This window comes from Cognatishimia maritima (genome assembly GCF_900129685.1).
Lineage (GTDB): Bacteria > Pseudomonadota > Alphaproteobacteria > Rhodobacterales > Rhodobacteraceae > Cognatishimia > Cognatishimia maritima.
This window is the reverse complement of sequence record NZ_FQWM01000003.1, coordinates 83896-141566: the sequence shown is the minus strand read 5'-3', so window position 1 is coordinate 141566 and position 57671 is coordinate 83896. Positions and strand designations below refer to the sequence as shown.

The following is a 57671-nucleotide window of genomic DNA, read 5'->3' as shown; positions in this document are numbered from 1 at the left end:
AAAACACCGCGGCCTGCGCAACCTCGGCCACTTCCGGCACCGCGCCGTCGGTGTGCCATGACTGAAACAGTTTGGCGGTGTCAGGATCTTCGGCCACACGTGCGACATGCTCTGTCATCGTCAGTCCGGGCGACAGCGTGTTCACACGGATGCGGTGTGGCCCAAGGCTCCAAGCCATAGAGGCTCCCATGGCGCGGATCGCGCCTTTGGTGCCTGCGTAGCCTTCATATGATAGGTCAGAGGCCGTTGCATGCACGGAGGCGACATTCACGAGGCTTCCGGGGCGTCCGTCGTCGACCATAATGCGCGCTGCGGTCTGACATCCAACCAGAACCGAGCGCTGATTTGTCAACCATAGCTGATCCCACATCTCAATCTCGGCGTCCAGAAACGGCGCGGTCAGGGTCAGGCCCGCGTTGTTGACCATGCCATCCAACCGCCCGGTTTCGGCCCGTGCCTGTTTGATGGCACCGGCAAAAGCCTCTGCGTCCCGCACATCCGTAATGAACGGCAGCCCGCCCGCCTCGCGGATCGTCGCTTCTGCTTTATCGGAGTAGTCAATTCCCACTGCCACGGCCCCTTCGGCCAGCACAGCCTTAAGTACGCCAAGTCCAATGCCCGACCCCGCGCCGGTGACGATAATCGTGCGCCCCTGAAGTGTAGTGGTCATTTGACAGCTCCTGCAGTGACGCCAGATACAATCCGGCGTTGGAAGACAACAAACAGTGCCAATAGTGGCAGCGAGCCCAGAACCGCTGCCGGGAACAGCATGTCCGGCTGGATGTTTTGGTTGCCAACAAATCGGTAAACAGAAATCGTGACGGTAAACTTGTCCTTATCCGTCAGCAACAGCAGCGGATAGGTGAAGTCGTTCCAAACCATCAGCATGACAAACAGCGAAAGCGTGGCGGTTGCTGGCCCCAGCAGTGGGCGCACAACATACCAGAAGATCTGCCAGTCGGTGCAGTTGTCCAGTTTTGCCGCTTCCATCAGGTCTTTGGGGATCGCGCCAATGAACCCGACATAGAAAAACACCGCAAGCGGCAGGTTCAGGGCGGTAAACGCAAGGATGATGCCCAGATAGCTATCAAGCAGCCCAAGGTCGCGGAAAATCACATAGATCGGCGTGATGGTCACAAAGTTCGGCGTCGCCAGACCCAAGGCGACCAGCAGAATGATCCCCCGCGCAAAGCGGCTTGTGTTCCGCGCCAGCGGAAAGGCGGCCATAGACCCCAAAAGCGCGGTCAGGATCGTTACAGAGATGGTGATCCCGATCGAATTGATCACAGCCCGGATATAGTTCATGCCCCCAAAGGCACGCGCATAGTTCTCCCATGCGAGGCTTTCGGGCAATGCCAACGGCGCTTGCGCGATTTCTGTCGCGGTGCGGAAGGACATGGTGATCATGTAAAGCAGCGGCAGCAGCATCACGATGACAAGCGCCACCACCAAGGTATTCGCGATGTAGGTTCTCACCTGCGCAACATGCATCAGACATCCTCCCGTCTGCGGAGATACCAGTTCTGGAAAACAGCCACGGCAATCACAATCACCAACATCACAATCGACAGTGCCGAGGCAAAACCGAATTTGTAGCGGCCAAACAATTGTTCGATGATCTCAAGGCTCAGCGTCCGCGTTGCCCCATCGGGACCACCGCGCGTCATAATAAACGGCAGCTCAAATGTTTTCAGCGTGCCGATGGTCGAGAGCATGATATTGATCGTAAAGGATGGCGCCAAAAGCGGCACCTCTAGCCAGCGGAAACGCTGCCAAGACGAGGCGCCGTCCAAACGGCCGGCCTCATCAATATCCGACGGTATATTGGCATATCCAGCCAAGAAAATCGCCGTTGTGTAGCCAGTGAACATCCAGATATGCGCAATCGCAATCGCATAAAGCGCCGTGTCCGGGTCGCCGAGCCAGCCTTTGGCCAACCAGTCCAGGCCCGCTCCGCGCAAAAGCGCGTTCAGACCACCAGAAAACGGCGAATAGATGAACTGCCAGACATAGCCAACCACAACAAACGACATCATCGCGGGGGTGAACAATGCAGCCCTTGCGAAATTGCGAACCGCGGGCAGCCGATGCAGTAGCGCGGCAAAAAACAAACCTGCAAGCGTCTGGAAAAGCACGACAATAACCGTGAACTTCGCGGTGACCCAAAGGGCATCGGGATAACGGCTGCGGCTGATGATCCGGTCATAGTTCTTCAAGCCAACAGGCTCTGCCTCCCCCACACCAGAGAAGTCCGTAAAACTCATCTGAAAGGTCAGAAGGATCGGATAGACAAAGAACACGCCCAATACGATCAAAGCGGGCAGTGTGAACAAGAACATGGATTTTCGCGATGTCATGCCGCTGCTCCGTCAGGTCATGGTGGGCCGGAACACAGCATGCTCCGACCCGATTTCAGGTATTATTGCGCGTCCTCGACAGCCCAATCCCAGCGTTCCAGAACCTCTTCATTGGATTTAGAGGTATCCAGCAAGAAGCCTGTCAGACTATCCCAGATTTCGCCTTCCAGCGGCTTTGGCCACTGCAGCAAAGCAAATGGGTAGTTGATGATGCCGCCGTTTGCACGCGCAGCGTCGTAAGGCGCGGCAAGATCAGGTGTGCCGCTTGCGCCGTCATCAAACGGAGAGTAAGCGGATTCTGCATCCAGCATCACTTGCAAGTTCTCTGGCTTGGCGAACCAATCGACAAATGTTTTTGCCGCCTCTTGTTGGTCGCTGCGGGCCGCGATGGACCAACCGATACCAAAGAGATCAAGTGCGACACCAGAGTCCTGCGCGGATGGGATTGGCGCAAAGACGTAATCCAGACCTTCAACTTGGCTGAATGCACCAATGTTCCACGCACCCTGTGGCATCATCGCGAAGTTGCCACCGGAGAATTCGTTCAAAGCGGTGCTCCAAGGATCAAGACCTGCTTGCTGGTCTGGATCGAAACACTTCGCTTCTTGCAATTCACGGATCAGGTCGATGCCAGCGTTGAAAGATGCGTTCTCGGCAAATGTCTGTTCGCCGGAACCCAAAACCTCAGGAGCAACGTCAGAGCCTTCGATGCCATTCGCAATCAGGAACAAAGGTGCAGAGAAGCCGCCGGTGAAGATCAACGGATTGATGCCCGCGTCCGCCAAAGCGCCACAGGTCGCCTTCAGCTCTTCGATGGTGGTAGGCGCTTCGGTGATGCCAACTTGGTTCAATAGACCCATGTTGACGAAGTTGCCCATGCCGATGACTTCCAGCGGCATGATGTAGTTCGCATCGCCAGAGGACAGCGCAGCGTTCAGTTCGGCGGGAATGCGGCTTGACCACTCATTATCCTGACCAAGGTCTTTCAATAGACCCGCATCGCCCCAGATTTTCACCAGCGGCATGTCGGTCATCATAACGTCAGGCGCGTCGCCGCCTTGCAAACGCGGCGGGATGACGGTGTCGGTGTCCAGACGTCCGATATAGCTGAGTTCAACATCAATTTCGGGGTGTTCGGATTCGAACTTTTCAATCAGCTCAGGCAGGCCTGCAGGTTCAGCTTCGTTGCCTTTCCAAGCCGTCACATCCAATGTGACTTGTTGCGCAAGGGCCGGACCGGCAAGCAGTGAAAGCAGAGCAACACCGCTAAGCAGCGTCTTCGTCGTTCTTTTCATCAGATAGTCCTCCAAGTTGTCCAAAAAATCCCCAGTGTTTCCGCCTTCGAACGGAGTCCGTCGCCATTTAAGATCAACGGAATCACCCTCCCCAGAGTCATCCATCATAGGAATTTGAGTATTTAATATCATAAAATGACAGTGATTGTACTATCTTTTTTATGAGATCAGCGCATTTTGTCGCACAACCTGACCCGCATCGTGGTTTTCCGGCGATTTTGCGCGCATTTCCCTTGGGTCAAGGCCGCTCAACACGCGCAAAAAAGTTAAGGGCGCGATTCCCGGTGGAATCACGCCCCTGCGCTTGCGACTTCGGAAAATCGATCCTTAAGACATCCGTCTTACGATGACATCTGCGGGCTGGATCGTCAGTTGCTCACCCTTGCCAAACAGATGGCCGACCTCTACCTCGGACGGCCCGTAGTTAAAGACAACGCGCAAATCGCCGTTGTCACGCATCCGAATATCCTGCGGCAGGTCGACCCATTCAATCCCTGCCGCGTCCATTTCCGCGCGCAGAAGGTCATCCAAACTCGCGGCGTCCAAACGACCGGCGACATAGGTCACCTTGCCGCTGCGCAGGATGGCAGGCGTCCCGTCTTCGGTTGATTTAAGAACCTCGACACCGTCCCCAACCATGATGAACTCGCGCCACCCTTCGAACGCTCCGCCGTCTTTCAGTGGGATCGGCGAGAAGGGGCGACGTGTTTCGATCCGGCGCACCGCGATGTCGATCAGGCTTTGCAAATGACCCGGCGCAAGCGTGTCGGGGATCGCAAAGTTTTTGGTCTTGGCCCCGGTCCACGGCCCGGCGACCACACGGCAATCAGCATCGGCCAGTGCCGCGGCGAACTCTTCGGTGACGCACATCAGCATTGGGATTAACACCAGCTTTCGCCCGGACAAGGCCTCAGCCGTTGGCGGGATGATATCGACATTCACGCCAGCCCGCCGCAACGCGCGGTAATAACGCATCACCGTATCAAAATGCGAGACATCCGCCCCATGGGACTGATAGCCCAAAATCCACTGGCTTTCATAATCAAAGACCAAGGCCACCGCGGACCGATCTTGCACCGGCGCAGGCTGCAGTTCTGCCAGTTCCGCCGTCACCTCTTTGCACAGTTCGTAACCAAAATTCGGCTGCCCATTCGGCAACAGCAAACCCTCATGCATTTGTTCCTGCCCAAAATGCGGCTGCCGCCAGCGGAAGAAACTCACAACCTCGGCCCCGGCGGTGAAAGCTTCCCAGATCCAAAGACGCCCTGCGCCTTTGGCCGGGTTGTGGTTGAACGTGCCCCAATTGAGTGGCCCATAGGGCTGCTGCTCCATCACCCACCAGCGGCCATTTTCCGTGCCATTCCGCACCTGCCCACAGGTGCGATACAGATCGTGGTGAAACGGATCAAAATCCGGATCGCCCACACCCATATGGCGTTTCAGCAGGTCCTCATCCCCAATCTCACGCTCCAAGAAGCCAAGCGGATAGGCATCCCAACTGGAAATATCGAGATCCGCGCTGACATCATAATGGTCAAAGTCAAAGAATTTGCCCATGAAGTTATGTGCCACAGCACGCCCCGGAGACAGCTGCCGCAGGATGTCGCTTTGCACCTTGTTGAAAGCGACCACCTGATCGGAACTGTAGCGGTGAAAATCCAGCCGATGGATCGGGTTGGTCTCTGTGACAGCGCCAACGGGCAGTTCAATCTCGTCAAAACTGCGATAGACCATCGACCAAAAGACCGTGCCCCAGGCTTTGTTCAGCGCATCGATCGATTGATACTTCTGCGCCAACCAATCACGAAACCCGCTTTTGGCAGAATCTGAATAGCTCATCACCGTATTGTGGCAGCCATATTCATTGTCTGTCTGCCAAGCGACCACAGCGGGATGTTTGCCAAAACGACTGGCCATCTCGCGGGTGATCCGGGCGCAGGCATCGCGATAGCCAAGGTGGCTGAAACAATAATGCCGCCGCGACCCAAACCCACGCACCCGGCCATCTTTGCCAACAGGCAGCAAGTCAGGCATCTGGTCCACCAACCATTTCGGCGGTGTCGCGGTGGGCGTGCCCAGCACAACCTTTAACCCTTCGGCCGCCAATACCTCTATCGCGCGGCCCAGCCAGTCAAAGTCATACTGCCCCGGCTCCGGCTCCATCAGGGACCAGGCAAATTCCCCGATCCGAACAAACTCTATCCCTGCCTCGCGCATCATCTGCGCGTCCAGCGGCCAGCGCTCTTCTGGCCAATGCTCGGGATAGTAACAGACACCGAAGGTCTGGGTTTTCAGCGGTGCAAGTGACATAGTCTCTCCCTTCGCGCAAAACGCGTTCTTTTCTTTTTTGTTTCAATTTTGATCGGGGATTACTTCACGGCGCCCGCCGTGATCCCCGCCATAAAGTGGCGTTGCAGGAAAATGAACACAGCCAACATCGGTGCAGTCAGCAGGCTTGCACCCATCATGATCGAGCCCCAGCTGATGTCGGTATTCCCGATCAGCGACCCCAGCGCGACGGGCGCTGTCATCATGCTGCGTTCATTGGTGATCAGAAGTGGCCAGAGGTAGTTGTTCCAGCTGTGCAGGAACAGGATGATCGACAGGGCCGCAATCATTGGGCGCGCCAGTGGCAGAGCCACGTAGAGGAATATCTGCCATTCCTTCACCCCCTCAACCTGTGCCGCCTCAAACAGCTCTTTGGGGAGCATCGAAAATGCCTGCCGCATGAACAGCACCCCAAGCGAGTTGAAAAGCGGCGGCAGGATCAGCGCGACCCAAGTGTTGGCCATGCCAAAGTCACGCGCAATCATAATGAACTGTGGGATCACCACCACGAAGAACGGCAGGGTCATCGTCCCTAGGATCAGGGCCGTCACCACCGTCTTGCCATAGAATTGGTAGCGCACAAGCGCCCAGCCCGCCATGGCCGTCAAGGTCACCGACAAAATGGTGTAAACAATGCCGACCACCACAGAATTGAACAGGGTGCGCAGAAACGCTGTGTCGGCCTGTAGATTGACAAGATTGCTCCAGGCTTCTTTGCCCGGCAGCAAGAGGATTTTTGGACTAAAAAGAGCGGAGTCCCCCATGCTTGCAAAGATGAACATCATATAGACCGGCATCAGCCAAAGGATCGCGACAGGCACCAGCACCGCATGAATCAGCAGGCTATTGAAACGATCCGTTTGCTGCCGCGTGCGCACACGCTTGGCGTTCTGGCTTGTCATTTGTGTGGATACAGTGCTCATTCGCGCTCCCTCCCGACCCAAAGGTTCAGGGCAGATATCGCCACCGCCAGCGCGGCAATGGTATAGGCAATCGCCGAGGCGTAGCCGAAATTGAGGTTCAAGAAGCCCTGCCGATAGAGGAACAGCCCCAAGGTTTCCGTCGCACCCCCCGGTCCGCCCTGATTGGTGATCAGGAAAGGTTCAGCAAAAAGCTGCATAGAGCCAATCACCGACAGAACAATGCAGAACAGGATTACGGGCCGCAGCAAGGGCAGCGTGATATAAAGGAACTGCTGACGCGGAGAGACATTGTCGAGTTTCGCAGCCTCATAGACATCCTCGGGGATCGATTGCAGCCCAGAAAGAATGATGATCGCGTTATAGCCCATCCACCGCCATGTGACCGCGATGATAATGACAGCCATCGCCGCATCTGGGTGACCAAACCAATTGGGGCCTTCGATCCCCATCTGGCCAAGTGTTTTGTTCACGATCCCGAATTCTGCGTTGAACATCAGTCGAAAAACCGCTGCATAGGCCGCTTCGCCGATCACCACAGGCGCGAAAAACGCGAACCGCATCAAACCGCGCGCCTTCAAGAGCCGCGAATTCAGCAGCACCGCCAAGATCGTTGCCAAGGCAATCATCACGGGCACTTGGATCAGCAAGATTTTCAGCGTGTTCCAAAGGGCGTTGAAAAAGGCAGGGTCCTGATAAATCCGTCCCCAGGTCATACCGGGGTTCCAGCTCCAGGGCAGACGCCGTGTCGACAGGAACGACAGGTAGAAGGAATAAAGGATCGGCCAGAACCAGAAGACAGCAAAGATCGCCAGATAGGGCGTCAGAAATCCATAGGCTGTCAGGTTACGTTTACGCATGGTGCTCTCGAGTCAGTCGTTAAGTTGAGTGCGCGGGGCTTGGAAGGTTGCCCCGCGCACTCACTCAGTTTGCATTATTCGGCTATGGGCAGCCCAGTGTTGAAGCTGATCTGACGCGCAGCGTCATCCAGCGCTTCCTGAGCCGTGGAAAACTCGCCGTTGATATATGCAATCTGAGTGGCCTGCATGACTTGGTCAGCGTCACCGAAGAACGGCGTGCCCACCGCGGGGACAATGTCGTCAAGCGTGGCCAAAACATCGAGCCAGACTGTCTGACCACCCCAGAAGTCACGTGGCTCTGCCACATAAGGGTCGTCCAGCGCGCTGAGCAGCGATGGCACCAGACCATATTCACGCAGCATGGTGATCTGGCCTTCATTGGTGCCAAGCGTGTAGTCGATATACTTATACGCCGCTTCTTTGTTGTCGCTGGTGTTGCTGATCGCCAAGAGAGACCCGCCAACGTTTGCTGCACGTGGGCCGCCTTCTGCAACTGTAGGCATCAGATACATGCCCCATTTGCCAGCGTGATCTTCAGGCACGTTTGTGCGCAAAGAACCTTCGAACCATGCCCCGTTCATCTGGGTCGCAACTGCGCCAGCCGCAGAGTTCTGCAAACGCTCGCCAAAGTCACCTGCGGTCAGCAAGCCTTCGTCGACAACGGTTTTCAGCACGTCCAGTGCCGCCACACAGCCGGGCTGATTGATGGAGATGCTTTCGCCATCCAGCGTGAAGTAGCCGCAGCCCTGCTCGTTCGCGATCATACGGAACCATTCCGCGCCACCGTTCAGGTTGTCATTCGTCATAACAACACCGTCGTTGGCTGCCTGAACTTTTTTGCCTGCTTCGATGAAGTCATCCCAGGTCACGATAGAGGCTGCATCAACACCCGCGTTTTCATAGAAATCGCGGCGGTAGAACATCATCACCGGACCCGTGTCCCAAGGCATCCCGTGGATTTTGTCGCCGGTGTCCAGAGCGGTCATTTTGAACTCTGGGAACTTTGCGGCGTCGTCATCGCCAAAACCAAGCTCCGCAAGGTCTGCGGCGCAATCAGGGAACTGCGCGGTGATCAGTTCCATTTCGACGTTCTGGAATTGGAACACATCCGGCAGACCAGTACCGCCGGCAGCACAGGCCGCCAACACGCGGCTTTTGACCTGCGAATATCCCATCTGTTCGACATTCACAGTGATATCTGGGTTCAGAGCATTAAAGCCCTCGACAGTGGCCATCAGGCTGCTTGCGGCAACCCCCCAGCCCCAAACAGTGATCTCTGACTTTTCAGCCATAGCCATTCCGGCGGTCAATGCCAGAACGGCGGTTGCAGTGATCATGCGATTATGCATGCTGGTAATCCTCCCTATTGCGCTTGTGTTTATGGTACGCTCACAAATCAAAGGTACATGCGGAAGGAGGAGCCGTCTTGGACTTAGGAAAGATAAATTCATCCAAACGTAAGATTGGTGGAAAAAAAATCTGGGACCCGTCCCGCAGCATTGTCGAAAAGCTCCCGAACGAGGTCGTTTTGGGGCGCGGCGCGCCTCGGATTATGGCCACACCGCATTGGCATGCGCAGGTCGAAGTCAATTTTGTGTCAAAGGGATCAGTCACTTACGAGATGTACGATGCCCATTGGACAATTCCCGAAGGCTGCTGTGCTTTGTTTTGGGGAGGTCTGCCGCATCGGCTGTCTGATTGTTCTGAAAACGGCCAGATGGAGGCGATTCACCTGCCGCTGGTGCATTTTTTCCGCCTGAAACTGCCTGAGTTCGTCAGCGAGACATTGATGGGCGGCGCAGCTTTGGTCACACAAAAACCGATTCTCGAGGACCAATATTCCGTCTCGCGTTGGTGCGAATATCTGCGGTCTGGTGATCCGCACAAGCGGTATGTCGCCACCGAAGAGATCCTTTTGCGCCTCGAACGGCTGGCATTTGAGCCTTATGAAATCGTCGAGGTGACCAAATCCAACGGCACGCCAATAGAAGATGGCGGTGCAGGTAATTTCGACAAGCTGACGCAGATGCTGGACTTCGTGACCCAGCACTTCCGCGAGGAAATCGACGCAACGGCAATCGCGGAGTCCATTTCGGCGCACCCGAAATACGCCATGAGCGTTTTTAAGAAATCCACCGGCATGACGATGAACAACTACGTCAAACTGCTGCGCTTGTCCTATGCGCAGTCGTTGCTGATGCAGGACAATGACAACGTCCTGAACATCGCCATGCGCGCGGGGTTTGGCTCGCTCAGCCAGTTCAACAAATGTTTCCGCAGCCACGTTGGCATGACGCCGAGTGATTTTAAGAAGCAAGCGCAGGCGCGGCAGATCAATTACAATTGAAACGGGATGGATCGGGCGCTTCGTCCGATCCACTACCATCCTATCGCTGTGATCGGATCGTCGCTAACTCAGAAATGCCTGCGTGATCGCATCAACATCCGCGTTCAAGGCGGGGCCAAGCGCGGATATTGGCGTGCGCTGCCCGTCCAATCGCAAGGGCGAACGCATCAAAGTCGTCTCAACGCCCCCTATGGCCCCAACCTTTGACAACATGTCCAAAGCTTTGAAGGCTTTTGATTCCAGCAGTTCCGGCCATTTAAGGACACGCGCGCACCAGATGCCCTTGGCCGACAGGTCGCGTTCCCAATCCGCGGCACACCGGGTCAATAGTCGCTTTGAAACCAAAGCCCGCACCTCTGCCCGTCGCGTGAACGTCGCCCCCGGCTCATCTTCAAAGGGGATCAATTCTGGCATATCCAACCCCGCAGCCAAAAGCGTGAGCGGCATCATCGCCAGCGCCAATTGACCCTTGTCGGTTTCATAAACCCCGTAGGGTGCCGACAGATACCCGTGCGCCGACCCTTCTGCCTCGCGTTCGGGCAGTTTCTGGCCGTTGTTCAAATAGGTGGTCAGCAGTTCGAACTGCACATCAGCCATACATTCCAAAAGGCTGGTTTCCACCAAGGTCCCCTCGTTGTGCATGGCCTGCCGATATAGCCCAGCAAGCAAACCTTGCGCCAAAGTCGCGCCCGTCAGCAGATCAGCCAGCGGCACACCAACCGGGACCGGCCCAGAGTCACGGTTGCCGTTTAGCCACATGATCCCCGAACGTGCCTGCGCCAGCAAATCCTGACCGGGCAGATCTTTCCAAGGCCCTTCGGTGCCATATCCAGAGACGGAGCCATAAACAACTTTGGGATTGATCGCCCGAACGTTCTGGAAACTTAGCCCAAGCCTATCGATCACGCCGGGACGGAAGTTCTGAATGACAACATGGGCCTGCGCAGCCAACCGCAAGGCTTGCGCACGGCCAGCCTCGGTTTTCAGGTCCAGCGTTATGCTTTCCTTGCCCCGGTTGATCGCATGAAACAGCGTCGAGTCGCCCTCGATCATCGTGTCCGACAGATACAGCCGCCGACAGAGATCACCGCCGCTGGGGTTCTCGACCTTGATGACACGCGCACCAAGGTCCTGCAGCCGCAACGATGCGTAGGGACCCGCCAGAAACTGGCTGAAATCCACAACAACCACACCTTTAAGCGGCAACGCCATGGCCTAGGCCTCGGCCGAAGCCGCGACCTCGGCAAAAACCGCCTCGGTATCTTGCCCCAGTTTAGGCCCCACAGCCGACGCCATCGGCGCGCTGCCATCAATGCGGATGGGGCATTTTGTGGTCAAAGCCTTAGCACCCCCTTCGGAGGTCAAGGTCTGCACAAGCTTTGCAGCTTTGAAACCCTCGGTTTTGACAAAATCCACCCAATTGAGCACCGGCGCGCACCAGATGCCCGCAGGCTCCAGAATATCCAGCCAATGCTGCGTCGGCTGGGTGGCAAAAACGTCGGCCACGATCTTTTTGATCTCATTGAGGTGACTAAACGCCTTATCCTGCCCGAATTCCGCAATCGCAGGTGTGTCCAGCAGATCGGCCACCACCTTCAGCGGCGTCATGGCAAAGGCCATATACCCATTGGCGGTCTTGTAAATTCCATACGGTGCAGGCTGGTAGGGGTTTGCGTTGCCAACTTCGTGCCGCACGGGCTGGCGGTTGTTGTCGTTCAGGAAGCAGGTGAATTGCTCAAACGTCAAGTCAACTGCTGTGGTCATTAGGTCGACCTCAACCAACCCGCCCTGCCCGGTTGTGCCCCGTCGCAATAGACAGGCAAGGATGCCCTGCACCAGATTGCCCGCCGTCGCGACGTCCAGCATCGCAAACCCTGTCGGCACCGGACCATCTGCTGCATTCCCGTTCAGCCAAGCAATGCCCGAAAGGGACTGCACCAACAAATCCTGCCCCGGCTTTTTGACCCACGGCCCTTCGGTGCCATAACCCGAAACGCCTGCATAGACCAACCGAGGGTTCAAACCCTTAACGGTCTCATAGCCCAGACCAATCCGCTCCATCACGCCGGGACGGAAATTGTGGATCAGCACGTCCGCCGTTTTGATCAGCCGCTTCACAGCTTCAAGATCGCCCGCGTCTTTCAAATCCGCCGCGACGCTTTTCTTGCCGCGATTGAAGGTGTGAAACACAAGGCTGTCGCCCTCGAGCATCTGGTCATTCACCACCATAGACCGGCACAGATCGCCCCCCTGCGGACGCTCGATTTTGATCACCTCGGCCCCCAGATCAGACAGCCGCATAGCGGCAACCGGCCCGGCCAAAAATTGAGCGAAATCCAGCACGCGTAGACCAGAAAGTGGCAGGGTCTGAAGGCCGTCTGACATGAATATTTCCTTTGACTATTCAGTAAGGCTGGCGCCGAACGGGCTTTCGTCCGGTCGGAAACCAAGGGATTGAGAAAGTTCGATGGCGGACAGTCGTAGTGTCGCCAGTGTTTCTTCGGCGCTGGATCCAAGTCCAATTTGCCCGATAAAGCCTGACGTGATCGCCCCCACGATGCCGCGCGCGTCAAAGACCGGCACACAGAGGTTGCGCACGCCTTGGATCATCATACTGGGCGTGTCCTCGTATCCATCTTCCCGGATGCGCGCCAACCTATCCCGGACCTGCGCGCGCTCAACGCTTGGAATGCGCGCAAGATAGCGTTTCTGGGCGTCATCAGATGTATAGGCGAGGATCACGTGGCCAGAACTGGTCTGATCCACCGGGAACAGCGCACCCGTGCGCACCGCATACCCCGCGGGCAATGGGCTGTGCACCGAACTGATCACCAAGACATTGCTCCGGTTAAGAACCCCAAGGTGACAAGACTGGCTGGTGCGCGCCGCAATCCGTTCTAGGATCGGCAGCGCGGATTGGATCAAACGCTCTGTCGGATCATGGCGATGGGACAGCTCAAACAACTGCAAAGTCAACGCATACCGCCCGGTGGCCGGGTCTTGGGAAAGGTAATCGCGATCCGTCAGGTAAACGACCACACGATAGATTTCCCCCATTGTACGACCAAGGGCGTCGACGATCTCGTTCATCGTCAACCCATCGGGGCTTTCTGACAGCAATTCCAGCACATCCAGTGCCTTTTCCACTGCCGGCACCGAAGACTTTGTCTTCCGAGCCGCCCCTTTATCTTTGTCGTCCTGCGCTGCCATATTGAATGTCCCCGATTACAAGGCCTTCAGCTTAGCAAGTTCGCGTTTGGCAAAACAGAGCGACATGAGTTCATTTTCATTGCGCAGACCCTGTTCCGTCGTCAGGTCCATCGCACTGCGCACAGCAGATTTCACCGCCTGTGTTGCCACGGTGGAATGACCCGCAATCAACGCGGCGATCTCATGCGCCTTGGTCAGTTCCTCGCCATCTTCGACCAGCCATTCGATCATGCCCGCCTTTTCGGCGTCTTCTGCTGAAAACCGCTCTCCGGTCAGCAAGTATTTCATCGCCACGCCGTAGCCACACATCCGGGTCAAATGCTGCGCCGCGCCGCCTGCCCCGTTCCAGCCCAAGGCGACCTCTGGCGCTGCAAAAACAGCCGACTTTGCGACGACCCGAAGATCACAAGCGAGTGCGATCTCGAGGCCGCCGCCAAGCGCCCATCCCTTGACCGCCGCGATGGACGGTTTGCGCAAGCCCAGGATGGGTGGGAGATAGTCAAAGCGGTTGCGCCAGGCCCAAAAATCTTCGTAGCCTTCCAGCGCCTTAATGTCGGACCCCGCGCAAAACGCGCGTTCACCTGCGCCCCGGAACACCACGACATGTGCGGCTTCGGTTTCATTCGCCTCGGTGCAGCAGGCTGCGATCTCGCGATACATCTCGGGCGTCAGCGCATTGTGTTTGTTGGGCCGGTCCAAAATGATCTCGGCAACATTGCCTGTCAGTTCAAAGCGCACTCGGCCATCGGGGCCATCAGGTTGATCGGACATGGGACCTCTCAGTTGAATTTCAGATTTGGCAGCCAAAGCGACAGCTGCGGTATAAATGTTAGGACAAACAGCATCCCAAAAAGAAGGATGTAAAACGGAACCGCCGCGCGGATGAATTTCGAAATCGGCACCCCTGTGATCGAGCAGGTGGTGAACATCAAAGTCCCCAGTGGCGGCGTCACACCCGCGACCGTCAGGTTGAACACCATGACGATGCCGAAATGCACCGGGTCAATGCCAACCTTCGTGATCACCGGCACAAGGATCGGTGTCAGCAAGATCAGCGCAGCAGAGCCTTCGATGAACATGCCAACCACAACCAGCAAGAGGTTGATCAGAATGAGCAGCAGATAGGGGTTCTCTGTCAGGGCCAGCATTGCTTTGGCGAGTGCCGACGGGATTTGTTCCCACGTCATATAAAAGCCAAAGGCGCTCGCCATGCAGATCACCAATAGGATCACGGCGGTCGCCTGCATCGTCTGTTCTAGGATGGGCTGAATATGCGACAGTTTCAGGTCGCCATATAAAATGCCAACAATCGCGGCAAAGGCGACAGCCATGGCCCCGGCTTCAGTTGGGGTGAAAAAACCCAACCGAATGCCCAGCACAATGCCAACCGGGACCATCAAGGCCAGAAAGGCCGAGGCAAAGGCGCGGCCGCGCACGGACCAAGGCGCCGGGGCATCAAAGGCAGGTTTCAGTTCCAGTCGACGCGCCTCATAGGCCACGGTCACCATCATCCCGGCGCAGATTACCACACCCGGCACGATCCCTGCCAGAAACAGCTGTCCGATGGAAACGTCGCCCATAAAGCCATAAAGGATAAGCCCAATGCCCGGTGGAATGATCACCGAAATAATCGAAGACGACGCCGTGACGGCCGTTGAAAAGGCCGGATCATAGCCGCGACGGCTCATTTCTGGGACCAAGATTTTGGATTGCATCGCCGCGTCCGCATTGGCCGAGCCAGAAACGCCACCCAAAAGCGTCGACAGCAGCACATTCACCTGCGCCAACCCGCCCTTCCAGTGGCCTGTCATGGATTCCGCAAAGGCCATCATCCGAGAGGTGATACCCGCGTAATTCATCACGACGCCCGTCATTACAAACAACGGCACAGCCAACAATGGAAAGGAATGTGTGACCGCCACGGCGCGTTGCACAAAAAGTTCCGGCGGCATCGCGCCAGAAATCAGAAAGAACGACAGCGCGGCCATGCCAATGGCGATGGCGACCGGGATGCCAATCCCAATACCCAGAAGCAAAATGAAAATGGGCGCAATCGTCATAGCAGGTCCTCTGACGACACGTGCTGTGGCTCGCCAATGATATTAAGAAGGCGCAGTGCCGAGGTGACAGACATGCCAACGAAGGAAATCGTCGTCGCGAGGTAGACGTAGCTAAATGGGATATCGAGAACGGGCGACGGGCGGGAGGCCCCTTTTTGCATCATCAAGACGCTCAGATAGGCCACGTATGCAAGGAAACACAGGACCACCACGTCGCCGAGTTTCAGAACCGCTGACCGCAATGGCGGGGACAAGCTGTCGATCAGCAGCGTCACGCGGATATGCCGCCCGTCGCGCAGGGCTGTCATCGCGCCGATGAAGACCACCCAAGTAAAGAGAATACCGGAAAGTTCTGTGGTCCAGACCGCGGGCTTTTCTGTCACATAGCGGGTCAGAACCCCCCAAAGGACCGACAAGACCAAAACGGTCAGAGCTGAAAATGATATCAATGTCTCCGCGCGCCGGATCCATCGTCCCAGAGATTGCATCACGAACCCTCCCAAAATCCGCGAGGCCCGGCCACCAAATGGCAGCCGGGGTCTTCCGTCGTTTAGTTGTCTAGGATTGCACGAACTTGGTCATACAAACCTTCGGACCAATCTGGGAACTTGGTATAGACATCCGCTGTCGCAGCTTGGAAAGCTGCAATGTCGACGTCGCGGTTAAAGGTGACGCCTTCGGCTTCCAGCTTGGCAATCCACTCTTCTTCGCTGCCCAGCATCAAGTCGGTCATAAAGCCACCGGCCTTGACTGCTTCGTCATTGATGATGTCCTGAATGTCCTGCGGCATCGCGCCAAAGACATCAGAGTTCATCATCAGACCTGTGAAGCCCTTGAAGTGACCTGTCAGGGAAATAACCTTTTTGGTCTCATGCAGCTTTGCACCATAGATCGATGGCAGCGGCGCTTCGGCCCCTTCGACGACACCCGCAGAAAGCGCAGAATACACTTCACCCCATGCGACCTGCGTCGGACGCGCGCCCATCGCATTGAAGGTTTCCACCCACATAATGTTTGGTGGTGTGCGGAAGGTCATACCCGCTGTATCCGCCGGAGAGCTGATCATCTTATCAGACAGCATGTGTCGCGACCCAAACAGCCAGTTCAGCGACAGAAGTTCCAAACCGGACTCATTGCGCAGCTGGTCCTTCAGGCCGGCATAAAGATCAGAGTCGACGATCTTTTGAAAATCACGTGGGTCTTCCATCAGGTAAGGCCCACCCAGAACGCCAAAGTCCGCCACGAAGTCACTGAGGTAACCCGGATCGGAAATCGTGATGATTGGGGCACCAGCGCGCACCTGTTCAAACACTTCAGGGTTAGATCCCAATTGCGCGTTCGCAAAAATCTCGATGGCCACGCGCCCCTCGGTGCGCTCTTCGACGTTCTTCACAAACTCCTGCATCGCCTGATGCAACGGCTCTTTGTCAGACGTCACATGAGCCAAACGGAAAGTGTAATCCTGCGCGGCAGCAAGAACCGGAGCCAGCGCGATCGCTGCGGTTGCAGCCACAAGACGGCCAAAGCGGCCAAGTTGATGTGTCATGTTGTTCCTCCCACGCCGATTAACTGCAGCCTCAACCCATTTGAGGCATCGATTCGGTAAGTGTGAATTTTCGACGCATCTTTTGGTAACACGCACTTTTCATATTTCAAAGTTAATTTTATACTTGAAAGCAAAGACCGGGCTGTGCCAATGTTCTCTGCAGGTACTTGGGGGGAGGCCCGAATGAATCTGAAAGGCATGACATGGGATCATCCGCGTGGATTTGATCCCGTTGTGGCGGCGTCAAACGCCTATGCAGCCACAACCGATGTGCAGGTCTCATGGGACAAGCGCTCGTTGCAGGCCTTCGCCGACGCGCCAATTTTGGATCTGGCAGAGCGTTATGACTTTATTGTCCTAGACCACCCGCATGTCGGACAGATCGCTGAGTCAGGCGCGCTCTTGCCACTGGATTCCAACATCGACGCTGCCGCCTCTTTGGGCGGCTCTGCGGAAAGCTACGTCTGGAATGGTCAGGTCTGGGCCTATGCGATTGACGCTGCATGCCAGATGGCCGCTTATCGACCCGACCTCAAAGCGCCATTGCCCAAAACATGGGAGGCGTTTCTGGCGCCCGATGCCGCAAAGTTCCGCCCGCTGACACCGCTTTTGCCTGTCGATGCCTTTGACATGTTTATGACCTTGGTCGCGGGACGCGGCGAAGAGGACATGCCGCTGAACACTGAGAAATTCGTCACGGACAAAAACGGTCTCTATGCGCTGAACATTCTGCGCGCGCTTTACAATCTGGGCCCGGACGAACAGGCCGACATGAACCCCATCGCGGTGCTCGAAGCCATGAGCACCACCGACGATTTCGCCTGTTCGCCCTGCCTGTTCGGCTACGTGAACTACGCAAGGCCCAATTTCCGCGACCACCAGATCGCCTATTTTGACCTACCGCTATGCGAGGGCTACGACCGGCCCCGTGGTATTCTGGGCGGCGCAGGGATTGGCGTTTCGGCAAAAACAAAAGAGCCCGAAGCCGCCAAAGCCTTCGCCAAATGGATCACATCGGCCCCAGTGCAATCTGGCCTCTATTTGCAAAACAATGGCCAGCCTGCGAACAGACACACCTGGATCGAACAGGGCAGCAACCCCGAAGTCGCTGGTTTTTTCAAAGGCGGGTTCCACACTATCGACAACGCCTGGACCCGCCCCCGCGACGTCTGGTTCCTCGGCTTCGTGGACGATGTTTGCGAAATATTCCCATCCTTTTTCCGCAAGGCCATCCCGGCAGAGACGTTCCTCGGCCAGATCAATGCCCTGTTTCAAAAGCACGTACAGAAGGACACGTAGATGCCAGTTGCCGTAATCACCGGAGGAAACAAAGGACTTGGCTTTAGCCAGTCACAACGGTTTCTGGACGCAGGTTTTGACGTCTGCGTGGTTGCCCGCAGCGAAGGCGATTTTGCCAAGCTGAACGGCAAAGCGCATTTCGTGCAATGTGATGTCGCCGCCGACCGAGAGGCGTCTTATATGGACGCTATATGTAAAGAGTACGGCCCGATTGCCGCGCTGGTGAACAATGCGGGTGTGCACCTGAAAAAGCCCATCTGGGATGTTGCCGCAGATGAATTGGACACGGTCCTGAATATCAACGTGCGCGCGATGTTTGCCGCCTGCGGCGCCTATGTGCGTCTGCACAAAGAAACCGGCGGCGCGATTGTGAACATCGCCTCGATGGGCGGCATTATGGCCCTGCCCTCTGCGGCCGCCTATGTCACCGCAAAAACCGCCGTGGTTGGCCTGACGCGCTCGGTCGCTGTCGACGCCGCGCAATTTGGCATTCGCTGTAATGCTGTCAGCCCCGGCTTTATCGATACAGACATGACCCGCGCAGTTCTGGCCAAAGACCCGGCGCGTCGCGACAAAATCGAAGGCCGCATTCCGACCCATAACTTTGGCGCTGCCGAAGATGTGGCAAACGCCATTTTCTACCTCGCCTCCGATCAGGCCGCCTATGTGAACGGCGTCAATCTGCCCGTCGATGGCGGCTACGCCATTGGATTTTAAGGACTAAGCAGCATGTCACGCATTGAAACCAAACTCACCGCGGCCAAGACCATCGCTTTTACCGATCAGGTCACGCCCGACGCAATCCCGGAAGGCCACGCACGCCTGCGCCTCGCCGTGGCCTCGATCTGCGGCACCGACCTGCATTACTTTTCGCATTTCGCAAATGGCATCTTCGTTTTGAACAACCCGGTGACACTGGGCCACGAAGCCTGCGCCTATGTGGTGGATGCCAACGGCAGCGACTTGAAAGAAGGTCAGCTTGTTGCCCTCAACCCCATTATGAACTGCCAAACATGCGAACCCTGCCAGCGCGGCGAAGAAAACCTCTGCACCAGCAAGAAATTCCCAGGCTCCGCGACTACAGTGCCGCATCTTGACGGGTTTTTCCGCGAGACCATCGACCACCCGGCCCGCTGTTGCCGACCAGTGGCCGATGACGTCGACCCGCGCCACCTTACATTTGCCGAACCCATGGCCTGTGCGCTGCATTCCTTGAACAAAGGCGGCGTGTCCGCCGGGCAAAAGGTGCTTGTGACCGGTTGCGGCCCGATGGGGCTGTTGGCCATCGCCGGTGCCGCCGCGCGGGGCGCCGAAGTCACCGCGATAGATTTGCGACCCAAAGCCGTTGAATTGGCGCTGCGTGTGGGCGCAACCAACGGCCTGATTGCGGGTGAGTTTGAAGAAAAAGACATCGAAGGCAGCTTCGACGTTGTGGTGGAAGCCAGCGGCGCGATCCCTGCTTTCAACTCCGCCCTGAAAGCCGTGCGTAAAAAAGGCACGGTTTCGATCCTCAGCAATATGCAGATGAAGCCCGCCGAGGTGCTATTGAACCTCATCATGCTGAAAGAGATTCAGGTCGTCGGCTCCTTCCAGTTCAACAAGGAATTCGAAGAAGCGGTGCAATTGATCGAAGAGAAGAAGATCGACTTCGACGCGCTGACTGCCGCGAGCTTTCCGCTGGCAGAAACCGACAAAGCACTTGAGCTAATGGCCTCTGGAGCGGCCTTCGGGAAGATCATCATCCTCGGCTAGCCGAGGGTTTCCACGGGGAGGGGAAACAAAAAGAACAGGCGATGCAATGGGTTTTGGACGGCTTTCAGAGTGGTCCGCCATTCACGTTGCTTCGCTGCGAAAGGCCTCGGTTAGAGGCTCCATTTGCCGAAAGGCATCGACCTGGAAAATAAACGACAATCTCAGGTCATTCATCTAAGTAACCAGTGTTTTTGTACGATTATAAAGCCGACAAACTAGACGGCTTTCACGAATTGTGCGGATTTCTCATCGTTATGCTTGTTTTTGGTCATACCAAATGCTACCAAATCCAAGGAGGCGAACAGAATCAGAATCGCGACGCATGTTGCGCACTGGCACTGGATCGACGGCGTTTGGAAGGCGCCGATAGGAAAACGGTCTGCATGGCACGCCAAGCAGACTTGGGGAGAAGATAATGACGAAGACCTACGATCATATCGTGATCGGCGGCGGCTCTGCGGGCTGTGTCGCGACCTCGCATCTGGTGGAAGCAGGGGGCAAGAATGTCCTGCTGCTTGAGGCCGGGCATCATCACCGCCACCCGCTTTTGGATATGCCGCCCGGTGTTTTCAAATTGCTGAAGAACGGATCGAAATTTTTCAAAACCCATGAATCTGTGCCGCAGGAACACCTTGGTGGTCGCCGGTCAGAGATCCCACAGGGCAACGTTTTGGGCGGCGGGTCATCGGTAAATGGCCAGGCCTATGTGCGCGGTCGGCCCGCCGACTACGACGAATGGAACGACATCCTGCGTGGCAACAACGACGCCGTCAGCTGGGCTTGGGAAGACGTCCTGCCCCATTTCAAGACGCTCGAAGGTAACCGCAAATTTAATGACGATCTGCACGGGGCCGACGGCAAGTTGGTCGTTTCTGACCCCGGCTATATCGACGACATGGCGCGTTGGTTTGTGCAGGCGCTGCAAGCGCAGGGCGAACCATTCAATCCAGACTTCAATGGCAAGAACCAACGCGGCGTGGGCTATTTCCAGTTCACCTACAATCAGGGGCAGCGCATCTCTGCGGCCTATGCTTTTATCGAACCCCTGATGCGCGCCAAAGACCCGCGCCTGACGGTGCAGTTGAACGCACAGGTGCAGCGCATCCTGATCGAAGACGGCCGCGCCGTGGGTGTCGAATACAAAGACAAATCCGGCACCGTGCAAACCGCGCGCACAAATGGCGAGGTGATCCTTTCGTCGGGCGCGCTGATCACGCCAAAAATTCTGATGCTCTCGGGCATCGGCCCGGCAGAGCACCTGAAAGAGCATGGCATTGACGTGGTCGCCGATTTGCCCGGCGTCGGAGAGAACCTGCAGGATCACCCGGATGTTGCCATCGTCGCCCGCGCCAATGGCCCCTATGGCTATTGGAAACAGGATCGCGGCTGGAACATGATCCGCAACGGGATCGAATTTAAACTCTTCAAACGCGGCAAGATCACCACCACCGGGCTCGAGGCCGCGACCTTTGTGAACCCAACCGATCCCGAAGCCCCACCCACACACGAAGCCTACTGTATTCCGATCATGTATCTGGATGACGAAAAGCTGAAAGAGGTGGGCGACGGCTACGGCGTCTCGATCCAGATCGTTTTGCTGAAACCGTATTCGCGCGGTGATGTGAAACTGGCCTCGGCCAACCCGGACGACATGCCGTTGGTGTCACCCAACTTCTTAAAGGATGAACGCGATCTCGACGCGATGGTCACCGGGCTGCGCTATTTCCGTCAAACCATGGAAACCAGCCCACTGGCAGACAAGGTTCAGGAAATTGTCGCGCCTCATCCGTCAAAGTTCACCGACGACGGGCTGCGGGACCACTGCCGCGAGTTCGTGAAAACCAACTACCACCCGGCAGGCACGGCCAAAATGGGCGCCGACGGAGACCGCATGGCGGTTCTGGATTCCCGCATGCGCGTCAGGGGAATCGAAGGGCTGCGGGTCTGCGACATGTCCGCCGTTCCAGAAATTCCCGCCGGAAATACCAACGCGCCCGCCATGATGCTGGGCCATCGCTGCGCCGAAATGGTTCTTGGCACGTTGTAACATCATACCAATATCGCATCTTTGTATGACGATAATGGAAAACTTGAACTAATTATTGACAATATCTCGAATTGTCTATCCAATCTGACCAGACTTGGTCATACCAAAACTACCAAGCCTCTGGGGAGGGGCCACCACATGCAGGACTTTGGAAAACTCTTTCGGGAGAACAACATCATCTTCGTCACACTGGCGCTGTGTCTGGTGTTCTTCCTGATCAGCCCACGCTTTCTGAGCGTCGACAACATGTCGGCGATCTCTCGGCAAATCGTGCCAATCGGCCTGATTGCCCTGGGTCAGTTCTTCGTTGTTGTTTCAGGCAACATCGATCTCTCTATGGGGATGGGATCTGTCCTGTTTGCCATCGTTTTGGGCGTGATCTTTGGCGTCACCGGGGGCGTGGCCCTCGGCATCGTGGCAGTGATCGTCTTTTCGCTGGCTTTTGGCTTTGTGAACGGGCTTTTGGTCGCCAAGTTAAAGCTCCCGTCATTCATTGTGACACTTGCAGGCCTATTCATTGCGCAGGGACTGTCTGGGCTGATCATTCCGCGTGGACAGCAAATTTTCCTGATGGGTGGGTTCTTCCGCTTTGTCGGCGCTGAAAAATACTTTGGCTTCTATGCAAGCTTCCTGTTCCTCGTCGCGCTCTTTGCCCTTGCCTATGTGGTCTACAACCACACCCGCTGGGGCGCCTATGTGATCGCGATCGGCAACAGCGAAGAGAACGCCAAGCTGGCGGGCATCAACGTTGATCGCGTGAAAATCGGTATCTTCATGTTCTCTGCTCTGTGCAGCGGGTTCGCAGGTGTCATCCTGTCCTCGCGCATGGGCTTTGTGCAGCCGGGCCTTGATGGCAATGGCCTGCTGCTGGACGGAATTGCCGCAATCATTATCGGCGGAACGCTGATTTTGGGCGGACGCGGCACTGTTACAGGTGCCTTCTGGGGACTGCTGTTTATTGGCGTCACCAACAACGCGTTGAACCTGCTGAACGTCACCGACGTGTGGCATCAGGTGTTCAAAGGGTCAATCATCCTGGCGGCTCTCGGTGCGAACTACGTACTGTGGCAATCCCGTCAGGCGGAGGCGCAATAATAACTACCAAAAAAGGAGCGGGCATTCCGCATCCTTTCCATCGTATTCAACTAGGAGGAAGACATGAATACATTCAAAAAACTGACTGCGGGGCTGGCACTCGCCGGTTCCATGATGGGCACCACCGCGCTTGCTGCTGATGGCACGCTGGATGTCGTGTTCATCAACGACGGCCACGTCGCGCCCTATCACGTCGCTTGGCTGTCTGGCTTTGAGGACGCCCTGAAAGCCTATGACGAAGCGTTTGACGACGTGAAGGTCACAGGCCGCTGGCTGTCCGCCGAAGGCTCTCTGGAAAAAATGATCCAGCAGGCCGAAGTCACCATCAACGAAAAGCCTGACGTGATGTTCGTGAACGCGATCAACGTCGACGCGTTCGAACCACTGGTGGCCAAGGCACAGGCCGAAGGCATCACATGGATTGCTGTGCACTCTCCAATGGACAGCGCAGACTACAGCTTTACCCTGGGTGACGTTGTGAACGGCACCAACCAAGGTATGGCGATGTGCGCCCTTTCCGGCGGCGAGCCATACAAAGTTGGCATCATGCTGGGCCAAGCAGGCAACCCATCCGGCGAAGCACGCCGCGAAGGTATCCTGAAAGGCATCTCTACCTGTGACAACATTGAAGTTGTGGCAGAACAGCCTGCTGACTGGGACACCGTCAAAGCGCAGTCCATCACAGAAAACTGGCTGACCCAGTTCCCTGATCTGGACGCGATTTCTGGCGTGACCGATGGGTACATGTACCCAGCGATTGCTGTGTCCCAGAACTCTGGCCGTACAGACATCGACTTCTATGGCTATGACGGTGACATTCCGATCATCCAGCAAATGGAAGGCGGCAACGTCAAAGCGGACATCCTGCTGTCCGGTACACGCGAAGGCTGGAACTTTGTTCAGATGGCATACCGCATCTACAAAGGCGAAGAGATCGAAAAAGTTTACGACTTTTTCACTCCACTGGTCCTGAGCAAGGAAAACCACGAGATCGCACTGGCCAACGGCTTCCCAGCTGACGTTCAGGTCTATCACGTCGAAGACGCACTTGAAGTGGCTGCCAAAGGCTACCTCGAGTTCGGCCCAGACTCCGTGAAGTAAAAGCACCAGCCCCGGCGCTCAAAAGTGGGTGCCGGGGCCCACCGAAAGGAAGTCCAAGATGGCAGATATTACGGCACCCCAACGCCGCAGCTTCTCTCTGGATGGCCTGACCCTGCGCTACGCGGTTTTGGTCGGCCTCATTGTGATCGCCTCCATTGGTTTCAGCATGGCCAATGAAAATTTCTATTCCATGACCAATATCGGCATTCTGCTGCGCTCGATTTCGGTTCTGTTTCTGGTCTCCATGGGGATGACCTTTGTGATGCTGACCGGTGGTATTGACCTCTCTGTCGGCTCTAACGTTGCCTTTTCCGGCGGTGTAGGTGTGGTGACATTGGTCAGCACCGGCAGCCCATGGCTTGGCTTCGCCGCAGCGATTTTGGCTGGTATGGCCATCGGCTGGATCAACGGTTTTTTCATCGGCAAGCTGCAACTGTCGGCCTTCATGGTCACCTTGGCGACCTTTGCCGCTGCCCGCGGGCTTGCGCTTGTGATTTATGACGCGGATTCCATCAACGTGCACGACCCTGTCTTCCTGTGGCTCGGTGGCACAAGCTGGGGCAACCTGCCTGTTGTGATCCCATTCGTGGCGCTGATGTTCGTTGCGCTGTCGATCCTGCTTTATAAAACCACCTTTGGCCGCGACGTCTATGCGACCGGCTCCAATTTCAACACCGCCTTCGTGCTGGGCCGGCAACCAGGCCGCAAGCTGATCTGGGTCTATGTGCTAACCGGCGCCTTGGCTGGGCTGTCAGCCATCATCACCGTCGGCCGCGTGTCTTCGGGCCAACCTTGGACAGGCCTGTATCTGGAATTTGACGCCATCACTGCCGTTATTCTTGGGGGCACCGCCCTTGCTGGCGGACGCGGCAAGCTGCTGGGCACCATCCTCGGCGTGCTGCTCTACGGCATCATCATCAACGGGCTCGTCCTGACCGGCACCAACCCCTACCTGCAAAGCGTCATCAAGGGCGCGATCCTTCTGGGCGTCGTCCTGCTGGACACCTACACACAGCGAGGCAAAGCGTGATGAAAAACCGCATTGATATGAAGGGCATCGACAAAAGCTTCTTTGCCACCCGCGCCTTGAACAATGTCGACTTCTCTTGTGTCTCAGGCGAAGTGCACGCGCTTGTTGGTCTGAACGGGGCTGGGAAATCGACCCTGATGAAGGTCCTTGGGGGCGTGATCTCACGCGACTCGGGCACCATCGAGGTCAACGGCACCCCGGTCGAGATCAACTCCCCCGCCGACGCCAGCGCGCAGGGCATTTCCATGATCCACCAGGAATATTCCCTGATCAACGAGCTGACCGTTGCAGGCAATATCTTCTTGGGGCGCGAACTGCGCAAATCCGGCCCGTTCCTTGATAAAAAGGAAATGGCGCGGCAGGTGAAAGAACAGCTGGACCGCTTTGGTCTGGACCTTGACCCCTATAAACCGATCCGAGAGCTGAACTCCGGTGAAAAGCAGATCGTAGAAATCATCCGCGCCCTGATGTCAGACAGCTGGCTCATTGTGATGGACGAACCGACCTCTGCCTTGTCTGAAGAAGACAAGGGGCGGCTCTTTGAATTCATCCGCCGAATGAAGGCCGAGGGCATCTCCATCATCTATATCTCGCACCATATGCCAGAAATCTTTGGCATCGCAGAACAGGTGACTGTAATGCGCGACGGCCAGATCGTCCTGTCTGAACGCACGGCTGAAACCACCGAAGATGCCGTGATCGCCACGATGACCGGCACCGAGCTTGAAAACTTTGTGAAACCGCACAAAGAAATCCTCGGCGAGGTGCTGGTGAATGTCGCGGGGCTAACCAAAAACGAAGCCTATCAAGACATCTCCTTTGATGTGCATCGTGGTGAAATCCTCGTACTGACCGGCCTGCGCGGCTGCGGCGCCCCGGAACTCGCCAAGGCGATCTTTGGCTTGGATGGCGACTATAACGGCACGATCACCTATCGCGGTGCGGCTTTGAAACCGGGCCGTGGCCCGGCGGTGGCAGTCAGCGACGGCATGGGGCTCGTCACGGAAAACCGGGACAAGAACGGCATCCTGCCGCAGCTTTCGGTGCGTGACAATATCGCCCTGCCCTTCCTAGAGAAATCGGTGAAAGCCGGTGTGCTGGACGGGCGCGCCATTGAAAAAGTGGTGACCAAAGCCATCGCCGACACCTCGACCAAAACCTCCAGCCCCAATCAGGAAATCCGCTTCCTGTCCGGCGGCAATAAGCAGAAGATCTGCTTCTCCCGCTGGCTTGACCCGGATCTTGAATTCCTGATCCTGCTGGAACCCACCCGCGGCATCGACGTGCACGCCAAGGCCGACATCTACCGGATCATCGAAGATCTGGCAGAGCGCGGCGTCGGCATCTTGATCTTGTCCTATGAAATCGACGAGGTCATCATGCTCGCTGACCGGGTGATCACGCTTTATCAGGGCCAATCGGTCTCTGAGTTCACCTATCCAAACTTCGACAAGGATCAGATGCTCGCGGACATCGCTGGCGTCGGCCAACCTCACTAAGGGACCCAAAGATGTATTATCAGTGCTTTATCGACAACGAATTCATCGACGCCTCCAACGGCGCACGGATGTCGGTGGTGAACCCAGCCAATGGCGCACAATGGGCTGAAGTGCCCGCCTGTACAGGCGAAGACGTCGCCCGCGCTCTGGCGAGTTCACAAAAAGCACAGAAATCTTGGGCGCTGCTCCCGGCGTTTGAGCGTGCGAAATACATCTACAAGATCGCTGAGGGGATCGAAAAAGAGCGGGATTTGCTTGAAGAATTGCTGGTGCAAGAACAGGGCAAATCCCGCGCCGAAGCGGCTGGTGAGGTAACGGACACCATCCGTTACATGACCTATTCGGCAGAGGCCGCGCGTCGTCTGCGCGGGGATATCTTCCCATCCGACAACCCACGCGAACAGCTCTTTATCTACAAGGTGCCCTACGGCGTGACCCTGGGTCTTATGGCCTATAACTACCCGCTGGCGCTGATTGGCCGCAAAGTCGGCCCGGCGCTCGTGACCGGCAATACCATGATCATCAAACCACATGAGGCCACCCCGGTGACCGCCTCGGTTTTCTGTCGCATCGTGCAAGAAGCAGGCCTGCCTGCGGGTGTGATCAATATGCTGACCGGCACCGGTGCCGAGGTCGGCGCGCCGCTGACCGAAAGCCCCATCGTGCGCATGATCACCCTGACCGGGTCCATCCGCGCGGGCCAGATGATTGCCGAGGCCTCTGCCAAGAACATCACCGCGCTGTCGCTGGAACTCGGCGGTTCGGCACCGTTCATCGTACTGAAAGACGCCGACATTGACGCCGCTGTCGAGGCCGCTGTTGTGGCGCGCTTTGCCAACGCCGGTCAGGTCTGTATCTGCAACGAAACGGTGCTGGTGGAAGAGGCCATCGCCGATGAATTCACCGAAAAGCTGCTGAAACGCGCGGCAGAGGTCAAACTGGGTGACCCCGCCACCAATGGCGGCATGGGGCCAATCACAACGGCGGGCGCGCTGGAACGGGTCGAAAAGATCGTCGCGGACTCCGTCGCGGCCGGTGCCAAAGTCGCCCTGGGCGGCAAACGCCCTGCGAACGCCCCGTTTGAAGGCGGCAACTGGTACGAACCTACTGTTCTGGTCGATGCCACCCCCGAAACTGCCGCTGTGCAAGAAGAGATCTTCGGCCCCGTCCTGCCCATCGTGCGCGTCAAGGACTACGAAGAAGCGCTTTCTATCGCCAATGCCCGCCCGGATGGCCTCTCGGCCTACCTCTGGACACAAAACCCGTCCGTCTACATGGACGCCATCCAGCGCCTAGAAACCGGCACGATCTTCCTGAACTCCGGCATCACCGGCCTGATCCAAGGCTACCACAACGGCCACAAACTGTCGGGCGTCGGCGGCGAAGATGGCATTTATGGCATCGAAGGCTACCTGCAAAAACGCACGGTTTATCAGAAATTCTAACCTCCCTGCTGGGTCCAAGTTTGCAATCCTTGCAGCTTGGGCCCGTTTTTTGGGGGGGATCAAGTGGATCCACGCGCTTAGTCAGTTGTGACGACACCGATTAACAGTTCAGCCAATGCTGCTTCTAAGGCAGGTACCAAATCTGTGCTGTCATCCACAACACCCACATCCGTGTTGATCTGGAACGCGATCGTCAGCCCATAGTCCGCGTAGTGACGCAGGCTAGAAACATACCCAGGAATCCAGCCGCCATGTCCGTAGACCCTACCAAACGGTGTCTCAGAATAAATCGCGGTTCCTGCGCCATAGAGAATGCCCGGGGCATCCGGATGCACGGAAACTCCGTCTAGCAAGCGGTCCATGTAGTCGGACCCCAAAGCTCCACCTGAATAAAGTGCCTGCCCCCAACGCGCCAAGTCTTCCGACGTTGAAGCAAAACCACCACCGGTCCATTCGACAACCGGATTCCAAGCCAGCACACCATCATCATCCATGGTGTTTGCCTCCTATCCAAAAGGATTTTCGCCAATTGTGTAGCCCGCCGCCAAGCCCGGAATGGTGCGCGAACGCGATGGAAGGGTGTTGGTCAGTTGCAGCGGTTCAAGAAAGCGCTTTTGCACCAACTCGAAGGGACTATGGCCTGTCGCCGCTTCAATCGCCAACCCAAGCAAGACGTACCCGGTATCGCTATAGGTCCACCCTTCCCCAGCAGGAAAAAGTGCGGGTTCATCAAAGACGAGCGCTACTAGATCAACCGGGTCGAACGATCCGGTGTCACCCATCGCGATCAGCTTTTGGCCCGCATCCGTCATGTGGACATGATCTGGCACGCCCGCGCTATGTGTAAGCAGATGATCAATCGTTATTGTTGCCGAGTTTGGCACCCGATCAAACCATGGTTTTGAACCAAGGTGGCGCGATACAAGGTCTCGGCGTTTCAAAACGCCATCATCTTCCAACGACAGAATAAGAGCGCCCCAGAATGTCTTACCCACACTCGCCGCAAGCATGCGGTGCGTTGGTGTCATTTGCTGCTGAGACTCGGTGTTGGCCACGCCGACTGCAAAATTCTCGACCGCACCATCCGAGGCCGCAACACTGATGGTCGCTCCAGGAAACCCATAAGTTTCCCGGGACGCCTCAAGCAATGCCAAGACGGCTTCGCGGGTCTGCTCTGTTCCTGCATGGCTTGCCGTCGGCGCAAAACCCATCAGGCAGATCAATGCAGTTCCGATTTTGGAGGGCACGCTCATTGATTTGCTCCTCGGTCAGCAGGGATCACCTGAGTGACCGCACCTTTGCCGCCAAGCATGCTGTCGCGGTTCCACCAGACAACCGCAGCCGCGACGACCACCAAAATCCAAGTGTCATAGGGTTGGGCGTCAGGCCAAAATGGGTTGATCAACTGCCAGTGAAACAGCATCGGCAGCAACAGACTGCCGCGGGATGCATTGAAAAGGGGCGTTGCAATCACAGCAATCGCAATATTTCCCATAAGGAAAGGAAAGAAGTTCCAGCTGGCAAAAACCGTATTTGAAAGGAAAAAAGCCGGTAGGTGCCAGATGCCCCAAATCGTTCCGATGATCACACCCGCCCAAAGCGGCGCAACATGGCGTTGCAAAATCGGTTGCGCCACGCCGCGCCAGCCGAATTCCTCAATCGGCCCAAGAAAGAGCATCATAAAAAGGACCGCCACCATGGCACCTGCGCCTTCTGGCGGCATCGGGGCAATCAATGGCCCGCCCTTCAAAAGCGACCCCGCCATGAACACCAGCGGAATGCCAATAATGAGGAAGGCCGCCCAAACGGGTGACACACGCCAAAGCAACAGGCGGCTCAGGAAAGCCTTCAGCCCCGAAACACCCGAAGCGGTCAATATTAGCAAAAAGGCGGAAAGCGCCGGGGCCCAAGTCGCGAGAAAGAAAAACGGATGCGACCCGCTGATCTCGCCAAACAGGGCCACCGCCCCTTCGGGGGCGATGATGTAAATACCCACCACGCCCCAAGTGATGGCGAAGGTCAGAGCGTAGAACCCGATCAGGGTCCGAGACTTCAGATCGGTGTGCTGTTGCTGAATAAGTAAGTCTGTCACAGGATTTCTCCTTTAAGAGTTGTTCAAAGGAATTCCGCGGCCCCACACTTCGACTGCTAGCAGCCGGTCGACTTGAGGACCGTGAATATTCCAAGCCATTTTCCTGTTCGCGTCTTTTAGTCCACGCCCCTCACCGGGTTCATGAACTGGAAACTTCCCGGCTCCGCACCGAGAGCTTTTTCTATGATTGCCTGCATCACGCGCCTCCGCGCCCGAAGTTCAGCCTCGGTAAAGCCGAACATGTCGCCGTCCGTCAGAAACTGCGCGCCCGTGAAGAGGAATTGGATTGTCTCTAGGGGCTGCGCGACGTCAAACACGCCCTCCGCATTCCCCTGCTCGACGATTTGCGCAAGGATTGGTGACAACCGCAGCACCGTTTGAATGTTCGTGAGTTCGTGCAACTCTCGGTTCTCAGGCAGATGCAGCATCTCTGCCACCTCTAGGCTGTCGTCCCCACCCATGTGACTATTGCCCAACAGAGCTGCCATCTTTTGCATTGCCGATAGGTTTGGGGCTGCAGCCACCTCCTCTGCCATGGCGACGATCTGATCAAGCGTCTTGTCTACGATGGCGCGCAAGATGTCGGGCTTTGATTTGAAATAGTAATAAAACGTCCCCTTCGCGACGCCGATCTCCTGAATGATTTTATCGACCGAACACTTCGCATAGCCATGCGTGCGAAACAGCCGTTCGGCCGTCTCAACAATCTCTGCGCGTCGTTCGTCGGGGGCTTTTACGATTCGTGCCAAGTCAGGTCTCCAATTGAGACCTATCTACTGACTGACGGTCAGTCAGTCAAGAGGTAACGCAAACTTTGCATGGATCACTTGCGTACCAGAAAACAAACTGGTCAGAGACACTCTGATCAGCCCCAACCATTTCAAGGGCTAAAGACGCCCCCTACCCCGCCGCAATATCCACGCCGAACCACTCAAAATCCGTCTCGGCGTCATTGATCCAGCCATGCTGGGAATTCGGCGGGAAGAGGATCAGATCGCCGGGCGCATAGCGCAGGCGGTCCGTCTCGGCGCCTTCTGCGTTGTAAAGTGTCAGAAAGCCACTGCCTGCCGTCACGAACAGCGCATAGTCCCCCGGCCCCGCATGCATCGGCACCGTACCGCCACTGGGCACGCGCCCCTTGGCGAAGCTCAGCCCGCGGGCGGGCATCTCGGCAAGGACACCATATTCAATCCCAAGTTCGGCAACCGCATCCAGTCCCGGTGCCTCTTGGATGTCGCTCTTGTCGCTGACACGAATGACCTTGGCCATGGCTATTCCCTCCTGTCGATGTCTATTTGGCCGCCACCTCTGGCGCATCGCTGATCCCGCCGCCCGCGCGCGATACCGGCGTATCCAGCCCCAGCCGTTCGGCCCGTTGTGCTTCTAATGAGGCTTTCTGGCGCACCGCCGAATAGCGATCGATGGCCACCGCCGCCAGCAACACCGAGCCGCGCACAATGTCATAGATATAGGGCGAGGCATTCATCAGGTTCAGACCGTTATCAATCAGCACCAGAAAGACCGCACCAATGACCGAGCCAACCACCGTGCCAGACCCGCCTGTCAGCTTGGTGCCGCCAAGGATCACCGCCGCGATCACCGTGAATTCTATCCCGATCCCGATACCCGACTGCAGCCCACCAACCCGAGCAATCAGGATCAGCGCGGCGATGCCCGTCACAAGGCCGCTAAAGCCATAGACAAGGATCAGCACCTTATTGACCGGCAGGTTGGTCTCTTTGGCTGACCGTTCTGAGTTGCCAATCGCCCGCGTATAGACCCCCATCCGCGTGCGGCTTAGGACATAGACGCCAATGATCAGGATCACCAAAAGGATCAGGATCGGCACCGGAATGCCCCAGATGCGCCCATTGCCCAGAAAACCCATCTCGCGAGGGACCGGGATGTTCTGTGCACCCGTCAAATGGATCGCCGCGCCGCGATAGATCGAATAGGTCGCCAGCGTCGTGATCAGCGGCGATATCTTGAACTTCACCACCAACAGCCCGTTCAGCGCCCCCAAAAGCGTCGCGCAGGTCAAGGTGGCCGTGAAGGCCAAAAGGTAGCTTTCCGTATCCATGTAAAGCTGCGCAAATAGGGCCGAAGTCACAAACAAAATTGCCCCAACCGAAATATCAATCCCCGCCGTCAGGATGATAAACGTCATCCCAATCGCCATAATGGCGGTGACGCTCGACTGCACCAGAATGGCCTGAAAATTCGAGAAGGTCAGAAAGACCGGCGACACCACCGACAGGACGCCCGCCAACACGATGGTCGCCATGGCAATCGCCACCCATTTCTGACGTGACATCAAAGACCTCAGTGTCTCAACCATCACGCGGCCTCCCCTTCCCCAGCGGTGGCACTTGCCGCCAAAGAAATGATCTTCACCGCGTCATACTCTGCACGCTGGAATTCCCCCACCAGACGACCCTTGCGCATGACCAGCATCCGGTGCGTGGTGTGCAAAAGTTCCGGCAGATCAGAAGAGACAATCACGATGGTCTTGCCCATGCGCGCCAGTTCCGCAATCGCCGCGTGGATGTCGAACTTCGCGCCAATATCGACGCCCTTGGTTGGCTCATCAAAAATCAGAATCTCAGGCTCCATCGCCAACCAGCGCCCCAAAAGCACCTTTTGTTGGTTGCCACCGGACAAGTCGCTGACGTCGTTTTCAATATGCGGGACCGAGACATTCATCTGCTCCACAACCTCTGCCGCCTTGATCCGTTCGCCTTTGAATCCCAGACCTGCAATCCGTTTCTGAACAAACCGTGCAATGGCCGAGGCCGAAAGGTTCTCGCGCACGGGGCGATTCAGGAACAAACCGTTCGTGCGCCGGTCTTCGGTGATATAGCAAAGCCCCCGCGCCTTCATCGCGGCAACTGACCGGTCGGTGACCAATTCGCCGCCAATGCGAACCTCGCCGGTTGCGGGGCGCAGGCCAAAGATGGCCTCGGCCACCTCGGTGCGCCCCGCGCCCATCAGGCCCGATATCCCCAGTATCTCGCCACGATGGACTGTGAAATTCACATCCCTGAAGTCAGACGACGACAGTCCGCGCACCTCAAGTTCCGGCACATCGGTTGGCTCTGCCAAATCGACCTGCGCGTCCTTCAAGGTCCGCCCCACCATCATCTCTTCCAGCGCACGTTGCGGCACGTCATCCAGACGCCCCTGCCCCACCTGCTGTCCGTCCCGCAGCACAAGGAAGCTGTCGCAGACGCGGTAAATCTCTTCCATGAAATGAGAGATAAAGATGATCCCCAGCCCGCGCTCTTTCAGCTTGTCGATGATCGCAAACAGCTTTTCGCGTTCGACGGCGGTCAGGGAGGTTGTCGGCTCATCCAAGATCAGCACCTTGTCCGCATGCAGCAGCGCCTTGGCGATTTCCACCACCTGCTGTTTGCCTGCGCCAAGCGTTTCGATCAAAGCCCGCGGATCAATCTCGATCCCCAGGAAATCAATCTGTTCGCGCGCGATCCGCTCTGCATCGCGCCAGTTGATCCGTGCCGGATGCCCCGGCAGGTCCGACACACAGATGTTTTCTGCGACGGTCAGTGACCCAAACAGCGAAAGTTCCTGGTGCACCGCTGAAACGCCATGTTCCGCACCGTTGATCCGCTGCACCGGCTGACCCTCCACAAGGATCTCGCCCTCGGTTGGCTCCAGCAAGCCGCAAAGCATGTTTTTGGTAGTGGACTTCCCAGCCCCGTTTTCGCCGACCAAGGCCAGCGCCTCTCCGGGGTGGAGATCAAAGGTCACGCCATCGACCACAACCTTACCCGCAAAGGCCTTTTTCAGCCCACGCACGGAAATCGCCGGTTTCACTGCCTGATGTTTCATGTCGCGCTCCTTGACGACCCAAGGCGCATCGCAAGCCAGGTGCCTAGGAAAATCAGGACACCTTGAATGATCAGCTGGTCATAGAACGGAATGCCCACAAGGTTCAGCCCATTGGTCAGGATCGCAAGGATGCCAACACCCAAAAGCGTGCGTTCGACAGAGCCTTCTCCGCCGTTCATCCCGGTTCCGCCCAGCACCACGGCCCCAATAATGATCAAAAGCAAGGTATCGCCGACACCCGGAATGGCGTTGCCAAGGTTGGCGATGGAAATGAAACCCGCCGCCCCGGCCAATGCGCCTGCAAAAAGGTAGACGCTGAAATCAATGAACCGTGTGTTGATGCCCGCATGGCGCGCGGCTTCTGCGTTTGACCCGACCAGCATCACATGCCGCCCCCATGTCGTCTGCGACATCAAAAGAACCGAGAGGGCCACCAAGGCCAGCGCAACCAATGTCACTGCCGGGATACCCATCCAGGCCATAAAGCCGAAATCCAGCATCCAGAAAGGTGTACCTTTGACAGCAATCCCTTGGCTCAGAACAAAGGCAATGCCCCGTGCAATCAATTGCGTGGCCATCGTGGTGATAAAGGGCGTCAGTCGGAAGTAGCCAATCAGAACCCCGTTTAAAGCCCCAAAGCCAAGTCCGACGATGACCGCCGTCACCGCGCCAAGCGCCACATTGTCGGTCTCCGCCATCACGATGCCTGCGATCACGGCACTGGCGCTGATAACGGTGGAAATAGAAAGATCGATCCCCCCGGCAAGGAACACCACGGTCATGCCGATGGCGGCAATCAAGACCACCGCGTTCGCGCCGAGCATGGCTTCGAAATTGCCCGAGGTCAGAAAGTAGGGGGATAATAAAGAAAACCCCACCAACAGCACCGCGATGATCTGCAATGCAGGGTAGGATTTGAGAAACTTAGCAACTGACTGCACGCGCCTATACCTTCAACGAAAGGCAATGCGCCAACAGGGGCGCATTGCTTTTTTGGTCGTGATCAAGCCTTACTTGGGCGCGCCCCAGATTTTGGCTTTATTGGCTTCAGCATCTGCTGCTGTGTAAAGGTTGCCGCCAACATAGTTGAGGCGGTCAACGGATTCACCGGCCATGATCTTCGCAGCCAGGTCAACCGCCTTACGGCCGGTTGCCTCTGTGCCCATGACGACAAAGGCGTCAGCCGTGCCGGACAGAACCGCTTGGTAGCCGTCGTTTGATCCATTCACACCGGTGATCACAACGTGACCTTCTTCACCTTTTGGTACCAGCTTGCCAAGGTCGGCCAGCACGGTTTCCACCGCTGGGATATGCGTGTCGGTTGCCGCAAACACAGCCGCTACATCCGGGTTCGCTTGGAAAGCGTTCTGCGTACCAGACAGCGCCCGCGCAGAATCCCAATCAGTTGGAACCTCGATCAGGTTGACGTTCTCCAGCGCCGCGATGCCTTCGCGGAACCCTTTCGAGCGGTCGATGCCGTTTTGGTCATTCAATGCGCCGATCAGCTCAACGATGGTGATTTCACCTTCGTAATCCGCTAGCACCTGCGCGGTGTATTCCCCAGCCAGACGGCCATCGATCAGGCTGTCCGGACCAACAAAGGCCTGAACCACACGGCTATCAGGCAGGTCACGGTCATAGGCCACAACCGGTATGTTGGCTTTCTTGGCCGCCAGCAGCGCGCGCTCGATGGTATTTTGATCCACCGCACACACGAGAATGGCGTCGACACCCTGCGCAATCAAAGACTGAATCTGCGCGTTTTGCTGCTGTGCGTCGCCATCGGCCACAACTTCGATGACCTCATAGCCACGGTCAGATGCCTCGGCTTTGATGCCATTGTTCACCGCCACGCGGCTCTCAAACAGCTGGTCCACAGAAAGACCAATTGTAATCTCCGCATAGACGGCACTCGCCGTCATCATCGCGCCGGCCAACACCGCCCCGAAAATCTTCTTCATGATCTGAACTCCTCCACAAATACGATCATCCGCGGCTGACTCCTCCCCGCGGAACTCTAGCTAAACCAAATCGTTGCTCAGCTTGTTTTCATATAAGCAAGTTATTTTAATATATGCAACAACTCATACGAGGCGAAAGTTCTTTCCTTGCCCGATGCGCCAGATCATTGTTCCTGAACCAAAAAAACGGGAGGCCAAAGCCCCCCGTTTTCAGGTCACTGTCCCGACGATTCCGCCTTTTATCTGACCTGCGTCGCTTGCATGTCATGCATGACTGCGCTTGCGCGAGGTTTACTTCGCATAGGCCAAATCTGGCAGGAAGGTCGCAATGGCTGGGATCATCAGCAGCAAGATCAGCGTGATCACCTCCACCTGCAGGAACCACCAGATGCCGCCAAAGATCTCTTTCAGCGAGAAGGTCGGCGCGACCCCTTTCAGCACAAAGGCGTTCAATCCAACCGGCGGCGTGATCAACCCGATCTCCAGCGTTTTCACAACCACAATCGCCAACCAGATGGGATGCGCGCCCAGAGCAATCAGCGGCGGAACAAAAATCGGGACGGTCAAGAACATCACCGACACCGGGTCCACCATGCAACCAAGCACCAGCAGCAGCAGCACGTACATGATAACGATCCCCATCATCGACATATCCAAGCCGATAATATAGGCCGACACCGCACCCGAGACGCCGCTGACCGCAAGGTAGGACGAGAAGATCAAGGCACCCACAAGGATGATAAAGATCACCGACGTGGTCTGCGCCGTATCTAGGAAGACCTCTTTCAGGACGCCAAAGTTCAGACGGTTGCGCACGAGGGCAATCAGGAAAGACCCCACGGCCCCAATCGCCCCTGCCTCGGTCGGGGTGATGATCCCGGCGTAGATCCCGCCGATCACGATGGCACCCAGCGTCAGGAAGCTCCAGACACCCTTCAGCGACCCCAAGCGTTCCTCGATCGATGCCTTTGGCAACGCTGGCGCCAACTCTGGGTTCCGGCTGACGCGGATGTAGATCATGACAAGATAAGCGACTGCTGTCAGCAGGCCCGGAATGATGCCGGCAATCAAAAGCTTCGGAATGGATTCCCGCGCGATGATGCCATAGACGATCAGGTTGATGCTGGGCGGGATCATCCCCGCCAAGGTCCCAACAGTCGCCACGCAACCTGCGGCCAGCTTCCGGTTGATTTTCAGGCTGAGCATCTCAGGGATCGCAACCCGCCCAAACACAGCGGTCGAAGACGTTGTCGACCCGGAACAGGCGGCAAAGGCAACGGCCGCAACTGTGGTTGCAAAGACCACACTGCCTTTCAGATGCCCGAACCATGCCCGCGCGGCGACATAGATGTCTTGCGTGATCCCCGCTTTGGCGGCGACATGCCCCATCAACAGGAACAGCGGCACTGCGCTTAGGGCGTAGCCAGAGCCGATGTCAAACAGCCGGCCGCCAATTGTGTCCATCGTAATGACCGGTCCGCGAATAAACGCAAACCCCAACGCACCTGCCAAAAGCAGGGAAATACCCACCGGGACGCGCATCACCATCAATAGACCGACCATCCCGATCACGAGCGGGACTTGAATGGCTTCAATCATTGTACATTCTCTTCTTCTGCAGTCGGGTGAAGGGCGAATTCGTTTTCAGCGGCTTCCTCAAGCAACTCGTCTTTCGCGAAAAGGTTGATCAACTGAAGCAGGAAACGCAGCGCAAACAAGGCCAGTCCAATTGGAATACCGGCGCGCGCCCACCAGGTCTTCACTTCAATGATCCCAAGGACGGTGTCGCCCATGACATAGGCGCTAAGCGCAGACTCCGCACTGGTCCACGTCAGGACCGCAAAAAAGACGAAGGCGACACTCAGATACGCAGCTTGAACTATCTTGCGGGCTTTGCGCGGTATGTGGTCATAAAGAATGCCCACGGTGATATGTGCGTCGCGCCGTTGCGAAAATCCCAGCCCCAGATAGATCAGATAGACAAACATCAGGCTGACGTATTCGTAAGACCCCGGCACACTGATTTTAAAGAGCGACCTTGTGATTACCTCGAGCACGGTGATCGACATCATTGTAGCGACCGCCAAGGCTGAGACGTAGCAGGCGATCTCTTCCAGCCGTCGTTGTAGCCATATCCCGCTGCTGGTTATACTTGCCATCGAGGCATCCCTCCCTCAAGAAGTAGAATTTTGAACAGGTTCACACTTTTTGATTTGTACCGAGTTTACGGTCTTCCGCACAATTCTGCAGTGTTTTGATGTTGTTGCGCCGCCCACAACCTGTTCAGTCGTAAGAGGGCGGCGCATTGTCTTCAGGCGAGTGGCCTGTACTTGGTCTTAGAGGTCGTCGTGCTTTTCAAGAAGCGCTACGAACGCATCCAGAACAGCCTGACCTGGGAGACCGTCGGCTTCGCGGGCGTCAACCCAGTTCTGCCAAGCGGTGTTACGCACACCGATCATCTTTTCCCATTCTGCGTCGTCTAGTTTCACGACTTCAGTCTGCTTGTTCAGCGCATCAACCGCTTCACCTTCAGTTGCTTCCAGCAGCAGGCGGGCCTGCGGTACTGTCTCGTTGCGAACTTCTTCGATCACGGCCTTCACGTCTTCAGGCAGGGAATTCCAAGTATCCAGGTTCATCGCAACAGGAAGCGGGAAGTAGAACCAGTCTACAGCGTCCCAGTAGCTAAAGATTTCACCAAAGCCGAAGGCATAAGCGTCCGCAGGTGCACCGATGATCGCCGCTGTCACAACTTTACGCTCTGCCGCCGCTGGCAGTTCGCCCCAAGGGATGCCGTAAACAGTGATGTCCAGTGCTTTCAAAATCTCAGCCGCACCACCGTGCGCGCGGATTTTGGCCGCTTTCAGATCTTCGATCGAACGGATCGGATCGTGAGACAGCATCTGGATGGAACCCCATTGACCTGGGTACAGGTACTTCAGGTTCATCGCCGTGAATTCAGCTTCAACTTCTGGCGTCTGGAACAGCTCGTGACCGGAATGCACGTGCGCCATTGGGTTGTCTGTCATGAACGGCAGCGATGTCACGTTCGCCAGCGGGAACAGGCCAGGGTTATAGACCGGAGAGAAATCCCCCATGTCAAACGCGCCAACCTTGATGTTTTCAGGCTGGCCAGACAGCTTGCCCAAAGGACCGCCGAAGATGCGGGTGAACTTCACCTTACCCTCGGTGCGCTTCTCGACTTCGTCCATAAACCAGCGTGTCGCAAGGTTTGAGGGGCCAACACCCGTGAAGGCGTGGTATTTGATGTTGATTTCTTCAGCCGCCGAAAGCGTCGGCGCTGTAAACGTTGCGGCAGCGGTCAATGCGGCTGCACATAGCGTTTTAATGAGTTTCATTTCAGTTCTTCTCCCTATCATAGTTTATTGTCTTAAAGACGAAGGGCCATCGCCCCGAAAGGCGACCCAGCGGGCAGTCGACAACCTCCTCCTTGTCGATTTTCACCAATATGGTTCTGCCTCCTGCCTGTTTTGTTACCTTTTGTTTTCCTTAGGGGGTACGGGGGATCACGCCCGGAATTTGCGGATACCCGCAGCATAGGGGGGCACATCCGCAAATTTGGTATGTGACACGGTCACTTCCGCACCCAGCTCTCCTGTATCTCGCACCCTGCCCGACGCAGCAGCACCCCAACTGGGCACTTCTCTCCGGTGATCCGTTGCAGCTCAGCGATTTGTTCATCGCTCGCATCGGTATCCAAGATCACCGTCAATTCGATCACCGGAAACGGCGTGCCGATCTCGGCCTTGCCGAAAACGCCGCGCGTATCGAAGTGGCCACAGACCTTCAGGTCCATGCCGCGCAGCTTGATTTTCAGCAGCCCCGCTACATAGTTCCCGATCACATTTGTGCAGCCCAAAAAGGACGACAGCATGGTCTCCAATGGGGTTGCAAAAAGGTCGGTGCCCCCGCGTTCGGGCGGCTCGTCCGTGGTCACAACTTTCCCGCGCGCCACCATCTCGGTCCGGGCGTGGGTCACAGCGTGACCTTTCACATCGATCTTAAACAGATCTGGCATGACATGTGCCATTCGTGTCTCCTAGTTTGCGCCGGTCACTTGTGGTTCACAAAAATCCGAAACCGCGCGCATCGTGTTGGGTTGCATCCAGCAACAGATGAGGGGCCTGCCATTGGGGAGGGTACAACCCCCGTCATCTGTTGCTGGCTGTAAGGCAGTCACCTGCCCATTCCGTTACCAGCGGCGCGCTAGAACAGCGCCAGCCCCGGCGTTTTGACGTTGATGCGATAAAGCCCGGTCGAAGAGGTGAAATACAGATCCGTCAGATCCTCACCGCCCCAAGCAAAATTCGCCGTGAACTCCGCCATGCGGATCACCCCAAGCGTCTCGCCTTCCGGCGTGATCACATGAACCCCGCCGGGTCCGGTGCAATACACATTGCCCTTGCTGTCGATCTTCATCCCGTCCGGGTGGCCTTCGCCCTCGCCGACCGTGACTTCAACCCAAACGTCCCCGCCTGTCGCCGAGCCATCCTCGGCAATATCAAACTTGCGGATATGCTTGCGCTCGGTGTCGTTCACATAAAGCGTCTTGTGGTCCAGCGAGAAACACAGCCCATTTGGCTGGGCAAAATCATCGGCCAACTGCGTGATGGTCTTGCCATTGGGCGTCACGCAATAAACCCCCTGCGCGCCCATTTCCAATTCCCGCTCAACGCCGAAATAATCCATCCGGCCATAGGTCGGGTCGGTGAAGTAAATCAGCCCATCCTTGCGCACCACGATGTCATTCGGGCTGTTCAGCTCCTTGCCATCATAATGCGTCGCCAAGGTGGTGATGCTGCCATCTTTCTCCGTCCGCGTGACCGAACTTGTGGCGTGCTGACAGGTCAGCATCCGCCCTTCGGCGTCATAGGTATTGCCATTGCCCATATTGCTCGGCTTGCGAAACGAGGCCACTTTGCCATCTGCCCCAAGCCGGAAAAGTTCATTGCCAGGGATGTCCGAAAACGTCAGATGCTTTTCCACCGGATGCCAGATCGGACCTTCGGTGAACAGGAAATCACCCGCCACTTTTTCAAGGGTCGCACCGGCATCCACGATGTCATGCATCCCCTTGCTGCGCACTTCAATGCTCATGAGCCGGCCCTCAGCTCCTTCACGCGACTACCGCCCGCGAACCAATCGGTCTCGTCGACCTCTTCAAAGGTGACCCAAACGTTCTCTTTCGGAATGCCTGCTGCCTCGGCGATAGAGTCGGTCACAGCCGTCTGCACCTTGTCTTTGATGCCCTCTGGATCATGTTCTATCACTTGTTTCACGATGCGAATGTTTACAAATGGCATCGGCGTCCTCCCTTATTCTGGCGACCCCGTTTGTGAATCGCTCTTGTCTTGCTGGAATCAAACTAGACATCCTTGGGGCCACAGTATGCGTCATCACACGCAGCGAATACGCGGAGACGCACAACACCCTTGCGGTTTCCCGCAAGCCGCTGAAATAATGTGATTTATTTCTGCTGCCGCCCCATCCAGACGCGCAGGTTTTCTTCTTCTTTGCGCAAGGCGTCCGCATTGAGGATACCCTGACTCAACGCCAAAGAGATCGCCCGCGTCCGGGAGTTATAGGTCGGCCCCCATTCGCCCACCGGAATATCCCCCTTATCCAGACCTAGCTTTTGGTAAAGGTGCTGCAAGCGGCTTTGCGCCCCGCGCAGAGATACATTGCGCCGCGCCGCCATCGCCTTGTCTGTCAATCCAAGGCACAGATCCACCAGGGCCTCATATTCCAATTCACTCAGCCCCAACAGCCGGTCCCCTGCCCGCTGCTGAACGCCACGCACCTCGCGGTCGATCACGCATTGTTCGGCAACAAAGACACCCTGCAAGGCCAGCTTCAATTGCTCCGCCGGGGCCGATTTCAGGATATAGCCATATACGGCGGCACTGGGCACAATCTTGGTGATCCCGCGGATATAGGCTTCTTCGGTATAGTTCGACCAAAACAGAATCTTGGTGCTGGGCTTCTTGGCCCAGATGGTTTTTGCGACCTCTACCCCGGTCATACGGGGCATCTGCAAATCCAGAATGACAGAGTCATATTCGGCGGCATCAAATTCTTGGATAGCCTCCGCACCATCTTCGGCCATGGTCAGAACATTTAAGTCCGCCAAAGTATTCCGCGCCACTTTCTCCAGAAAGGCACGGTGCAACTTGTCATCTTCGGCAATCAATAGGTGCATCTGGGGTCCTGCAATTTTGGGGTCTTAGATCATAACGCCAGCGGTTCGCCCGCCGCCTGTCCGGCAGTCTGCGGCACACTGATTTCCACGCGCGTGCCTTTTGGGTCGGCCAGCCGTTCAAACCGCACCGTGGCCGAAATCAAATCGGCCCGCGTTTTGATATTGCTGATCCCGCTTTTGGATTGCAGGTCGGCCTCTGAAATGCCGGTGCCATTGTCATCAACCCGAACGAACATATTTGGACCATCCTGCGAGATACGCACATCAATGCAATCACAGGCCGTGTGTTTCAACGCGTTGTTAACGGCCTCTTGCACGATCCGAAACATGGCGGTGCGCACAGTGTCCTGCAGGGTGTCCATTTGTCCATCGGTCTGGTCCTGCACACGCATCTTAATCTCTCGGCGCATGTGTTTCTGACAGCGCTGTAAATGCGCTTCGACGGCTTCTGAGAATCCGAACATCTGCAAGACGCCGGGCTTCATGGCTTCGACAATGCCGCGCACCTCATCGAGGCAATGATCCAACTCATCCTGCAGCGCATTGATTTCTTTCTGCGCCGCAACAGAGCCGCCATCAATCCGCGACATACGCCTGCGTATGCGCGCCAAATCAGCCAGCGTCTGATCATGCAAATCCATGCCAAGCCGCTGCCGTTCGCGCTCCATGCCTTCGGTCAACCGCAAGGCCCCCAAACGCAGCGCTTGCTCGCGTCCGGTCGCTTCCAATTCAGCAACGGCAGATTCCTTCGCCTCCTTGCCGCGCTCTAAGGCAAACAGATAGGCCGATATCAAATCCGCCGCCCCCTGCGCCAGAACCACAAGTTCCTCATTGTAGAAATCTGTCTTGTGGCTTGAAATCGCAAGCGAGCCAATCAAAGCCCCCTGCACCCGCAGCGGCACGACGATGCGGCTGTGCAGATTTGCGTCAAACAGGGGCTTGCTGTCTGACCCTTCAAAATGAAACCTCGGGTCGGTCCAAGCATCGTCTGTCAGGATATAAGGCGTGTCCCCGCGCAGCACGTCGCGGATCGGACTTTCCTCAGTGGGCCTTGCCGGGCTCTGGGTATGGCTCCAAGACGTGTGCATCCGTGCCTCGTAACAGATCTGCATCCCCGCGGGGTGCAACAGCACAATATCCAGATGGTCATGCGCAATCAGCGCACGCAGCCGGTTGGCAAAATTTTCAAGAACAAGTTCATAATCCGTCGGCCCAGCAATCGCCTGCGCAATCGACAGATAGCAATCCAGAGCTTCTCCAGCATTTGGCATTAACGCAGATACCCCCTCCTCGGGCATATGCAGTTGACCATACTCTGAATTCCGTTTCAACGTAACCTCGATATGATTGGTCTGGGTGATGGGGCTGCGCGGCACCTAGGCCGCCGCGCTGCTTTCAGTTGGAAGATCCGCCAAGGGGCGCAATCCCGCGATCAAGGCTTTGGTGGCATCAAAAACTGTTGGGCTGCAGCCGCGCGAATTCAGGGCAATTTGGTAAAGACGCGTGATTTCACGATCACCGATAATGGCCACCTTTGGCCCATCCCAAATCGCACGCAGCGTGACCAACTCAGCCCCGACAAGAAGCCCAGACAGTTCGGCCTTCAGCATGTCATGCGGCGTCCCGTTCAACAGGGCTTTGGCGCGAAGGCCGAACAATTTCGCTGTGACGCTCACAGGGTCCAAAAGCGCGCTTTCCACCGCCCTAAGGAAAACGCCGTCGTCCCAGCCAAGGCTTTTTGTGCAGTGTCGCAGCACTGATTGATCCGACAAGATCGTGAACAGTTCGCCGGTCATAAAGGTCGTAAAACTCTGCACCTGACCTGCGGCGATATTCGCCCATTTGGAATGCATTCCCGGCAAACAAACAGCGCCCTTGAAATCCGGGCGATCCGAAAGGAAGCCAGCAATCCGCGTTTCCTCTCCACGCATCACATCTTCGGGTCGGGTCTGACATAGACCATGCATAACTCGCACCAAGATACGCTGATCAGAGGTGGCTATGGTGACGGTCGCCGTTGGGTCCATTGGGGTGCAGGGCACATTAAGGTAGGCGGTTTCAGACCAACTTTTCGCCGACCCAATCACGCCACTGATCATAACCGGTGTGACCTGATTTTCATAGAGCCAAGAGCTGATCACCGCAAGCAACCGATCCTCAAATTCTGAGGGGTGAAGCGCAGCCGTGTCGCAGTCGGCAAAGGCGGTATCCAACGCCTCGCCACTGTCCCCAATTGCGTAGGCGCAAATGTGGGTATTGCCCCAGTCCACAGCGATCCAGCTAAGCCTTTTCATCCTCTCCTCCACATAGGGTTCGGCGGATTGCACCGGCCTGAAACCTAACTGATAGTTCTGCGCGGAATGCGCTAGAATCGGAACTGGCAAGCGCGCAGTGTTTTTGCGGGTTCCCGCAAACCTCGGTGGCGCGCGTGGTTGAGAAATGGTGGTGTTGAGTACGTTTCCATTTTATTTCAATCACTTATGAAGTTCACAGCTGTGAACAGCCCCATTTTGGTGCTCCTTAGCGGCAAGTTCACAGTTGTGAACTCAAGCCGCCCGCACCTGCCGAATGTTGATCAGCCTCGACAGATCAAAGGCCCCCTGCCCCGCCTTCTGCGCCAAGGTCCGCAGGTATCCGCCGGGCGAGCTGTAGCTTTGGAAATCTCGCAGCATCACCGCCAAAACAACCGCCGCATTCTCCGCCCCCATCGTGGATTTCGCATGTCGCCAAACATCCTCCGAAAGCCCCATCATCGGTCGCACATTCTCGGCAGCATGGAGCAACTCATTCCAGCATCGGATCGGGTGGTTTGCGAAGTCCTGCATCTCAGAACAAAGCTCTTGAACCCGATCAATTGAAATCGCAGGAGGAGGGTTTTGAGGCGCTGACCTAGCCTCCTTCCCTTCTCTCTGCCTGTGGTCTGGACGGTCTGCGTGCCGGATGTTGCTTGATGCAGTTGGCTCGAAATCGGATGTGGTTCTTGATTCAGATTTATCTATTTTAGAACTGTATTGGTGCTGCTCATTTTGATCGTCACTGGTGCTCATTTCGTTGGTTTCAGCAGCATCCGACAGTGCAAATTCAGCCTGTTTCAATGCCGCAGCCAGTTCCAATTCCAGAGCCTTCAAAGCGTCAATATCAAGCTTCCGGCGCAGGGTTCGGGCTGTCAGGAGAGCTTGGTCGCTCAGCGCGTCCCATAGGCCCGCTTGGGGTTGCAACTCGGCTCCTAGGTCTGCCAGAGCAGCGAGGTCGCGGCGCATCAGGCTGACGGATTCTCGCAGTGTGCGGATGGTTTCCTCCGTCGCCCGTGCGGCTTCTGCGGCTTCGCAGATTTCAACGTAGCGGGTCACCAAGGGTGACAGGTCAAAGCCGAACGCAACCCGTTGCGCACCGCGCGTGCGGAGGTAGCGCTTGCCGTTCGGGCTGTCGCGGCGGATTAGCAACCCAGCGCTGACCAGTTTGGCGAGGTGCCGGCGCATGGTCGAACAGGGCATGCCATTCAGCCGGTGGCAGATGGTTTTGTTGGATGGAAAGACGACCAATTCGCCCGCCGCCAGATCCAACATGGTGCCCTTATGAAAACTAAGCATTGCCTGCAGGACGGTGAGGTCACGATCTGTTAACCCAAACTGCACGCGGGCCACGGCGAGTTCTTGCAGCACGTCCCATTTGCTGATCGCGGGCCGCAAGGGCGACACGGTGGCTTTAGGTTTCGGTGCCAAATCGGCAGCACGAAGGGGTCGCCGGAACGACGTTACGGGGGAATAGTCCATGAAATGTCACGAAGACAAAGAAATCCCGCTCCGCGAATCACTTTGGACTTGCGGTTATCGTTGGGAGGCTCTAGCTTGAAATTGCTACAAACAAGTTAGGGTCTCGTGGAGTGTATCTTTGCGGGACCTTTTCTTTGGCCTAGTCGTGCCTCCTGTTTTTGTTACTGCTCATGCTCAATCTTCGCGGCGCTGAAGCCAGCGCGCGTGAAGCTCTTCCACGAGGTCTTGCGCCTCGTTTTCAACCCAATCTGCGAATGGGCCGTTGTTCAATGTCAGGGCAATCCCTGCGTTGGTGCGTTTGACCGACCCAGCACGTTTGCCGCCAATTTTCAGGCCGCGCTGGGGTGCTTTGCTGGCTGGCGTCTTTGCCGCTTTGGGCTTCAGGCCCGCGGCAACATAGGCCTCAACCGCCTCAAATGCTTTGGTCGAAACCTCGCTTGGATCATCGGCCTGGCCGGTTTCGGTCAATCGGATCGTCGCAGCGACGTGGACGTCCTCGGCCACGGTCAGCAACTTGTCGGCGTCCACAGCGCTGCTGCGCAGGTTTTTCGCCAAGGCCTCCCACCGGGGGCGGCCAATGCCATGGGCCGCGCCAATCACGCGCACGAGATCAGCACCGACGGCATCCACCACGGACAGCGCCATCGAAATCGCGGATTTTGGCACGGTCAACACTTCGGCGACCTGTGTTTGGTTGCCAAAGCCCGAGGATACCAGTTCCTGCGCAAAGAGGGCCTTTTCGATGAAAGACAGGTCACGACGCGCCATGTTTTCGGAAATCTGCGCCTGGACGGCGCTGTGATCGTCCATCGAGGCGACAAGCGCGCGGATCTTGGTGACCTTGTCGGATTGTTTGATCGCCTCTAGGCGACGCCGCCCATAGACCAGCAGGTATTTTTCAGACTCAGATGGGTGGCGGCGCACCAGAATGGGCACGGTTTGGCCATTGGCCTCTATCGCGTCGCGCAGGTCAATGACATCTTCGGGGTCCAATCGGTCCGCCGGGCGGTCATCGATCACATCTGCCGGGTCCAATTCCCACACGCGGTGGGCATCGACTGCGTCGCGGGCGGAGCGCAGCGCGCGGTTTGACGACATCATCGAGGTCGCGGCAGAGGCTGTTGGGGCAGGGGAGCCGGCTCTGGCAGCAGAGATACTGTCGAGCATCGACAGGCGTTTCTTTTTACTGGTTGTCATGCCGCCCCCATGTCTCTTGGATCAGTTGCGCGATTTCGTCATTGACCGCATTCAGGCTTTCGATGGCGCGGTCATAGGTGGACCGGGTGAAAGCGCTGCGCTCGACCTCGTAAAGCGTCTGTTTGGTCAGCCCGGCATCGGAAATTGCCGTGGATTTCAACATGGTCGAGTTAAGAACAGAATCGCCGTACATTGTTCGTAAGAAAGCTACGATCCTGTTTTGCGGCGCATCTTGAGGTTCGTATCGAGTCAGCAGATAGCGCATCCAATCGTGGGACATATCCGCCCCGCTTTCGGCAATCACATCCATCAGGTCCGCTGTCATCCGCAGGAACTGGCTCATCGACATAACGTCGAGCATTTCGGGGTGAATTGTCACCAAAACACCCGTTGCAGCGGAAAGCGCTGACATGGTCAGAAAGCCCAATTGCGGCGGGCAGTCGATGACCACCACGTCATAGTCTCCATCGACCTGTGCTAGCGCCTCTTTCACGCGGAAGAAGAACAGCCCGGCATTGCCCTGCGCAAGCGCGCGGGGGGTGTCGTGTTCGAACTCCATCAGCTCGAGGTTGCCGGGGATCAGGTCCAGATTCGGGAAATAAGTCGGGCGGATGATCGACGAAATTGGATCGGGATCATCATAACGGATTGCATCGTAAAGCGTGCCGCCATCCACGAGATCAAATTCGGGCTGCACCCCGTGCAGTGCCGTCAACGACGCCTGCGGGTCCAGATCAATGGCCAGAACGCGGTAGCCGGTCAGGGCCAGCCGCTGCGCCAGATGAGCGGCGGTTGTGGTTTTGCCGGAGCCGCCTTTGAAGTTCATCACGCCGATGATCTGCATATGGTCGCCGTCGCGGCGTCCGGGCAGGTAATCGCCGGGCTTGCGGGCGGTTTTTTCCAGCAGAACACGCAGGTCTTGGATGTCCTGCGCCGAATAAAGCCGCCGATTGCCGGGTGTCAGTTCGGGGGAGGGGCCTTTGCCATCCAGATGCAATTTGCGCAGGTAGGAATCATTGACCCCCAGAAGGGCGGCGGCCTCTCCGGAGGTGAATTTGCGGATCGCTTTCTGCGCGTTGGGCGGAAAGAGGTTTTCGCGCTGCGCATGCAACTGGTTCGCCAGCCATTCAGAGTGCTGACGGATCACCGCATTCAGGTCGTCTAGTGCAATATCTTTGCTCATCTGCTGCTCATCCCCGCGACGTGATCACGGTATTTGGCGTTTTTGCCTTACTTTTCGTGACTATTGTCCGAAAAAGGGGAGTCGCGCAAGATTTTTCTACATTTGGTGGTCAGGCCGGGTAGGGGACACTGCCGCTTTGGGCCGCACCAAGACGCCATAGGGGCGTCAGGCGGGCGGATTACACAGCGCCTGCACGATGAAATTCGCTGTCGCGGGCGAGGAGGCCATCGGCAGGTCATAGACAATAGCCAACCGCGTGAGCGCCTTGACATCGACGTCATGCGGCATGGGGGAGAGGGGATCAATAAAGAAAATCAATGCGTCTAGCTTGCCTTCGCAGATCAAGGCGCCAATTTGCTGATCACCGCCAAGGGGGCCGCTTTTGAAACGGTGTATGTTCAGCTTTGGATTGCTGTCCTGCAGTTTGCCGCCCGTGGTGCCGGTGGCATAGATATCGACGCCTTCCAGCAGAGATGCGTGTTTTGTCGCCCAGTCCACCAGCGCGGGTTTGCAGGCGTCGTGTGCCACCAAAGCGAATTTTAGTCGATCTGTCATATGGCCTCTGCCCTTTGTTTGTCTTTGAGGCAGAGTGCGCAGTCAGGCCGAGGTTGTCCAGATGCCAAGCGCACGCATTTGCTGGGACATCTGATCGAACGAGCCGCTGACGTGTTTCTGGATGACCTCGCGGGCACGTTCGGCGTCATTGGTGCGGAAGGCTTTGAGCAATTCGCCATGTTCTTCGATAATGGTCGACAGCCGTGTCGGGCTGATGCGCAGGCGGGCGGAGTGCACGGTCAGCGCGGTGCGCAGGCGCTTCCAAGTGTCGGCGGCGGCGTCATTATAGTGGTGGTTGGCGATCAGCTTATGGAATTCGGAATCGAGCTGGCGGAAATGAAATAGGTCACTTGAATCCAGCGCGACAATCTTGTCGTGGATGACTTCGAGCTCATCCACAACCTCGGGCAGGGCGTATTCAGCGAACCATTCGACGAAGTATGGTTCCAGCAGTTGCAGCACCTCAAAGATGTTCTGAATGGTGTTTGCATTGGCGGAAACGATGACGGCGCCTTTGTTGGGCAGGATCTCGACAAAGCCTTCGCCCTGCATGCGGCGCAGCACTTCGCGGACCGGGCTGGCGCTTTGGCCGTATTCCTGCGCGAGGGCAGAAACCTTCAGCCGATCCCCGCCGGATAACTTGCCGCGGAAGATGTCCTCAAGCAGTGTCAGATACAGCGATTGCTCGTGGTCTTGGTGGGCTGCCTGGTCTGCCATCGGAGGCTCCTCTGTCGTGGTCGTTCGGCTATTCTAGTATGATTAGCGCAGATTCATAGAAAATTTCCCATGAAAATAACGTTGTTTTCCAGTCTGTTGAAATTTTTATATCATTAAGGTGATAATATTGTCGACGATTTGACCTGAATCATACTAGGATGATTTCAGCAAAATACGATTCGGAGTTCTCGATGCCCGACCAGACTAAGATCGCGCCCATGAGCGCCGCAGCGCCTGTCGAAACGGCAATTCTGCGTAAGCGCACTGCCGCTGAATTGGCGAAGATCGCCGGGATCGAAACCCTGATTGCGCGGGTCGGATTGCGGAACCAGCTCTTGGTGAAAATCACCACCGAAGATGGTTTGGTCGGATGGGGCGAAAGCGGCCTGTCTGGGCGCGAAAAATCCGTGGCCGCGACCGTTGAACACTACGCAGGCTTTTTGGTGGGGCAGGATTCGCGCAATATCGCGCGCATTTGGCAAGAGGCCTATCGCAGCCAGTATTTTGAAGGCGGGCGTGTCCTGACGGCGGCGATTTCGGCCATCGACATCGCGCTTTACGATTTGTTGGGCAAGCGTCTGGAAGTGCCTGTTTATCAGTTGCTTGGCGGCAAGCAGCGGGATGTGATCCCGACGTTCGGCACCACGATGGGAAAGTCAATTGAGCAGCAATTGAAAGACGTCACCTTGCTGGTGGATGAGGGCTGGATCTGCATCCGCACCTATCCCGGCAGCTTTGACGACAATGACATCTTTGATCCGCGCGCGACGCTTGCGAAGACGGCTGAAGAACTGATTGCGATCCGTGAGAAATTCGGCAACAGCATTTGCCTTGGCGTGGATATGCACCACCGCTACACGATCGCGGAAGCTGCGGATTTCTGCGCGATGATGCCGCGCGGGACGTTGAACTTTATCGAAGAGCCGATCCGATCTGAAACGCCGGAAGCCTATGCCATGCTGCGTGGCATGACGGATATTCCTTTCGCCGTGGGGGAGGAATTTGCGTCTAAATGGGAAGCGGCGCGTTTCTTGGATGCCGGTATGACCCAGTATATGCGTCTGGATGTGAGCAATATCGGCGGCTTCACCGAAGCGATGAAAGTCGCCGCGATGAGCGAACGGCATTACGTGGATATCATGCCACACAATCCGCTTGGCCCGGTCTGCACCGCAGCAAGCGTGCATATGTCGGCGGCGGTGCCAAACTTTAGCTGGCTGGAAACCCGCCAGACTGCGGTTGAAAAACTTGGCTATCACGACGCCTCGTTGTTCCCGAAACAGATTGAAATGAAAGGTCCGGTCTACCTGTTGCCCGAAGAGCCCGGTCTGGGCATCGAGGTCAACGAAGACGCGCTGCGCAGCCAAACGGCGGAGCACGTAGAAGGACCGCATCTAAAACGGCCAGACGGGTCTGTCACCAACTGGTGATCTGACGCCTTGTTCTTGGGAGGAGCATTCATGGCACAGAGATTAAGGCCCTAGAGGGAATTCGGATGACTGATCCGGTGGCGCTGCGGGTCGGTGTGAATTGACATCTAAGATATCAGATGTTAGGCGCTTCTTATAACGGGCTGACAGCTGTGTTGGTCCTGTGGCAACTGGAAGAATTTTCGGATTTCACGTCCAGGACTGCCATTCGACAGAGGAGGAAAGAATGGGACTACAGTTTAAATTGAAAGGGATCTTGGCGACGTCAGTTGCGACGATCTGTTTGGCCGGTATGGCCATGGCCGAGGGCTTTAAAGAAGCGCCCGAATTGGCGGAAATGGTGGCTGCGGGAACGTTGCCTCCGGTTGAAGAGCGTCTGCCTTCTGAACCGCTGGTTCTGGATGTTCTGGACTCCATCGGGGAATACGGCGGCACATTGCGCCGGGCGATCCTTGGCGGGGGCGACCAGCACAACATCGTGCGCCTGATCTCGAACGAAAACCTCGTGCGCTGGAGCGCGGATTGGTCCACGCTGCACCCGAATATTGCGGAAAGCTATGAGGTGTCTGACGACGCCACGACCTTTACCTTCAACCTGCGCGAAGGCATGAAATGGTCTGACGGTGCACCTTTCACCGCTGACGACATCATGTTCTGGTATGAGGTCTTTAACGACGATCGTCTGACCCCAGCCAAACACCCGAACTTTGTGGGTGCAGGTGGCGCGGTCCAAGTGACCAAGATCGATGACACCACGGTTGAGTTCAAATTCGCAGAACCCAACGGCTTGTTCCTGCAGAACATGGCCTATGGTTTCGGCTATTACGTCGTGAACTACCCGGCGCATTATCTGAAGCAGTTCCATGTCGACCATAACCCTGACATTCAGGCGTTGATTGATGCAGAACCTGCCGCAAGTGACTGGGTGTCGCTGTTCAACCTGAAAGCCGGCCCAATGCACACGCCGCTGTTCTGGCAGAACGTCGACCGTCCGACGCTGCACCCCTGGCACCTGACCACCGCTTACGGCGCGTCTGATCGTGTTGTTGCGGAACGCAACCCTTACTACTTCAAAGTGGATGCCGAGGGCCAACAGCTGCCATACATCGATCGCGTGACCTGGGATCAGGTCGAAGATCCTGAAAGCATTCTGCTGAAAGCCTTCAATGGTGAAATCGACTATATGGCCCGCCACATCGGCCGTGCGTCTAACCTGGCCGCGCTGACCGACAACAAAGACCGTGGTCAATATGGGTTCTACCAAGTGGGTGACATCACCGCGAGCCAAGCGGCTTTGATGCTGAACCTGAACAACCCTGATCCAATCAAGAATGAGATCGTGAACAATATCGATTTCCGCAAGGCTCTGAGCCATGCGGTGGATCGCCAAGAGATCATCGATCTGGTTTATCTGGGCATTGGCCATCCGGTGCAGACCTCTCCGCACCCATCGGCGCCTTTCTACAATGAAAAGTGGTCAAAGCAGTACACCGAATATGACATCGACACGGCAAACGCCCTGCTGGATGGCATCGGTTTGGACAAGCGCGACTCTGATGGCTACCGTCTTGGCCCAGATGGCGAGCGTTTCACGCTGGTCTTCCTGGTTGCAGACGTCTTTGGCTTCCAATACCCGGACGTGATGGAAATCGTGGCCGAGCAGGTCAAGGAAGTGGGTCTGGACATTCAGGTCCGCGCGACAGACCGGTCGCGTCTGCAAGAGATCGCCTCGGCGGCCGAGCATGACGCATATATCTGGAACTGTGGTGGTGGCCTAGTGGACGCCTATGCGAACCCATACTGCTACGTGCCTTACGGTAGCGCCGTCTACTGGGCACCGAAATGGGCAGCCTGGGGCGTTGATCCAAGCACTGGCGAAGAGCCTCCTGCGCACATCAAAGCGCTGTTTGAAGCCTATAGCGGTGTGACCACTTCGGCGGACCCAGCGGTGCAGGAAGCTGCGCTGAAGGATCTGATCGAACAGGCGACCGGTCAACTTCTGACCATCGGCCTGCGTCAGGTGGACGGTGCCTTCGGGATCGCGCGCAACAACCTGCGCAACTATCCTGATCCGATGCCAATCGCCGGTCAGCTTTGGACACCTGCGCCCTATACTGCGCAGTACTATTTCGAAGGCGGGGACAACCTGAAATAATCCGACCTTTGAAAGAGTCGCGTTCTCTCTTCTTCCAAGTGACGTGACTTAAACCAAGCGGAGCTGCTCCCACCCTCCCCGGCAGCAGCTCCGCGACCTCTTTATATAAGGCCCAGACAGATGCTCAGCTTCATCTATCGCCGAATGCTCTACATGATCCCAACCGTCTTTCTGGTTTCGGTCGTAACATTCGCAATCATCCAACTGCCACCTGGTGACTACCTTGATACGCTTGCCGCTGAACTGAATGATTCAGGCGGTTTGGACGAAGGCACCATGCAAGCGCTGCGCGACCAATACGGGTTGGGACAGCCGATGTATGTGCAATACTTCAAGTGGATGAAGGGGATACTGCTGCACGGTAACTTCGGCATCTCGTTTGAAAAGAACGTGCCGGTGAATGACCTGATCTGGGATCGACTGGGCTGGACCTTTGGCATCTCTTTGATGACGCTGGCCTTTATCTGGATGACGGCGCTGCCGATCGGGATTTACTCCGCGGTCAAGAAATACTCTGTCGGTGACTATGTCGCGACCTTCTTTGGCTTTATCGGCCTCGCGATCCCGAACTTCCTGCTGGCGCTGGTGATGATGTATGTGGCGTTCAAGTATTTCGGCCAAAGTGTCGGTGGACTTGTCAGCCCGGAATACCTTGACCAGCCTTGGACATTGGAAAAGATCGGCAACCTGCTGAGCCGGATCTGGATGCCAATTGTGGTTGTGGGCACCTCTGGGGCGGCGGCGCTGATCCGTATTATGCGCGCCAACCTCTTGGATGAACTCTATCGCCCCTATGTGGTGACCGCACGCGCCAAGGGCATGAGCGAATTCAGCCTGTTGATGCGCTATCCGGTGCGTGTGGCGCTGAACCCATTCATTTCTACCATCGGATGGATTTTGCCGACGCTGGTGTCGGGCGAGATCATCGTGGCGGTGGTGATGAACCTGCCCACCACGGGGCCGCTGTTGCTGCGGGCGCTGCTGGTGCAGGACATGTATCTGGCCGGTTCGCTGATTTTTATCGTCTCCATCCTGACCGTTCTGGGCACGCTGCTGTCTGACGTGCTGCTGGCGTGGATTGACCCGAGGATCCGTTACCAATGACAACGCTTTCAACAACGACGCCGCTGCCTGACGATACCGAGGTGCCAAATGTGCTTGGCCCATGGGCGCTGATGTGGCGCAAGTTCAAGCGCCACAAGGTGGCTTACCTGAGCCTTTGGATCGTTGGCTTCATCTATGCCATGGCCATCTTTGGCGACTTCCTTGCGCCGGGCGATGCGGCGGACACCAACCGCCGTGCGATTTTCCAACCACCGCAGGGCATCCATTTCATGGTCGAAGATGCCGAGGGCAACCGCAGCTTCCAGCTGCATGCCAAGCAGATGAAAATGCAGATAGACCGTGCGACCATGCGGCGCTCTTATGAGCCGGATCCAGAAGATATCATCCCGCTGGGCTTCTTCGTGCGCGGTGCGGAATATGACTTCTGGGGGCTGTTCACCTGGGACCGTCACTTCTTTGGACCGGTTGATCCCAAGGACCGTGTCTATTTCTTCGGCGCAGATCGCCTTGGGCGTGACATGATGAGCCGGATCATCATCGGCACCAAGGTTTCGATGTCCATCGGTCTGGTGGGTGTGGCTGTGTCGCTGGTCGTTGGCGTGGCATTGGGTGGTATTTCGGGCTTTTATGGCGGCTGGATCGACAACCTGATCCAACGTCTGATCGAATTCCTGCGCTCAATCCCGACCATCCCGTTGTGGATGGGGCTTGCCGCCGCCATCCCGCTGGGCTGGCCGCCACTTCGGACCTATTTCGTCGTGACGCTGATTGTCTCGATGATTGGCTGGACGTCACTGGCCCGAGAGGTACGAGGCAAGTTCCTTGCGATGCGGGATGAGGACTTCATCATCGCGGCGCGACTGGACGGGCTGACCGATTGGGAAGTCATCCGCAAACATATGGTGCCGAACTTCTCGAGCCACATCATTGCTTCGCTGACTTTGGCAGTGCCTTTGATGATCCTTGCGGAGACCTCGCTTAGCTTCCTCGGCATTGGCCTGCAGCCGCCGATCATCTCTTGGGGCACGCTGCTGAAAGAAGCGCAGAACATCCGTTCAATCGTTGAGGCCCCATGGCTTCTGATTGCGCCCGGTGCGATGATCGTGGCCGCGGTTCTGACACTCAACTTCCTAGGGGACGGCCTACGTGACGCCGCAGATCCAAATGCTCATTGATCCCAAAGCCGATATGACCAAGCCGCTCGTTGAAATCCGGAGCCTGAAAACGCAGTTCTTCACCGATGATGGTGTTGTGACTGCTGTGGACGGGGTTGATCTGGACGTGATGCCCAATCGCACGATGGTGGTGCTGGGGCAAAGCGGGTCGGGCAAATCCATCATGGCACGCTCGATCCTGCGGATCGTGGATCAGCCGGGGAAGATCACCGAAGGGTCGATCCTGTATAATCACGCAGATGGCCGCACGATTGATTTGGCCAAACTGCGCGCCGGGTCGCCCGAGGTGCGCGAGATCCGGGGCAAAGACATCTCGATGATCTTTCAGGAACCGATGTCCTCGCTTGGTCCGATCACCAAAATCGGCAAGCAGATTGTGGAAACGATCCTGCTGCACCGGAACGTGACCAAGATCGAGGCCAAGGAAATCGCCATTGATCTGCTGGATCGCGTGGGTATCCCGCGTCCTGCGGAACGGTTTGAGGCCTATCCGTTTGAACTTTCGGGTGGGATGCGTCAGCGGGCGATGATTGCCATGGCGCTGTCCTGTGAGCCACGTTTGCTGATCGCCGATGAGCCAAGCACCGCGCTGGATGTGACGACGCAGGCGCAGATTTTGGACCTGATTGCCGAACTCAAAGAAGAGCGGCAAATGGGTGTCATGCTGATTACCCACGATATGGGTGTGGCTGCCGAGGTCGCCGAAGACATCGTTGTGATGTATCACGGCAAGATCATTGAAAAGAACGATGTCTATTCGATCTTCGATGCACCCAAGCACCCGTACACGCGGGCCTTGCTGGCGTCGGTCCCCAAACTGGGTGGCCAGCGCGTACATCGCTTGCCCGACATCCATGAGTTGCTGAAAAACCCGGATAACCCACCGGCCCCGATCCCGGCAAAACCACGCCCTCCGGCGGGTGAGCCGATTGTGAAGGTGCGCAATGTCAGCGTCGAGTTCCCAGTGGGCGGTGGCGTATTCAGCAAACCGACCGGTGTGATCCAAGCGGTGAACAATGTCTCCTTTGATGTCTATCGGGGAGAAACCTTTGGCATCGTCGGCGAAAGCGGTTCAGGCAAATCGACCCTAAGTCGGGCCATTATGGGCATTCGCCCGCCAACGTCTGGCTCGATTGAGTTCCTGCGTCAGGACAAGCCACCGACGGAAATTAGCACGGCGGACAAACATCAGATGCGCGACGTGTGGCGCGATATGCGGATGGTGTTCCAGGACCCGCAATCGTCGCTGAACCCGCGTCTGCGGGTGATTGACCTGATCGGGCAGTGTATCGAAAAAGCCGAGGGCATCGGCCGCAAGGAACTGTCGGAACGGGTGGCGAAGCTGCTGAAACAGGTTGGCCTAAGCCCAGAGTACTTGCTGCGGCACCCCAATGCGTTTTCTGGCGGGCAGCGCCAGCGCCTTGGCGTGGCCCGTGCTTTGGCCACGCGACCAGAACTGGTGATCGCGGATGAAGCGGTTTCGGCCTTGGACGTACCTATTCAGGCACAGGTTCTGAACTTGCTGCAAGACCTGCAGGAAGAGTTCAAGCTGACCTATATTTTCATCTCGCATGACCTTGCGGTTGTCGATCACATCTGTGACCGGGTCGCGGTGATGTACAAAGGTGAGATGGTCGAACTTTTGACTCGTGAAGAGCTCGCCGCTGGGCCAAAGCATCCCTACACCAAGTCCTTGTTGTCTGCAGTGCCGATCCCTGATCCGCATCTGAGAGACCGTAAGAAGGTGGTGTAAGCCCCGCAACTGCTGAGACAGACCGGAGACCGTTTTGACCCGCAAGCCCAATGTCATTCTGATTTCGACGGATCAACATCGTGGAGATTGCATTGGCCCGGAAGGGCGCGGGGTCAAAACGCCGAATATCGACAAAATCGGCGCAAGCGGTGTGCGGTTTTCAAAATGCATCACGCCCCATCCCATGTGCCAGCCCGCACGTGCGTCGATCCTGACCGGGAAATTGCCTTATACAACAGGCGTGCGCGACAACGGGCGTGATCTGGATTACAGCTTTGGCGCGCAGGGACTTGCCGGGATATTCGGCGATGCCGGATACGACACGCATTTCATCGGCAAGGCGCATTTGTCGAGTCAC

At 56.7% G+C, this 57671-nt stretch carries 52 protein-coding genes and 1 pseudogene (1 of these 53 running past the window's edge); 16 read left to right on the top strand and 37 right to left on the bottom strand.

Going from position 1 to position 57671, the window contains the following annotated elements:
- The 8 genes from BUA39_RS09210 to BUA39_RS09175 all read right to left on the bottom strand — a co-directional run.
- Positions 1 to 670, bottom strand: the 5' portion of a protein-coding gene (locus BUA39_RS09210) for an SDR family NAD(P)-dependent oxidoreductase (RefSeq protein ID WP_072792920.1). It extends 89 nt beyond the left edge of the window; the window shows 670 of its 759 coding nt (coding positions 1–670); it begins with the start codon at positions 668 to 670; its stop codon lies off the left edge, out of view.
- The gene (locus BUA39_RS09205) at positions 667 to 1491 is read right to left on the bottom strand and encodes a carbohydrate ABC transporter permease (protein WP_072792919.1); all 825 of its coding nucleotides are present in this window, start codon (positions 1489 to 1491) and stop codon (positions 667 to 669) included. The genes BUA39_RS09210 and BUA39_RS09205 overlap by 4 nt, the downstream gene beginning before the upstream one ends.
- Positions 1491 to 2357: a carbohydrate ABC transporter permease gene (locus tag BUA39_RS09200; protein WP_072792918.1), complete on the bottom strand. Its 867-nt coding sequence runs from the start codon at positions 2355 to 2357 to the stop codon at positions 1491 to 1493. Before BUA39_RS09200 ends, BUA39_RS09205 begins: the two co-directional genes overlap by 1 nt.
- Before the next feature lie 62 nt (positions 2358 to 2419).
- Positions 2420 to 3652, bottom strand: coding sequence for an ABC transporter substrate-binding protein (locus BUA39_RS09195; RefSeq protein ID WP_165610510.1), 1233 nt, complete (start codon positions 3650 to 3652; stop codon positions 2420 to 2422).
- A gap of 327 nt (positions 3653 to 3979) precedes the next feature.
- Positions 3980 to 5962, bottom strand: coding sequence for a beta-galactosidase (locus BUA39_RS09190; RefSeq protein ID WP_072792916.1), 1983 nt, complete (start codon positions 5960 to 5962; stop codon positions 3980 to 3982).
- Positions 5963 to 6021: 59 nt separating this feature from the next.
- Positions 6022 to 6903: a carbohydrate ABC transporter permease gene (locus BUA39_RS09185; RefSeq protein ID WP_207546211.1), complete on the bottom strand. Its 882-nt coding sequence runs from the start codon at positions 6901 to 6903 to the stop codon at positions 6022 to 6024.
- Positions 6900 to 7760: a carbohydrate ABC transporter permease gene (locus BUA39_RS09180; RefSeq protein ID WP_072792915.1), complete on the bottom strand. Its 861-nt coding sequence runs from the start codon at positions 7758 to 7760 to the stop codon at positions 6900 to 6902. Before BUA39_RS09180 ends, BUA39_RS09185 begins: the two co-directional genes overlap by 4 nt.
- A gap of 74 nt (positions 7761 to 7834) precedes the next feature.
- Positions 7835 to 9109, bottom strand: coding sequence for an ABC transporter substrate-binding protein (locus tag BUA39_RS09175; RefSeq protein WP_072792914.1), 1275 nt, complete (start codon positions 9107 to 9109; stop codon positions 7835 to 7837).
- Between the two features lie 77 nt (positions 9110 to 9186).
- Here BUA39_RS09175 and BUA39_RS09170 point away from each other — a divergent pair, with 77 nt between their 5' ends.
- The gene (locus BUA39_RS09170) at positions 9187 to 10107 is read left to right on the top strand and encodes a helix-turn-helix domain-containing protein (protein ID WP_110721834.1); all 921 of its coding nucleotides are present in this window, start codon (positions 9187 to 9189) and stop codon (positions 10105 to 10107) included.
- Positions 10108 to 10170: 63 nt separating this feature from the next.
- Here the strand turns inward: BUA39_RS09170 and BUA39_RS09165 are convergent, their stop codons facing one another.
- The 7 genes from BUA39_RS09165 to BUA39_RS09135 all read right to left on the bottom strand — a co-directional run bounded on the left by BUA39_RS09165 (position 10171) and on the right by BUA39_RS09135 (position 16923).
- Complete coding sequence (locus BUA39_RS09165; protein WP_072792913.1) at positions 10171 to 11319, bottom strand: CaiB/BaiF CoA transferase family protein; 1149 nt, start codon at positions 11317 to 11319, stop codon at positions 10171 to 10173.
- A 3-nt stretch (positions 11320 to 11322) separates the two neighbouring features.
- A complete protein-coding gene (locus BUA39_RS09160; RefSeq protein ID WP_072792912.1) occupies positions 11323 to 12492 on the bottom strand; it encodes a CaiB/BaiF CoA transferase family protein in 1170 nt (389 codons plus the stop codon).
- 15 nt (positions 12493 to 12507) lie between these two features.
- Positions 12508 to 13317, bottom strand: coding sequence for an IclR family transcriptional regulator (locus BUA39_RS09155; protein ID WP_072792911.1), 810 nt, complete (start codon positions 13315 to 13317; stop codon positions 12508 to 12510).
- Between the two features lie 15 nt (positions 13318 to 13332).
- A complete protein-coding gene (locus tag BUA39_RS09150; protein WP_072792910.1) occupies positions 13333 to 14088 on the bottom strand; it encodes an enoyl-CoA hydratase/isomerase family protein in 756 nt (251 codons plus the stop codon).
- 8 nt (positions 14089 to 14096) lie between these two features.
- The gene (locus BUA39_RS09145) at positions 14097 to 15377 is read right to left on the bottom strand and encodes a TRAP transporter large permease (RefSeq protein ID WP_072792909.1); all 1281 of its coding nucleotides are present in this window, start codon (positions 15375 to 15377) and stop codon (positions 14097 to 14099) included.
- Complete coding sequence (locus tag BUA39_RS09140) at positions 15374 to 15865, bottom strand: TRAP transporter small permease (protein ID WP_072792908.1); 492 nt, start codon at positions 15863 to 15865, stop codon at positions 15374 to 15376. The genes BUA39_RS09145 and BUA39_RS09140 overlap by 4 nt, the downstream gene beginning before the upstream one ends.
- 62 nt (positions 15866 to 15927) lie before the next feature.
- Positions 15928 to 16923, bottom strand: coding sequence for a C4-dicarboxylate TRAP transporter substrate-binding protein (locus tag BUA39_RS09135; RefSeq protein ID WP_072792907.1), 996 nt, complete (start codon positions 16921 to 16923; stop codon positions 15928 to 15930).
- 183 nt (positions 16924 to 17106) lie between these two features.
- Here BUA39_RS09135 and BUA39_RS09130 point away from each other — a divergent pair, with 183 nt between their 5' ends.
- The 9 genes from BUA39_RS09130 to BUA39_RS09090 all read left to right on the top strand — a co-directional run bounded on the left by BUA39_RS09130 (position 17107) and on the right by BUA39_RS09090 (position 28191).
- Entirely contained in the window at positions 17107 to 18222 is a 1116-nt protein-coding gene (locus BUA39_RS09130; RefSeq protein ID WP_072792906.1) for an ABC transporter substrate-binding protein, read from the top strand.
- Entirely contained in the window at positions 18223 to 18939 is a 717-nt protein-coding gene (locus BUA39_RS09125; RefSeq protein ID WP_072792905.1) for an SDR family NAD(P)-dependent oxidoreductase, read from the top strand.
- A 12-nt stretch (positions 18940 to 18951) separates the two neighbouring features.
- The gene (locus tag BUA39_RS09120) at positions 18952 to 19974 is read left to right on the top strand and encodes a zinc-binding dehydrogenase (RefSeq protein WP_072792904.1); all 1023 of its coding nucleotides are present in this window, start codon (positions 18952 to 18954) and stop codon (positions 19972 to 19974) included.
- A 415-nt stretch (positions 19975 to 20389) separates the two neighbouring features.
- Positions 20390 to 22021 carry a GMC family oxidoreductase gene (locus tag BUA39_RS09115; protein ID WP_072792903.1) on the top strand — a complete coding sequence of 544 codons (1632 nt, stop codon included), beginning with the start codon at positions 20390 to 20392 and terminating at the stop codon, positions 22019 to 22021.
- A gap of 138 nt (positions 22022 to 22159) precedes the next feature.
- Positions 22160 to 23116, top strand: a complete 957-nt coding sequence (locus tag BUA39_RS09110) for an ABC transporter permease (protein WP_072792902.1) — start codon at positions 22160 to 22162, stop codon at positions 23114 to 23116.
- Positions 23117 to 23179: 63 nt separating this feature from the next.
- On the top strand, positions 23180 to 24217 hold the full coding sequence (locus tag BUA39_RS09105) for a sugar ABC transporter substrate-binding protein (RefSeq protein WP_072792901.1): 1038 nt from the start codon (positions 23180 to 23182) through the stop codon (positions 24215 to 24217).
- A gap of 58 nt (positions 24218 to 24275) precedes the next feature.
- Entirely contained in the window at positions 24276 to 25247 is a 972-nt protein-coding gene (locus BUA39_RS09100; protein WP_072792900.1) for an ABC transporter permease, read from the top strand.
- Positions 25247 to 26746, top strand: a complete 1500-nt coding sequence (locus BUA39_RS09095; RefSeq protein ID WP_072792899.1) for a sugar ABC transporter ATP-binding protein — start codon at positions 25247 to 25249, stop codon at positions 26744 to 26746. Before BUA39_RS09100 ends, BUA39_RS09095 begins: the two co-directional genes overlap by 1 nt.
- Positions 26747 to 26757: 11 nt before the next feature.
- Positions 26758 to 28191, top strand: coding sequence for an aldehyde dehydrogenase family protein (locus tag BUA39_RS09090; protein WP_072792898.1), 1434 nt, complete (start codon positions 26758 to 26760; stop codon positions 28189 to 28191).
- A gap of 77 nt (positions 28192 to 28268) precedes the next feature.
- Here the strand turns inward: BUA39_RS09090 and BUA39_RS16980 are convergent.
- The 22 genes and pseudogenes from BUA39_RS16980 to BUA39_RS08980 all read right to left on the bottom strand — a co-directional run bounded on the left by BUA39_RS16980 (position 28269) and on the right by BUA39_RS08980 (position 49735).
- Positions 28269 to 29402 (bottom strand): annotated as a pseudogene (locus BUA39_RS16980) (serine hydrolase domain-containing protein).
- Positions 29403 to 29440: 38 nt separating this feature from the next.
- Positions 29441 to 30283, bottom strand: coding sequence for a CPBP family intramembrane glutamic endopeptidase (locus BUA39_RS09080; RefSeq protein WP_242648569.1), 843 nt, complete (start codon positions 30281 to 30283; stop codon positions 29441 to 29443).
- Positions 30284 to 30399: 116 nt separating this feature from the next.
- A complete protein-coding gene (locus BUA39_RS09075) occupies positions 30400 to 31032 on the bottom strand; it encodes a TetR/AcrR family transcriptional regulator (protein ID WP_072792897.1) in 633 nt (210 codons plus the stop codon).
- Between the two features lie 151 nt (positions 31033 to 31183).
- Positions 31184 to 31552 carry a cupin domain-containing protein gene (locus BUA39_RS09070; RefSeq protein WP_072792896.1) on the bottom strand — a complete coding sequence of 123 codons (369 nt, stop codon included), beginning with the start codon at positions 31550 to 31552 and terminating at the stop codon, positions 31184 to 31186.
- A gap of 22 nt (positions 31553 to 31574) precedes the next feature.
- The gene (locus tag BUA39_RS09065) at positions 31575 to 32621 is read right to left on the bottom strand and encodes an ABC transporter permease (RefSeq protein ID WP_072792895.1); all 1047 of its coding nucleotides are present in this window, start codon (positions 32619 to 32621) and stop codon (positions 31575 to 31577) included.
- Positions 32621 to 34132 carry a sugar ABC transporter ATP-binding protein gene (locus tag BUA39_RS09060; RefSeq protein WP_084604855.1) on the bottom strand — a complete coding sequence of 504 codons (1512 nt, stop codon included), beginning with the start codon at positions 34130 to 34132 and terminating at the stop codon, positions 32621 to 32623. The genes BUA39_RS09065 and BUA39_RS09060 overlap by 1 nt, the downstream gene beginning before the upstream one ends.
- Positions 34129 to 35073, bottom strand: coding sequence for an ABC transporter permease (locus tag BUA39_RS09055; protein WP_072792894.1), 945 nt, complete (start codon positions 35071 to 35073; stop codon positions 34129 to 34131). The genes BUA39_RS09060 and BUA39_RS09055 overlap by 4 nt, the downstream gene beginning before the upstream one ends.
- A 69-nt stretch (positions 35074 to 35142) precedes the next feature.
- The gene (locus tag BUA39_RS09050) at positions 35143 to 36093 is read right to left on the bottom strand and encodes a sugar ABC transporter substrate-binding protein (RefSeq protein WP_072792893.1); all 951 of its coding nucleotides are present in this window, start codon (positions 36091 to 36093) and stop codon (positions 35143 to 35145) included.
- A gap of 291 nt (positions 36094 to 36384) precedes the next feature.
- Positions 36385 to 37692 (bottom strand): TRAP transporter large permease, encoded by a 1308-nt coding sequence (locus BUA39_RS09045; protein WP_072792892.1) that lies wholly within the window; start codon positions 37690 to 37692, stop codon positions 36385 to 36387.
- Positions 37689 to 38252 (bottom strand): TRAP transporter small permease, encoded by a 564-nt coding sequence (locus tag BUA39_RS09040; protein ID WP_072792891.1) that lies wholly within the window; start codon positions 38250 to 38252, stop codon positions 37689 to 37691. Before BUA39_RS09040 ends, BUA39_RS09045 begins: the two co-directional genes overlap by 4 nt.
- A gap of 177 nt (positions 38253 to 38429) precedes the next feature.
- Positions 38430 to 39449 carry a TRAP transporter substrate-binding protein gene (locus BUA39_RS09035; protein ID WP_072792890.1) on the bottom strand — a complete coding sequence of 340 codons (1020 nt, stop codon included), beginning with the start codon at positions 39447 to 39449 and terminating at the stop codon, positions 38430 to 38432.
- A 236-nt stretch (positions 39450 to 39685) separates the two neighbouring features.
- Positions 39686 to 40141 (bottom strand): OsmC family protein, encoded by a 456-nt coding sequence (locus BUA39_RS09030; protein WP_084604851.1) that lies wholly within the window; start codon positions 40139 to 40141, stop codon positions 39686 to 39688.
- A 176-nt stretch (positions 40142 to 40317) separates the two neighbouring features.
- On the bottom strand, positions 40318 to 41208 hold the full coding sequence (locus BUA39_RS09025; protein ID WP_072792889.1) for an SMP-30/gluconolactonase/LRE family protein: 891 nt from the start codon (positions 41206 to 41208) through the stop codon (positions 40318 to 40320).
- Positions 41205 to 41414 (bottom strand): tautomerase family protein, encoded by a 210-nt coding sequence (locus tag BUA39_RS09020; protein ID WP_072792888.1) that lies wholly within the window; start codon positions 41412 to 41414, stop codon positions 41205 to 41207. The genes BUA39_RS09025 and BUA39_RS09020 overlap by 4 nt, the downstream gene beginning before the upstream one ends.
- 164 nt (positions 41415 to 41578) lie before the next feature.
- Positions 41579 to 42310: a response regulator transcription factor gene (locus tag BUA39_RS09015; RefSeq protein ID WP_072792887.1), complete on the bottom strand. Its 732-nt coding sequence runs from the start codon at positions 42308 to 42310 to the stop codon at positions 41579 to 41581.
- Positions 42311 to 42339: 29 nt separating this feature from the next.
- Positions 42340 to 43686: a GAF domain-containing sensor histidine kinase gene (locus BUA39_RS09010; RefSeq protein WP_084604849.1), complete on the bottom strand. Its 1347-nt coding sequence runs from the start codon at positions 43684 to 43686 to the stop codon at positions 42340 to 42342.
- Entirely contained in the window at positions 43687 to 44604 is a 918-nt protein-coding gene (locus BUA39_RS09005; RefSeq protein ID WP_072792886.1) for a 2-dehydro-3-deoxygalactonokinase, read from the bottom strand. It abuts the gene before it with no gap.
- Between the two features lie 252 nt (positions 44605 to 44856).
- Complete coding sequence (gene repC, locus BUA39_RS09000; protein ID WP_072792885.1) at positions 44857 to 46083, bottom strand: plasmid replication protein RepC; 1227 nt, start codon at positions 46081 to 46083, stop codon at positions 44857 to 44859.
- A gap of 174 nt (positions 46084 to 46257) precedes the next feature.
- Complete coding sequence (gene repB, locus BUA39_RS08995; protein WP_072792884.1) at positions 46258 to 47280, bottom strand: plasmid partitioning protein RepB; 1023 nt, start codon at positions 47278 to 47280, stop codon at positions 46258 to 46260.
- Positions 47267 to 48463, bottom strand: coding sequence for a plasmid partitioning protein RepA (repA, locus tag BUA39_RS08990; protein ID WP_072792883.1), 1197 nt, complete (start codon positions 48461 to 48463; stop codon positions 47267 to 47269). The genes repB and repA overlap by 14 nt, the downstream gene beginning before the upstream one ends.
- 165 nt (positions 48464 to 48628) lie before the next feature.
- A complete protein-coding gene (locus BUA39_RS08985; protein ID WP_072792882.1) occupies positions 48629 to 49018 on the bottom strand; it encodes a methylglyoxal synthase in 390 nt (129 codons plus the stop codon).
- A gap of 42 nt (positions 49019 to 49060) precedes the next feature.
- Positions 49061 to 49735, bottom strand: coding sequence for a GntR family transcriptional regulator (locus BUA39_RS08980; protein WP_072792881.1), 675 nt, complete (start codon positions 49733 to 49735; stop codon positions 49061 to 49063).
- Positions 49736 to 49926: 191 nt separating this feature from the next.
- On the opposite strand from BUA39_RS08980, the gene BUA39_RS08975 reads away from it, so the two are divergent.
- From BUA39_RS08975 to BUA39_RS08950, 6 genes are all read left to right on the top strand, one after another.
- Positions 49927 to 51165, top strand: coding sequence for a mandelate racemase/muconate lactonizing enzyme family protein (locus tag BUA39_RS08975; protein WP_242648568.1), 1239 nt, complete (start codon positions 49927 to 49929; stop codon positions 51163 to 51165).
- Between the two features lie 226 nt (positions 51166 to 51391).
- Positions 51392 to 53320, top strand: coding sequence for an ABC transporter substrate-binding protein (locus BUA39_RS08970; RefSeq protein ID WP_072792880.1), 1929 nt, complete (start codon positions 51392 to 51394; stop codon positions 53318 to 53320).
- A gap of 120 nt (positions 53321 to 53440) precedes the next feature.
- A complete protein-coding gene (locus BUA39_RS08965) occupies positions 53441 to 54424 on the top strand; it encodes an ABC transporter permease (RefSeq protein ID WP_072792879.1) in 984 nt (327 codons plus the stop codon).
- Positions 54421 to 55560 carry an ABC transporter permease gene (locus tag BUA39_RS08960; protein WP_072792878.1) on the top strand — a complete coding sequence of 380 codons (1140 nt, stop codon included), beginning with the start codon at positions 54421 to 54423 and terminating at the stop codon, positions 55558 to 55560. Before BUA39_RS08965 ends, BUA39_RS08960 begins: the two co-directional genes overlap by 4 nt.
- Positions 55532 to 57313 carry a dipeptide ABC transporter ATP-binding protein gene (locus BUA39_RS08955; protein ID WP_207546210.1) on the top strand — a complete coding sequence of 594 codons (1782 nt, stop codon included), beginning with the start codon at positions 55532 to 55534 and terminating at the stop codon, positions 57311 to 57313. The genes BUA39_RS08960 and BUA39_RS08955 overlap by 29 nt, the downstream gene beginning before the upstream one ends.
- A 34-nt stretch (positions 57314 to 57347) precedes the next feature.
- A partial coding sequence (locus BUA39_RS08950) for a sulfatase-like hydrolase/transferase (RefSeq protein ID WP_165610518.1) occupies positions 57348 to 57671 on the top strand: 324 nt, incomplete at its 3' end.

Bases quoted from the DNA above. Each gene is read 5' to 3' on its own strand.
- BUA39_RS09205 (WP_072792919.1), bottom strand. From the start codon at position 1,491: ATGCATGTTGCGCAGGTGAGAACCTACATCGCGAATACCTTGGTGGTG.
- BUA39_RS09200 (WP_072792918.1), bottom strand. From the start codon at position 2,357: ATGACATCGCGAAAATCCATGTTCTTGTTCACACTGCCCGCTTTGATC.
- BUA39_RS09195 (WP_165610510.1), bottom strand. From the start codon at position 3,652: ATGAAAAGAACGACGAAGACGCTGCTTAGCGGTGTTGCTCTGCTTTCA.
- BUA39_RS09190 (WP_072792916.1), bottom strand. From the start codon at position 5,962: ATGTCACTTGCACCGCTGAAAACCCAGACCTTCGGTGTCTGTTACTAT.
- BUA39_RS09185 (WP_207546211.1), bottom strand. From the start codon at position 6,903: ATGAGCACTGTATCCACACAAATGACAAGCCAGAACGCCAAGCGTGTG.
- BUA39_RS09180 (WP_072792915.1), bottom strand. From the start codon at position 7,760: ATGCGTAAACGTAACCTGACAGCCTATGGATTTCTGACGCCCTATCTG.
- BUA39_RS09175 (WP_072792914.1), bottom strand. From the start codon at position 9,109: ATGCATAATCGCATGATCACTGCAACCGCCGTTCTGGCATTGACCGCC.
- BUA39_RS09165 (WP_072792913.1), bottom strand. From the start codon at position 11,319: ATGGCGTTGCCGCTTAAAGGTGTGGTTGTTGTGGATTTCAGCCAGTTT.
- BUA39_RS09160 (WP_072792912.1), bottom strand. From the start codon at position 12,492: ATGTCAGACGGCCTTCAGACCCTGCCACTTTCTGGTCTACGCGTGCTG.
- BUA39_RS09155 (WP_072792911.1), bottom strand. From the start codon at position 13,317: ATGGCAGCGCAGGACGACAAAGATAAAGGGGCGGCTCGGAAGACAAAG.
- BUA39_RS09150 (WP_072792910.1), bottom strand. From the start codon at position 14,088: ATGTCCGATCAACCTGATGGCCCCGATGGCCGAGTGCGCTTTGAACTG.
- BUA39_RS09145 (WP_072792909.1), bottom strand. From the start codon at position 15,377: ATGACGATTGCGCCCATTTTCATTTTGCTTCTGGGTATTGGGATTGGC.
- BUA39_RS09140 (WP_072792908.1), bottom strand. From the start codon at position 15,865: ATGCAATCTCTGGGACGATGGATCCGGCGCGCGGAGACATTGATATCA.
- BUA39_RS09135 (WP_072792907.1), bottom strand. From the start codon at position 16,923: ATGACACATCAACTTGGCCGCTTTGGCCGTCTTGTGGCTGCAACCGCA.
- BUA39_RS09130 (WP_072792906.1), top strand. From the start codon at position 17,107: ATGAATCTGAAAGGCATGACATGGGATCATCCGCGTGGATTTGATCCC.
- BUA39_RS09125 (WP_072792905.1), top strand. From the start codon at position 18,223: ATGCCAGTTGCCGTAATCACCGGAGGAAACAAAGGACTTGGCTTTAGC.
- BUA39_RS09120 (WP_072792904.1), top strand. From the start codon at position 18,952: ATGTCACGCATTGAAACCAAACTCACCGCGGCCAAGACCATCGCTTTT.
- BUA39_RS09115 (WP_072792903.1), top strand. From the start codon at position 20,390: ATGACGAAGACCTACGATCATATCGTGATCGGCGGCGGCTCTGCGGGC.
- BUA39_RS09110 (WP_072792902.1), top strand. From the start codon at position 22,160: ATGCAGGACTTTGGAAAACTCTTTCGGGAGAACAACATCATCTTCGTC.
- BUA39_RS09105 (WP_072792901.1), top strand. From the start codon at position 23,180: ATGAATACATTCAAAAAACTGACTGCGGGGCTGGCACTCGCCGGTTCC.
- BUA39_RS09100 (WP_072792900.1), top strand. From the start codon at position 24,276: ATGGCAGATATTACGGCACCCCAACGCCGCAGCTTCTCTCTGGATGGC.
- BUA39_RS09095 (WP_072792899.1), top strand. From the start codon at position 25,247: ATGAAAAACCGCATTGATATGAAGGGCATCGACAAAAGCTTCTTTGCC.
- BUA39_RS09090 (WP_072792898.1), top strand. From the start codon at position 26,758: ATGTATTATCAGTGCTTTATCGACAACGAATTCATCGACGCCTCCAAC.
- BUA39_RS09070 (WP_072792896.1), bottom strand. From the start codon at position 31,552: ATGGCCAAGGTCATTCGTGTCAGCGACAAGAGCGACATCCAAGAGGCA.
- BUA39_RS09065 (WP_072792895.1), bottom strand. From the start codon at position 32,621: ATGGTTGAGACACTGAGGTCTTTGATGTCACGTCAGAAATGGGTGGCG.
- BUA39_RS09060 (WP_084604855.1), bottom strand. From the start codon at position 34,132: ATGAAACATCAGGCAGTGAAACCGGCGATTTCCGTGCGTGGGCTGAAA.
- BUA39_RS09050 (WP_072792893.1), bottom strand. From the start codon at position 36,093: ATGAAGAAGATTTTCGGGGCGGTGTTGGCCGGCGCGATGATGACGGCG.
- BUA39_RS09045 (WP_072792892.1), bottom strand. From the start codon at position 37,692: ATGATTGAAGCCATTCAAGTCCCGCTCGTGATCGGGATGGTCGGTCTA.
- BUA39_RS09040 (WP_072792891.1), bottom strand. From the start codon at position 38,252: ATGGCAAGTATAACCAGCAGCGGGATATGGCTACAACGACGGCTGGAA.
- BUA39_RS09035 (WP_072792890.1), bottom strand. From the start codon at position 39,449: ATGAAACTCATTAAAACGCTATGTGCAGCCGCATTGACCGCTGCCGCA.
- BUA39_RS09030 (WP_084604851.1), bottom strand. From the start codon at position 40,141: ATGGCACATGTCATGCCAGATCTGTTTAAGATCGATGTGAAAGGTCAC.
- BUA39_RS09025 (WP_072792889.1), bottom strand. From the start codon at position 41,208: ATGAGCATTGAAGTGCGCAGCAAGGGGATGCATGACATCGTGGATGCC.
- BUA39_RS09020 (WP_072792888.1), bottom strand. From the start codon at position 41,414: ATGCCATTTGTAAACATTCGCATCGTGAAACAAGTGATAGAACATGAT.
- BUA39_RS09015 (WP_072792887.1), bottom strand. From the start codon at position 42,310: ATGCACCTATTGATTGCCGAAGATGACAAGTTGCACCGTGCCTTTCTG.
- BUA39_RS09005 (WP_072792886.1), bottom strand. From the start codon at position 44,604: ATGAAAAGGCTTAGCTGGATCGCTGTGGACTGGGGCAATACCCACATT.
- repC (WP_072792885.1), bottom strand. From the start codon at position 46,083: ATGGACTATTCCCCCGTAACGTCGTTCCGGCGACCCCTTCGTGCTGCC.
- repB (WP_072792884.1), bottom strand. From the start codon at position 47,280: ATGACAACCAGTAAAAAGAAACGCCTGTCGATGCTCGACAGTATCTCT.
- repA (WP_072792883.1), bottom strand. From the start codon at position 48,463: ATGAGCAAAGATATTGCACTAGACGACCTGAATGCGGTGATCCGTCAG.
- BUA39_RS08985 (WP_072792882.1), bottom strand. From the start codon at position 49,018: ATGACAGATCGACTAAAATTCGCTTTGGTGGCACACGACGCCTGCAAA.
- BUA39_RS08980 (WP_072792881.1), bottom strand. From the start codon at position 49,735: ATGGCAGACCAGGCAGCCCACCAAGACCACGAGCAATCGCTGTATCTG.
- BUA39_RS08975 (WP_242648568.1), top strand. From the start codon at position 49,927: ATGCCCGACCAGACTAAGATCGCGCCCATGAGCGCCGCAGCGCCTGTC.
- BUA39_RS08970 (WP_072792880.1), top strand. From the start codon at position 51,392: ATGGGACTACAGTTTAAATTGAAAGGGATCTTGGCGACGTCAGTTGCG.
- BUA39_RS08965 (WP_072792879.1), top strand. From the start codon at position 53,441: ATGCTCAGCTTCATCTATCGCCGAATGCTCTACATGATCCCAACCGTC.
- BUA39_RS08960 (WP_072792878.1), top strand. From the start codon at position 54,421: ATGACAACGCTTTCAACAACGACGCCGCTGCCTGACGATACCGAGGTG.